The following is a 57,671-nucleotide window of genomic DNA, read 5'->3' as shown; positions in this document are numbered from 1 at the left end:
CGCCATCGAACGCCGTTGCGAAGAGATCAAGGGGCTGGCCGAAAACGCCACCAGCGACTACGACCGTGAAAAACTGCAGGAACGCCTGGCCAAAATGGTCGGTGGCGTTGCCGTGGTCAAGGTCGGCGCTCCCACTGAAATCGAGATGAAAGAGCGCAAGGACCGCGTCGAAGATGCTCTCAATGCAACCCGCGCCGCAGTCGATGAAGGTATTGTTCCCGGTGGTGGCACAGCGCTGGTCCGTGCAGGCACTGGCCTCTGCGAACTCAAGGGAGACAACGACACCGAACAGGCCGGAATCGCCATTATTGCTCGGGCCATTGAAGAGCCTCTGAAACAGATCGCCAACAACTGCGGCCTGGAAGGCACAGTCGTCGTCGAGAAAGTCAAAGGTCTTGATGGCACCAATGGCTTCAACGCCCGGACCGGCAAGTATGTCGATCTGGTCGAGGCCGGAGTTATTGATCCCAAGAAGGTCACCCGCATCGCCCTGCAAAACGCTGCCAGCGTTTCCAGCATGCTGCTGACCACCGAATGCGCTATTTCCGAGGCTGTCGTCGAAGAAGACGACTAACCTCAGCGTTTTGGAAAACAGGCAAAGGCCGGGCATTTTTGCCCGGCCTTTTTGTATCCCAAGCCCCTTTTTCACCTGTTTTGTGTCATTCTCTCTCGATCTCCGTACTGAAAAACGATACGGTTGGACATGTCGATATTCTCCGGTTTAGTTCCTGCTTCCCGAAAAGCGGAAAAGAATTTCACCCGCGCCCGTGCTGCGGAAATGAGAAACAGCTCAGATCAAGCCAGGAAATACTTTGCCATCGCAGCCCAGGCGTTTGATGCTCTCCGCGCCGCCAAGGAGAGTCAAAGACAGGGGCTTCGCCCCTCACACCTCGTCATGGCCGGCATATGCTATACTCGGCTGGGCAGAGACAAAGATGCGCTTCTGGTCCTCGACACCTGCCTGGAACACAAAGAAATACCTGACGCATATCTTCATGCGGGATATGCAGCAGCACATCTCAATAAAATGGACATGGCCGCAGAGTATTGGGCACACTACCCTTTATGGGCCGAACAACCCCATATGGCCGCGACATTGAAAAAACTCGTTGCGGATATCCATCGGGGGAACACCTCAAAGGAAGCAATTTGCCAAGCAGTGGTCACCGCAGTCCACGAGCAGGACAGGCTCAACATGCAAGCACAAAGCTTTGCCACCGAGGGCACAACAATCCCTCGTCATCGAGGATATTGAGTTCGCCCCAAGTCCTGTCTTGTCCAATGCAAGGGGAAGATGACGAGGGAGGGATGAGGCGATGGGAAAAGCCTCCTTCAAGTACACGCATTTGCAGAGTAGAAAGAAAAATGAACAGTCCCGATCTTGAATATCTGCTCGGAAGGATGTAAATTCTTCGAAGAATTTCACCTATAATCGGAGGCCTCATGCCCTGCCGTGCTGTTATTATACTTGCGTTCATCTGTTTGCTCACCGCCTATCCGGCCCTTGCCGAAGAAACAATAGTCGGGACCGGTAACCCGGAACAGGATATCGCCAATATCCAAAAAGCGGTGGACGGGGGGGGGACTATTGTGTTGCAGGGGGATTTTGACCTCGGCACGGATGGCAGAATCAAAATCACCAAAAATGTCCGCATCCGAGGCGAGAAGGATTCTCAGGGCGAACCAACGACCACGCTCTCCGGTGGGTATTGGAGTTTCTATTCCCCCCTCCCCGTCAAAGGAGCGCCGCCTTCCGGCAAAGGGCCACTCATCGCGATTCATTCCATTCACTTTGACGGTGCCAAGGGAACCCCACTTCACTTTCCTCATGTGGGAGGCCTTGATGTTCGAGGCTGTACGGTGAGCAATGTCAAACCACAACAAATCAATGTCAAATGGACGGGAGGGGAGACTCTCTCTTTCCAAGCCGGGATTGTCGTTGGTAACCGACTCGACAACAGAAGCAAACGTCTCAAGCGGGCAGCTCTCGGGACCATCAAAATAGTCAACAACCGTTTTTCCATGGACACAGACAACCCGGATACCGTGGCTGGATACGGCATCATGATAGATTGGACCTGGGCCGCCCAGATCAGCATCACAAACAATATCATTAACGAAGCCGCCCGAAATGGCATCGAAGTTCTGGACAATGTCATCGGTCCCAAGGGGGAAGGCTCTATCACCATAGATAAAAATCGTATTACGACCCCGGAAGATGGGATTCCATTTCCTCACAAGTACGGGCCGAATGGCATTGTAGCCGGGTGGTACTTTGACACAAGCGGCGGAGCCAACTTCAGCAAGAATAATAGAATGACAATGAGTGGCAATAGAATTGAAGTCCGAGGAAAAGCCTCCACAGGCATGCTCCTCTATGCGAACGATATGGTTATAACCTGCAACGATATTATCATGGGCGGCGGGTCTCAAGCGCGTGGCATTGTTCAAACCGGCTCCCGGGGATTCTTTGCCAATAATAGAGTCCGAGGGGAGGGACGCTACGCCATATACTGTCATTCCTTTGAATCTCTCAGGGGAGAGACCAATACCTTCGCATGGACTGAACTTAACGATTTCACCCCTATCAAAGGACAGATTTTTCTAGGCGGTAATGTCAACGTCATCATCGGGGCCGCCCCGCTCCTGGTCGATAAAGGAATGGGAAACCGGGTTGTTGATGCAAAACCCTGTGCTTTGCCTGAAATAGCCCCGGAAAGCGGTTCATGGGAACCGGTTGAGCAATAACCCCTGATCACATCACAGAAATCACTCCGGTCCCGATGCCCTTTCCTTGAATACACAGAGCAACAGCCTTCTGCCCAAGCGACAGACAGCACCCTGAAAGCCCACCCACTCCCCTCTTCACCATGACAATGAGACCTGTAATCACCTCCCCTGCCTCCCCAACTTTTTCGTTCACAAAAGGCATCACTTTCTCAAATGTCTTCCGATATTCTTTCTCACAACTCCACACAGAACACCTTCATCCCTCTTCCCATTCCCCCTCCAAAGCACCCTCACCCGCTCTTGACAGAAGACAACATTCATTATATTTGTATGTACAAACAAAGGACATCTCATGACAACTGCTTCACGATATCTCCACAACTGTCTGTATTTTACCGCCAACAGCCTTGCACGAAATATAGGCAAAATGGCGGACATGGCTTTCAAAGGAACCGGCCTTTCACCTTCTCACGCATTCATGATGGTACTCATTAATGAACAGCCAGGAATAACCCAAAAGGAATTGAGTGAGCACCTCGCCCTTGCCCCATCGACCCTGACCCGGTTCGCTGACAAGTTGGTATACAATGGGTTCATAGAGCGCGAACAAAAAGGAAAAATTGTTCGAATATACCCGACTCGTGAGGGAGCAGAGTTGACCCCTGCCATTGAAAACGCCTGGAAAACATTGCATGACCAATATTCCAAAGTTCTCGGCACCGAAAAAGGACATGAACTGACCTCGCTCATAGACCAGGCAAATCAGCAACTGGAAAACCTCGGCGAGTTCTCTCGGTGAAGTCTTTCACTGTTTCTCAAAGTCATAAAACTTGTATGTACAAACAACAATCTAATCACTTGCAACCAAGGAGAAAAATATGCACGAAAGAATGAACATAGGCACGGATCCGTATGTGCTCCCAGCCCCGCAGACCATTGTCGGAAGCATGCTTGACGGAAAACCCAACTTCATGGCTCTGGCCTGGGTCAGTCGGTTTACTCACACACCCTGCCTCATGGGTATTGGCGTCAATGCCAAGCACGCAACCCATAGGGCTATTCTGGAAACAGGACAGTTCAGCATCAATTTCCCTTCAGTTGATATGGTGAACGAAACTGACTACGTCGGCCTCGCATCTGGAAACCGCACCGACAAATCAACTGTTTTCAAAGTCCATTTCGGCTCTCTTGCCAACGCCCCATTGATCGAGGATTGCCCGATATCAATAGAGCTTGAATTATTCAAACACGTTGACCTGGAGACCCATTCTCTCTTCCTCGGAGAAGTCAAAGGCACCTGGACTGAAGACCGTTTCATGACAGATGGGTATCCGGACATAACCAAAGTCCGGCCATTACTCCTTTCCATGCCGGACAATATTTACTGGTCAGTTGGAGAACAAAAAGGCAAGGCATGGCATGACGGAAAAGCCCTGCGGGACACATTGAAGACAAAACGATAACAATTTGAGAAAAAAACAACCAGGAACGCTTTTCCTGGTTGACAACGCCGTCTGTTCCTCATATTGATTGATAACGATTTTCAATCTCAACAAAGAAGAGGGAACTATGTGCGCAGCATTAGTAGGCGGAATGGACAGGTTGAAACGAGACTACATGAATGAAGCCAAAAAGAATGGAGTCAAACTAAAATGCTACACAGGAAAGGAGCGAAAGATATCCGGCTCCTTGGGGAATGTCGACTTCGTCGTCCTCTTCACCAACAAGGTTTCCCACAAAGCTCGCAAGGACGTTCTTGCTGCTCTGCGCGGAACCGGTGTTCCTGTGATCATGCGTCACTCCTGTGGCGTCAGCTCCCTGCGTGATTGTATAGGCGAAGCAACCACTTAGGACTGCAGTTCATATTTCCAGCCCCTCTAAGGGACCAGAGCCGAAACCGTCGTCTCCCCATCTCGGCTCTGGTCTCTAGTTCGACCAGAACAGATGAGCATTATCCCTGTATTTTCTCTCGCCAGCTCTCAATCAGATCAATGACCTTGGCGGTCAATCCATTAAACTCGGGCTTTGTCACCTGCGCGTCTGCCATAACGGCCTTGCCTTTATGTAAAACGGACTTGGATATCAAGGACGAAAACAAGGTCACCGGGAGTACTTTGAGTATAGGGTCTTCCTTGATTTTTCTCGTGAGCGTATATCCATCCATCTGTGGCATTTCCACATCAGAGACAACCACATCCAAATAATCGAGCGGAGAACGGTCCTCTTTCTGAGATTGAGCCTTGATCGCTTCGAGTTTCGCCCACGCCTCCGCTCCATCATACGCCAAGGTGACTTCAAAATTGGCATTGGTAAAATTCGTTCGGAGCAATTCGCGCACAGAGGTTGAATCATCCGCTATCATTGCGTGATAGCGCTCATCAGAAACAATATCGCTGAGATTTGCCTGAGTGGAACCCGATTCATCAAGATCAGCAAGGACTTGTTCAAGGTCAAGCATCAGGACAAAACGATCATTGATCTTGATGGTTCCGGTTATGCAGTTGGAATCCATACTGGAAAAATATTTGCTCGGCGGTTCGACTTCAGCCCAATTGACGCGGTGAATCTGGGTAACGCCTGAGACCAGAAAACCGGTTATCATGGCGTTGAATTCAGTCACAATAATCGGTTCGTTCAAATCCTCGGCCCGATGCAAATCCAGCCAGACGCTCAAATCCACCACCGGAAGAATAAGATCTCGCAGCGGAATGGTTCCCAAAAAACTCGGATGAACAGCCGCTTCAGACCCGGTCAATCCGTCCGGAGCTTCCACAACTTCGAGAACCTTGGCAACATTAACGCCAAAATAATGCGTGACCAGTCCACGTTCGGTTTCCTCATGGATAAAAAACTCTATGATTTCCAATTCGTTTGTCCCGGTTTCCAGTAGGATATCCTGCTGACTCATATTGCCTCCTTGGCGCATAGTGTCTTCCGCCCATATCTCATAGCACCCACAGGATACCCAATGAATGATTTTTTCAACTTTTCTCGAAAAGTCGGCATGGTGTCACACAAAAAGGAGTGCCGTTTCGCCAGGGCGAAACGGCACTCTCATTCATTTACTTTCAAGATGCTTATGAGGTCGCTGCATCGGCGCAATCATTTTCCGCCACGTTGAGAGTTTCCCATTGCAATGGTTCTTCCTGTTTGACTGATTTCTTGAGAGTCGCACCGACCACTTCATCCCAATGAACTGGAGACACACCCACCCGCGGACTGCGAGTGGTCAAATCAGCCTCAGCCAAAATATGCCCGGCGGGGAGATCTCGCGAAAACACAATGCATTTGCGTAACTTTTTGGCTGCTGCCTGCTCTTCCGGAAAAACTTTTTTGCCTTTGACGCACATGGCTCGCTCCACTTCGCGAATCATGGTCACCATCTGCGATAACTCATGTGGCTCAAGAGAAGCTTGATGATCAGTCCCTTTCAAGGATTTATCCAAGGTGAAATGACGCTCGACCACACATGCGCCAAGAGCGGCGGCACCGACACTCGGCCCCAGGCCCTGTTCATGCCCTGAGTAGCCAATAGGCAATCCGTACCGCTCGGACAAAGCATCCATGACAGGCAGGCCGATCTGGTCTTCGGGGCAAGGGTATGACGAATTGCAATGCAACAGAATGACATCATCATGATAAGCCCGAATCTCAGACAGGGCGACATCAATATCTTCAAGAGAGCTCATGCCTGTTGAAAGGATGATTGGCACCTTGGCAGCCGCATACTTGCGGACAAGGGGAACATTCACCAGGTCAGCCGAACATATCTTGAGCAAATCAACGTCGAGCCCGAGAATCTGCTTGAGGCTCGGGTCATCCCAGGCTGAGGCAAAAAAGACCAATCCAAGAGATTCACTGTATGCCTTGAGTTCGGCCATTTGATCAATGGACAACTCAAGCGCATTCCGATGCTCCCCGTAGGTCGGTCCGAAGCTGTTGCAGCCAGTATAGGGCGCAGCGCGTCCTTCACGGGTCAGCAAGGCTTCCATGTCACGTTTCTGAAATTTGACAGCCTGAACTCCGGCTGCAGCAGCCTTGTCAACCATCTCCTTGGCGATCTTGAATTCGCCCTGATGGTTGTTCCCTATTTCAGCCACAATAAAACAGGGAAATCCCTGGCCGATGAAGATGCCGGATGGCAACTGTATGGACTTGATTTGTTTCATAATCAAAATCTCACGATTTGGAATCCGCGCTTTTCTGAGTACGGCTTGAGTTGCTCATATATCTCGGCTTGCTTGCCGAATGAGGTGATGACCACTGCGTCACAGTCGACCTGCTCCATAACCTGAGGAGCCGAAACCACATGCCCATTGAACAACTGTCCCTGTTTTTTGGGATCATTGTCCAGCAAAATCATTATTTGAAATTTGGTGTCGCGCAATGCTGACAAAACCACTTCACAGGTTTCTGAAGCCCCAAAAAGAGCCAGCCGGGTCTTGCCTTCATCAAGCAGTCCCCGCAGATTCTCCAAGACGAAATCCTTGATAGTGGTATAAAGTCGGATTGTCTCGGAAGAATAGTCGGAAAACATGTCACGTCGGACCTGTTTTCCCTTATCGGTCAGAGTGTAATGGTAGCTTTTCCCGTTGACGGGAAGAAATTCGACCAGCCCGCCTTCCTGAAGCTGCTTGAGATATTGGTTGACCATGGCCCCAGACAGGTTGAGGCGTCTCCCCAACTCGAACTGGGACAGATTCGAGTCACGAGTCAATGCCTCCAGAATGGCGAGCACCCGGGTCGACTTGCTCGGTTTCAGGTAAAGCCCGTCCGTGATCAACATTCCTTTGATTCCATGTGCAGCTGGTTCTGACATTCACTCTCGTCCATTCGCTCGGTCAATGATTCATCTTGATTTTTGACGTGCTTCAGTGCTGATTATATCACCCTAGTCGCGCACTGCAACCCTGTCAACTGGCCTATTCACAATACATTTCAACCTTTCACTCGTTGAGGAAACCGTTTTTCCTACAAACGGAGAAATTGTTGACACAGTGAATGATCGGCCTTTCTGCATTTTACTTTAGACAGTGGGCAACGATTTCCACACCTTTGACTCAAGAAAATATTTTGCAATATACCTGCCAAGAGCTAATCTCCTCTGTCTTCCATGAAGACAATTGGGTGCAACGCTCTTTAAAATAAGACTATTCGTAAAAAAACTTTTCCTTAAAAGAACACTCTCAGAGAAATGACCGTCAAAAAAATGTGATTGCACCGAGTTTTAAACAGCCTTGTTGACCGCATGGACAGGCTATTATACGGTCTCCCCGACATTTTTTCTGACCCAATACTTTTGAAAGGACCCTTCATGGAGCCCATAGCCCGTCCCTGGTTGAAATCATACGATCCGGTTGTTCCGCCAAACATTGATTACGAACGGATTCCGCTTTTCCGTTTTCTTGATCGCGCCGCACACAAATGGCCCAACAGAACGGCCATCGTATTCAAGAATTGGTCAATATCCTATGCCAAACTCAAGGCCCAAAGCGAAATATTTGCAGCAGGGCTCAAGGCTGCCGGGCTACGCAAAGGGGATCGGGTTGCAATGATGCTTCCCAACCTCCCCCAGACCATTATCGCTTTCTGGGGAGTGACCCGGTGCGGCGGTATCGGCGTCATGACAAACCCGCTCTATATGGAAACGGAAATAGTCCATCAATTCAATGACGCCGGAGTCCGTTTCTGTATAACTCTGGATTTGCTTTGGCCCAAACTTGAAAAGCTTCGCGACTCAATCAATGTCGAAAAATTCTTTGTCACCACGATCGGTGAGGGGCTGAAATTCCCACTCAATTGGCTCTACAAGTTCCAGGCAATGAAAAAGGGAACAGCCCCGAAAATCCCCTATGACGACAAATCAGTCATCCCTTTCAAAACACTGACCAAAGGCCGTGACAAGTTCACGGAGGATCGACTTTCGCCAGAGGACACAGCCCTCCTGCAGTATACGGGAGGAACGACAGGAGTTGCCAAGGGCTGCGTTTTGACCCACTTCAATCTGGGGGCGAACCTGCAACAATGTCAATCCATGATGCATACCCTCGGGCAGCAGAAGGAAACATTTCTCGGCATTCTGCCCTATTTCCATATATATGGTTTGACCACGTGCCTGACATGGCCCACCAGTATGGGAGCGACCCTGGCTCCGTTTCCTCGATATGTTCCCATGGATGTCCTCAAGGGCATTCAGAAGTTAAAACCCACTGTCTTTCCTGGTGCCCCCTCCCTGTATATTTCACTCCTTCAACAACGCGATGTCGAAAAATACGACCTCTCCTCCATCAATTGTTGTGTCTCCGGCTCGGCTCCCATGCCCGTAGAATACATGGAACAGTTTGCCAAAGTTACCGGGACGGCACTTTCAGAAGGCTATGGATTGACCGAAGCGTCACCCGTAACACACTTCAACCCCATTGAAGGGGTTCGCAAGAACGGCTCCATAGGACTTCCCTTTCCCGACACAGACGCCAAAGTCGTGGATATGGACGTGGGAGGTGATCCCCTTGAACCCGGCAAACGGGGAGAGCTCGTCATTCGCGGCCCTCAGGTCATGAAGGGGTATTACAATCGTCCTGACGCCACAGCTGACGTCCTCAGAAATGGCTGGCTTTACACTGGTGACATTGCCTATATGGATGAAGAAGGATACTTTTTTATCGTCGATCGCAAAAAAGACCTCATTATATCAGGAGGGTACAATATATACCCCCGTGAAATAGATGAAGTCCTGCATTCGCACCCCAAAATCGAAGAGGCGGTCAGTGTCGGCATCCCCCATGAGGCGCGCGGCGAGATAGTCAAAGTTTTCGTTGTCCTCGCAAAGGGCGAAAACCTCTCCCGAAGTGACGTCATAGCCTATTGTCGGGAAAAACTTGCCAATTATAAAGTCCCGAGGCGCGTTGAGTTCCGAACAGATCTCCCCAAAACCATGGTCGGTAAAGTCCTTCGTCGCGCACTTCGTGAAGAAGAAATTGCCAAGATCGATACGCAGAAAAGCAAGCGGTCCAGGAGACGGAAGTAACATGACACCGAGGCATAATAGGCAATTTCGCGGAGAAATAGGCCGACTGGAAAGAGAAAAGAGAAATGGACATCGCGCGGTGACCCTCTGGTTTACCGGTCTTTCCGGCGCAGGCAAGTCCACCATTGCCCATGCCGTTGAAAAAAGACTCTTCGACCAGGGCCGAAATGTCTATACCTTTGATGGCGACAACGTCCGCCATGGTCTTTGTGGTGACCTGAGCTTCTCCCGAAAGGACCGTGCAGAGAACATTCGACGTATCGGCGAAATGACCAAACTTTTCATGGACGCCGGAACCCTCTGTCTCTGTGCGTTCATCACTCCCCGCCATGAGGTACAAAAAGCACTTCGCGCCCTCCACTCCGAAGGTGATTTCCACCTCATTCATGTGGATTGTCCGGTAGAGGTCTGTGAATCGCGCGACGTCAAAGGCTACTACAAGCTCGCGCGGGAAGGGAAAATCAAGAACTACACGGGAATTTCAGCTCCATATGAAGCACCGGAAAATCCGGACCTCTATCTGGACTCTGATCGACAAAGTCTTGAGGAATGCGTCGACAACGTTATGGCCTATCTGGAAGATAAGATTATGCTATAGGGATCTCCTGAACACGAAGCCTCGACCTGCCTTTTCGGCGGGTCTTTTTTTTGCATTTCTCTAAGAATTATAAAACATGCTCCGCTCTTAATATGACATTTATGGTAATAAAAAAATGCGTAAAAAGAAAATTTCGCGACGATTCCACTGACATTTCCCCGATAATACGAAATTAATTCATAGATACTGGACCATTTGCAAAAATGTATTATGGAAAACCCCTTTTCTCTACTCTGAATTTTGTGTATGAATCGGGCTTGTTCACACAACTGGTTACTGTAATTCCTATGAGAGGAGGAAATGATGAAAGTTTTTCTGAAAAGCGTGGGTGCTTTGACCCTCATGCTCGTATGCTCCGCCTTCCTGCTCGCCGGTTGCGGCGAAGAAAAGGCCCAGACCATCAAGATCGGCTTCAACCTGCCCCTGACCGGTGATATTCCGGAGGTTGGTGAAGGTTCCAAGAATGCAGCGGAGATGTACCTCAAGGACATCAACGCATCTGGTGGACTGGAAGTTGGCGGCAAGAAATACCCCCTGGAATTCGTCTACATGGACAACGAGTCCAAAGCGGAATCCGCAACCAACGTGGCTCTGAAGCTCATCGATCAGGAAAATGTCATCGCCATCATTGGTCCCAACTCATCCAAACAGGCAGTACCAGCCGGTGGAACCTGCAACGACAACCGTGTCCCCATGATTTCCCCCTGGTCCACCAATCCCAGCACGACTCTGGATCGCCCCTGGGTCTTCCGTGCAGCCTTCCTTGACCCATTCCAGGGTCCGGTCGTTGCAGACTTTGCCGCCAAGAAGTTCGATGCAAAGACCTCGGCTGTCCTCTTTGACGTTTCCAATGACTACTCCAAGGGGCTGGCTGAAATATTCAAAGCTTCCTGGGAAGCCAAAGGTCTCGGCCCGGTCGTTGCCTTTGAATCTCACGGCACCAAAGATCAGGATTTTTCTGCTCAGTTGACCACTATCGTGAAAGCCAACCCAGACTTCATTTTCGTGCCGGACAACTACAATCAGGTCGCACTGATAGTCCAGCAGGCTCGTGACCTCGGCTACAAAGGCCCCTTCATGGGTTCCGATGCCTGGGGTACTCCCGATCTGATCAAGCTCTGCGGTGAACAGTGCTACGGCAACTACTTCTCCACTCACTATGCCGCCGCCGGAGCCAAGGGTGCCACCAAGGTCTTTATTGACCGCTACGAAAAAGCCTATGGCACAACCCCTGCCGACTATGCAGCCCTGACCTGGGATTCCATCGGAATCATGGTTGAGGCCATCAAGAATGCAGGCAAGGTTGCTTCTGATCCTGTAGAAATGCGCAAACTCGTTCGCGACGGCCTGGCCGCCATCAAGTCCTTTGACGGTATCACCGGTTCCTCAAAGTTTGATGCACAGGGCGATCCGATCAAGTGCGCGGTCGTCGTCAAGATCAGCGACCAGGGTGAATTCGTTTTCGAAGAATCCGTCTGCCCATAACCTGCTGACAACGAATGAAAACAGGGCGGGGACCATGAGGCCTCCGCCCTTTTGATAACCATGACGGCCAGTCCAGCCAACGGATGGCTCGATATCAAAAAGATATTTCAAGGAAGAACCGCAGTGGACTTCATTATCCAAAATATACTCAACGCCCTGCAGTGGGGAAGTTTTTACGCGCTCATCGCACTGGGGTACACCCTCGTGTATGGTGTTTTGCGCCTGATTAACTTCGCCCATGGCGACATCTTCATGGTGGGCGCGTATATCGCTTTTTTTGTCTCAGGTTTCATGCTCGGCCCAGCCCTGGGGCTTTCACCTATCATGACATTCATATGTGCCGTCCCCCTGACCATGGCCCTGACGGCATGTGTCGGTGTCACCCTTGAACGGATCGCTTATCGACCTCTTCGACGCAAAGGAGCACACCGCCTTTACGTGGTTATTACCGCCCTTATGTGTGGCTTGATTCTCGAATACTCCAACCTTGCCGTCCTCGGAGCAAGCCGCCTCAAGTTTCCTGAACTGATCGAAAAATCCATCTGGCATTTCGGTGGCGTCACCATTACCAACCTCAAGGTCATTGTCATTGTCGCGGCAGTCGCTGTCTTTGCCATCCTGAATTTCATCGTGACCAGAACGAAAATAGGCATGGCCATGCGCGGTATTTCCTACGACAAATTCGCTATCCCGCTCATGGGTATTCCCATCGATTCCATCATCGTCTTCACATTCGTCCTAGGGTCTGCTTTCGCGGGACTGGCAGGGCTGCTCTTTGCCATGTCCTACCCGATTCTCGAACCCTTCATGGGGATGCTGATCGGCTGGAAGGCATTTATCGCAGCAGTTGTCGGCGGTATTGGAGATATTCGCGGCGCGTTTTACGGTGGATTCCTGCTTGGCTTCATCGAAGTCGGTGTCGTGACGGTTTTCCCGTCAACATATCGAGACCTCTTTGCCTTCACCATCCTGCTCATTATTTTGTGGCTCAAACCCACAGGACTGTTCGGTATGCCACAGTCCACCAAGATCTAGTTGGGAGACACGGAAATGCAGAAATACTCTCTCAATGTTCTGATCCTGGCCTGTGCCGTCGTCTTACTGACCCTGGCACAGTTCGGCATTATCGGAAACTACATTCAGGCAGTCATCATGTTCGTTGGTATCAACATCATGATGTCCACAAGTCTGAATCTAGTCAACGGCAACATGGGTGAATTCACCTGTGGTCACGCCGCTTTCATGTGTGTGGGGGCCTATGTGTCTTCAGTCCTCTCCGTAGCCTTCTTCGGTGACAAGCTGGGTGACCCCATGCTTCCGGCTTCACTGGCGTTTCTGGTCTTTCCTCTCATAATCCTCATCGGTGGTGTCATGGCGGCCTTGTGCAGCATCCTTGTTGCCATCCCATCCTTCAAAACCCGTGATGACTATCTGGCAATCATCACCATTGCGGTGAATTACATGGTTATCTCAGGCATCGAAAACATTGACTGGATTGGCGGTTCCCGAGGTTTTCAGGGAATGAAAAGCACAGTCTGGGCGATGAAAGACACGCTGAACGGCCCATGGATGCTCTTCTGGGTCATCACATTCACCATCTTCACCATCTGGGTGATACGCCGATTCATCACATCCACTTACGGAAAAGGCGTGAACGCAATCTGTCAGGATGAAGTGGCGGCTGAAATCATGTCCGTGAACACCAACAAGATCAAAACAATCAACTTCATGATCTCAGCAGGTCTCGCCGGATGCGCGGGAGGCCTCTTTGCCCATATCGTCGGCTACGTTAATCCACAATCCTTCAATATCCTCAAGTCCACCGAAGCCATGGTCATGGTTTATCTCGGCGGCATGGGGTCCTTGTCCGGAGCAGTTATTTCGGCAGTGGTTTTCACAGCCCTCATGGAGCTGCTCAGATCTCAGGCTCTCATGGACTTTCTGCTGGCACCGGCAACCTGGGTCTTCCCGGATTGGGAACCTTCCGCAGGAGTCATCAAATGGGTGATGATCCCCCTGCTCCTGGTCCTTGTCATGCAGTTCAGGCCAGAAGGCATCATGGGCAACAAAGAATTGTCCGATGTCTTCCCGAAACTCAAAAAATACTACACGTTCAAATAGGGGGTCCGTCATGTCACTTCTCAAAATAGACGGATTGACCCAGCGGTTTGGCGGCCTTCAGGCCGTTTCCGAGTTCAGTATAGATATGAAAGGCGGCGAACTCATGGGGCTGATCGGTCCCAACGGAGCAGGCAAGACTACTATCTTCAACCTGATATCCGGCTTCTACCAACCAACGGAAGGAACCATCACGCTGGACGGATCACTGACAGCAGGGCTCAAACCACATCAGGTCACCTCCCTTGGCGTTGCCAGAACCTTCCAGAACATTCGCCTCTGGCACGACATGACCGTTCTCGACAACATCAGAATAGCCCAGCACTACCGTATGGGCTACTCGGTTCTCGATTCGATCCTCCGGGGTAAAAAATACCGCCAGCGTGAAGCGCGGATTCTCGAAATAGCCGAAGAGCTGCTCGGAGCCATGAGTCTGACGGAATATGCTCAGGAATTCCCCAAAAACCTGCCGTATGGCTTGCAACGCCGGGTTGAGATAGCCCGTGCCATGTCCATCAGGCCAAAGCTGCTGCTGCTTGATGAGCCTGCTGCTGGGCTGAACTCAGCAGATGTTGAAGACCTCATCAAACTCGTCCACTGGATTCACGAGAACTTCGACATCACCATCTTCATGATCGAACATCAGATGAAAGTCGTGACCAGCCTATGTCAGTGGATCAAGGTCATCGACTTCGGTTCCACCATTGCGGAAGGCACTCCAGAAGACATTCAGTCCAACCCGGCCGTCATCAAGGCCTATCTTGGAGACGACAATATATGAGTACTCCACTTATTGAAATCAAGGATTTGTACGTCAAGTACGGCAATATCGAAGCCCTGCACGGGATCAACTTCACAGTGGGCGAAGGTGAAATCGTCACGCTCATAGGAGCCAATGGAGCAGGCAAATCCACAACCCTGATGTCCATTGCCCAACTTCCTCCGCCCGAAGCTCCCAAGGTCATCAAGGGTGACATTCTCTTCAAGGGACAATCTATTCTTGGCATGGCTCCGGATAAAATCGTGGCCAATCTGCATATGGCGCTGGTCCCGGAAGGGCGCCATATTTTCGGCAACCTGACCGTTGAGGAGAACCTCAAAATCGCGACCTATGCCCGAAAAGAGGGTATGGATGAGATTAATCGGGATTACAAACGAGTCTACACGCTCTTTCCCCGGTTGGATGAACGGAAAAAACAGCGCGCCGAGTCCTTGTCCGGTGGCGAACAACAGATGCTCGCTCTTGGGCGCGCACTGATGTCCGGCTGCAAGATCATCATGCTCGATGAGCCTTCCATGGGACTTGCTCCCCTGCTCATGTACGATATGTTTCGCGCCCTCAAAGAACTGAATGAGGAAGGCATGACAATTCTGCTCATTGAGCAGAACGCCAACCTTGCTCTGAAGTTTGCCCACCGTGGCTACGTCATAGATACTGGAGAAATCGTGGCAGAAGGACCCTCTGACAAACTCATGGAAGATCCGGAAGTCAAGAAAGCCTATCTGGGCGGCTAGGTATCCACAAACGAAACTCTCACAAGGGGCTGTTCCAGACAGGGCAGCCCTTTTCTTTTGCCTTATATCAGCCAAGACTCAGATGGAAGCTTTGCATAAGAAAGACCCGGCACAGTGATGTGCCGGGTCTTTTCAAGACATTTCGAGTGAATCTATTCTTCGACCACTGTCGCTTTGGTAATAAAAACAGGCTCGACCGGAACATCATCATGAAAGCCGTTCCGACCAGTGGGCACACCCTTGATCTCATCAACAACCTCCGTGCCCTTGACGACCTTGCCGAAAACGGCATAGCCCCATCCCTGTGAAGTTTCACTGGAAAAATTCAGGAATCCATTATCCTTGACGTTAATAAAGAACTGGGAGGAAGCGGAATGCGGGTCCATGGTCCGAGCCATGGCCAAGGTGTAGCATTCATTCTTCAATCCATTGTTGGCTTCGTTCTCAATGGGTTCACGGCTCTGCTTTTCATTCATGTTCTCATCCATTCCACCGCCCTGGACCATAAAGCCATTGATGACGCGGTGAAAGATCAACCCATCGTAAAAGCCTTCTTCAACGTACTGTTGAAAGTTTGCGGCACTCTTGGGTGCTTTCTCGAAATCGAGTTCAATGACGAACTCTCCCATGCTGGTTTCCATTTTAATCATGAATAACTCCTTTGAGCCAGACCATGCCCGGCTTTATATCAATTTGGTTTCTCCATGTACCAGAGCCGTGCTCGGGTTGCAAATGCATCAGTTTACCTTTGCCCGACTCTTAGGCTAAGCTCTTTATCATGAATGCCATGAAGTTATTCACTCTTGCTGCACGTCATCACCAATCAGGTGAACTGGAAATAGCGATCGCGTTATACCGTCAGGCTCTGGAAAATGACCCTCCATACGCAGAGGCTGCACTCTACCTCGGCATGGCTCTTTTCCAAATGCACCACCTGCCTGAAGCCTTGACCGCGTACCGACTCGCAACCCGACTCATGCCCGAGGAGACTGAAGCGTGGAATGGACTGGGAAACGTCTGTCTGGCCCAAGGGAATTATCTCGAAGCGTTGCGGTGGCACAAGCACGCTCTCAAGATCGAACCAACATCAGCAACTGCCATGGATGGCCTTGGCAGTGTCTTCCTGGCCACAGGAAACCAGCCCCTCGCTCTCGACTGGTTTCAAAAAGCCTTGGAAGCTGCTCCGCCTACCCCGGAAACGCTCAATAACCTTGGTGTCACTCTCAAGGCCGCCAAAAGACCGAAAGAGGCAATAGCCACGCTCGAAAAAGCCCTTGAGCTTGATCCCTCTTCACTGGATACTCTGTACAATCTCGGCAATGCTTGGCAGGCACGCGGAGACATGCAACTCGCTCATCATTATTTTTCCTCAGCTCACGCACTCGCCCCTGCAGCCATCGCACCACTTTGGGGAGGCTGTTTTGCCCATCTTGACATGTTCTATAACAGTGAAGATGCGGTTCGACGCTCACGCAACGCCTATGCTCAGGCGCTCACAGAACTTGATAAACGCTTGACCCTCGATTCCCCTGAACAAATCCGCGAAGCCGCAGCCATGGTCGGTGCAAACCAGCCTTTCTATTTGACCTATCAAGGCAAGAATGACCGGGATCTTCAAAGACAATACGGTGCGCTTGTCAGCCGCATCATGGCGACAGCTTTTCCTCATTATACACAGCGTGCCGAAACAAGAAAAATAAGCGGGAAAATACGAGTCGGCATCGCCACCGGATTCATGTGTGAACACTCCGTCTGGAAAATCCCAACCCGTGGCTGGGTCCACCATCTTGATCGGCGCAAATTTGATGTTTTCGGCTACTACACCGGAATTAAAAACGATCGATGCACAGAGGAAGCCAAAGCCCTGTTGCAAGGATTGACTCATGAGTCCGGCAACTTCGAAAAACTTTGCCAAAGTATCGTGGAAGACCAGCTTGATGTACTCATCTACCCGGATATCGGAATGGACCCGACATGTGCGAAGCTCGCAGGACTTCGCCTTGCACCGGTCCAATGCGTCTCCCTTGGACACCCCATGACCACTGGATTACCGACCATGGATGTTTTCCTCAGCAACGAACTGATGGAACCAGCCGATGGGAAATCGAATTACACCGAAGAACTGGTACAATTGCCTCATATTGGCATCCATTACACTCCACTTCGCCATGGCCCACCTGAGTTTAAGAGAGCCTCATTCGGCCTCCCGGACGACGCTCTTCTCTACTTCTGCCCCCAATCCCTGTATAAATATCTTCCGCAATACGACCGGCTCTATCCCCTCATTGCTGAACGCGTCCCCGACTGCCGATTCGTATTTCTCCAAGATGCCCAGGCCGATGTGCTTAACAGACGTTTCCTGGAACGAATGACCAGAACCTTTGCGGAATTCGGTCTTGATGCAACCCACTCTCTCGTCATGTTACCTCATCAAGCGCCCAAGGCATATCATGCACTCAATTGTCTCTGTAACGTCTTTCTTGATTCCATCGAGTGGTCCGGGTTCAATACGGCAATGGAAGCTGCCAATTGTGGGCTTCCCATCATCACCTGGCCACAGGGATTGATGCGAGGACGTCATACTGCCGGAGTCCTGTCCATGCTTGATATACCCGAGGCCAAGGCAGACTCTTTTGAAGCCTATGTAGACCTTGCTGTTCGATGCGGCACGGATGCAGCGTTCAGGGCACGTCTGCGTGGGCAGATACAAAAAAATCGCCTCAGGCTCTTTGAAGACCATGAGGCGATTCGTGGTTTGGAAGACTTTCTGGAACAGAGAGTCCGTTATGGTGATTGCTGATTTTCCCTGATCTCAATTCTGACGCTGGGAGTCGCATTATCAGAGACGATACGGTCAATTGATGCCCCGATCTCCCCGTCCATGATCTCCAACGGAGCCAGAGGATTTTCCGACGGCACTCTCTGAGCCGGTACGGACAATGGTGACCCCAGCTTCATGATGTTCTTGTCAATCACGGTATCTGCAAGCGGCTCTGCGTGTCAACCGATGCCCCGATCTCCCCGTCCATGATCTCCAACGGAGCCAGAGGATTTTCCGACGGCACTCTCTGAGCCGGTACGGACAATGGTGACCCCAGCTTCATGATGTTCTTGTCAATCACGGTATCTGCAAGCGGCTCTGCGATTTCTTCCTGTTTTGAAGCATATGGGTTCTCAGGCTGAAAGTGGACAGGTGTGGGCTTGTCAATAAACCCTGTCACCAGATACGCAAGAGCCAATCCCGCCATAATGGGCTTCAAAACCCGAAGCATAACCGCACGACGCCCTGCTGCCATCATTTATCCTTTGAGAACCGAAGCAATGGTCTCCTGATCCTCGGCTTTGAGGTAAGGATACATCGGCAAACTGAAGATGCGCGAGGATATATTCTCGCATACCGGGAAATCTCCCATGACATGTCCAAGATTGGCAAATGCCTTCTGAAGGTGCAATGCCTTGGGATAATAAATAACGCACGGGATATTGTTTTCCTTGAGTTTTCCCATGAGCTCTTCTCGGTGGTCGCTGTCAGTCGCCAGCACGGAATACTGCGCCCAGACAGAGGTATTCCCTTCTGGAACGCTGGGTGTTGTCAGGCCGTCCACATCGTTCAACAATGCCCCGTAACGCGCTGCAACCTGCTGCCGTTTGATGACCTCATCCGGGAATATCTCGAACTTGGCAAGAAGCACTGCAGCCTGCATGGAGTCAAGACGGCCGTTGATACCAAGCCTGACGTTCTCGTACTTATCCTCACCCATGCCATGGACACGAACAGAAACGAGCAGCTTATGCAATTCGTCATTCTGGGCAAAGACCATCCCTCCATCGCCATAACAACCGAGGGGCTTGGCCGGGAAGAAGGAAGTGCATGCGACATCACCAAAGGAGCACACGGGTTTGCCCTGATACGTTGCTCCAAAGGACTGGGCCGCATCAACAATGAGAAAAAGTCCGTTATTATGGGCCAGAGGCTCGATTCGATCATAATCAGCAGGCTGACCGAAAAGGTCTACGGAGATAACTCCTTTGGGCTTGAGATCCTTGCGTTTGTCCTTGATCTCACCAATTTTTTTTCTCAGATCATCGGGATCGATATTGAAAGTAATGGGATCAATATCGACAAAAACAGGTGTTGCTCCCAGAAGAGCGATTGCCTCGGCAGTCGCCATGAAAGTGAAAGGAGTGGTGAAAACAGCATCCCCAGGTCCAATTCCCAAGGCCATCAGAGCCATAATCAAGGCATCTGTACCAGAGCCGCAGCCAACGCCATGTTTGACATCGGAAAACGATGCAAGATGACTTTCCAGGGCACCTATCTCCGGTCCCATGACATAGGCACCATGCTCAAGCACGCCGTCGATTCCTTTTTTGACGGCTTCATCGACGAGCTTGTACTGTGCTTTCAAATCGATAAACGGAATGGTCATATGTACTCTCTTTGTTATTGTATGACTTCGTAGATTCTTGCAAAGGGCAATTTATCCACGACTAATTTGAAATATTTGCTAATCTCCGGGTCGTCAGGATCACCGATCAACAGGCGGGTCAACATGCTTCTGTAAGCAAGCCTATCCATGAGGACGCACTGTTTGGAGACACTATTGACAAGGAGATGCCTTTTGACAGGAAGCAGTCTTGGCGACATGCTATTCATGAAGTATTCCTTTCTCTCAACAGCACCAGACCCAAGAACAGCGATATCCCGAACCAAACCACCATTCCCGTTTCGGGTCATGATGGCTCCGCGTTGCACATTGACCCCAAGCTTTCCCGGATCATAACTGCCGATGGCGGCCTGCTTCGTTGTCCCTGTTTGAAGATTCCAATTCCCGAAATAGGTAATCCATTGCGCTATTCTGATGTCTTTCCAGGTCACAACCAGAAATTGGCCCGGCCGCGCCGGATACGTTTCCTTGGATATCTGCTCATCAAGAGTTTCCGACAACTTTGACCGGGGAATGGAATCCCACTGACGGGCAGGATACAGCCCGACCCAATCACGGCCCTCGCCAGGATATTGGGAACTGAAAGCTATCATGCCATTGGCTTTTTTCGGGGAGTCTGTCGTCAAGGCAAACGCCAGTGGATAAACATCCCGCCCGGCGTGTTTACCACCATCTGCAACAGTATTGCGCCCTGCATAGTATTGTGTGGCATAGCCCCAGTCCCACCAGGTCCAGACCACGGAATCCGGCGAGGAATGCGCCGCCAACTCAACCAGCGCTTCCGCATGAAGAGCAGGGATAACAGGGGTGAGCGGAATCTTTGAATACCGCCCATGAATAAACCAGAGAAAAAGCGCGGCAACCAGGCATTGGGAACCAAGGATGAACCATTTTTTGAGAGGCAAACCGGAAAAAGCCTTCTTAGAAATCCAGTAAACCCCAACGCCAAAGCAAACACTCAACGCAGCACCGCCAAACATGGAGAACCGGACCCCCAGCTTGACACTGGCAAGATGTAACACGATCAACGGCAATAAAAAGACTGCAACAGGACGGACAATGACAACGCCCACAGTCATCAATAACGCAAGCCCTCCAAGCCATGCTTCAAACAACCCTCTCTCAAGAATAATTGAAAGCGCAACTCTTTTTGCCTCTATGATGCTCTGGACAATGGACGGATAAATCGGACCAAGGGCTTCCGTCCCACTTGCCTCCCCATGCGGGGCTGTGGGAGTCAGGTATCCTGCAAGTTTTTCAAAAATGGCTGGGAAGGGTGCAACAATAAGATTCACCAAATAGATCAACACCAAAAAAATGGCACCACAGAGTATCGGATTTTTGACCCAGGACGAGTTTCTGGAACGACCAATGTTCACAGCAATCAGATAAAGAAGAGCGAAGCCAATTCCCATAATTGTTGAATAAATAAACGGCGTCACCTGGAAAAGATGGGTAAACGGCGCATACAATGAAGGGAAAAGCCAGAGCTGCCCGTACGCCGCTCCCGGAAAAGCAGCCAGCATAAAGATGCCCAACTCATGAATAGCGTGTGTCCTCTGCCCTTTTTCTCCACGAACTAACACATAGACGGTGGTGAAAAGGAAATATAAAACACAGACATTTGCGATATCAATATGCCAGACAAGACAGAATCGGGTGAGAACACCAAAGGAGAAAGCCTGCCACAACCCGAACTTCATGCGGCTTTGTCGAGAGTTCTCTTCTGCGCCTCCTTCCCAGTCCCAGGAAAACCGAGTATGATTCAAGGACCATACGGCCAAAAGCCATGCAACGAACATGGGCATAAGCAGCGTGAACATATCCGTATCAAAGTATCCCAAACGGCTTCTATAGAAGAAGCCAGGAGTGAGACTCCCAATGACACCCGCAATGATACCGCCCTGTTTGCCGCTGATAAGCCAGCCCCACAGGAAACAGATAACTCCGACACAAGCTCCCATGAAAGCGGGGGCCCAAAAGCCGAGCGTTCCCAGTCCCACACCAGTGACAGAGTGTATGAAGTGGGCGGCCTGAGCAAGCGGATACCCGGCAAGACTCCCTATGCCCTTGGCTTTTGCCAACCAGAAATAGGCATCATGGGTAGCAAGAATCCGTTCCCCATTGACCCATAATTCAGAGGCATCCCACCGGTCGGCAAACCCGAATCTGAAAAAGAAAACGACCAAATAGACGCACGCTCCATAAAGGATCAGCCACGGCCAATCTGTGGTAAAAGAAGGAGCCGGAGCGCCCTGTCCACCTCGTTTTTCGTATAGTTTTTTGAAATATTCCATATTCTCACTTTTCATTCATGACAGGTCTTTCAAGAAAGCTCCTTTCCGCTTTGGGCCGCTGCAACAAAACGAGGTGCCCAATCAGGAACGGCCAGAGCATGGGTATGATTATACCCCGCAAGCGTCTTTTGATAAAGGAGTCCGTCTTGGCTTTCTAAAATCCCCTTGCCTCGGAGCATTTTCATTGTAAAATCAAGCTCTTTAGATGCATGATCGAGGCAGACGGAATAATGAAATTCATGTCCTCGGACCACCGCTCCTTCAGAATAGAAAGGAGTTTCCCTGATTGAAACGGCTTCTGTATACCCCAAACCTTGTGGCCGCTCGCAAAATGTGGTCCCCACAGGAAAGACCCCTGTCATAGGGAAGGTGTGTCCGCCATACTCCAGGAAATCACATAGAACCATAAAGCCGCCACATTCCGCATAAATAGGTCGCCCTGACACCGCCAACATTTTGATGGCCTGAAGTGCCATTGTATTTTCAGAAATACGTTGAGCGAACATCTCCGGAAAACCTCCACCCAGATACAATCCATCCAACTCAGGCCACGGCGCACCCGACAACAGACTGAGACGAACCAACTCTGCACCAGCATGCTCTAACGCCTCAAGATTCTCCGGATAGTAAAACCAAAGTGCTGCATCATGAACATACCCAATACGAACTTTTCCCTTGCTGGAAGCATCTGGAAACAAAGCCTTTTCCGGCGAAGCAATATCAGGAGCACTTCTGGCTATTCCAGCAATGGCATCGAGATCAAGCCACTCCTCTGCTAAATCAGCTATGCTCTCAAGGGCTTTTTGCTCATTACCATAGACCGCCCCATCATATTCCTGATCCGACATCAAGCCCATATGACGCTCGGGGATCGGATTGTGGGCCACCTTGGGCAGCATGCCCAGCACTGGAATATCCGTATGAGTTTCTATACTTTTTGATAAAATGGAACGATGGCGCTCTCCCGCAGTTCGATTGAGGATGACACCGGCCAACTGCATACCGGATTCAAATCCGACACATCCCTGGACAATAGCGGCAACCGTGCGTGTCATCTTGGTGCAATCAATGGTCAGAATGACCGGGGTCTCCAACATCCGAGCCAGCTCTGCCGTCGAACAGGAGCCTCGCTCATCTTTTCCGTCAAAAAGACCACGGTTCCCTTCTATGAGAGAAATATCCCGTCCTTCTGCCTTATGCCAAAGCAGAGAATGCAGGATTGCATCTGTATGAAAATATGGATCGAGATTCGAACACGCACAGCCCGCTGCCAGCCCGAGCCATTTGGCATCAATATAATCCGGTCCCTTTTTAAATGGGGCGACTTTCAAACCACGGCGGGTGAAAGCGCGTGCGAGACCGAGGGAGACAATTGTCTTACCTGTGCCACCGGAAAGCCCGGCGAGGATGAATCGTGGAGTTGAATATGACACGTGATTTATGCCTGAAGTAACGGCCTGATAAGACCAGTCGAAACGGGGTGAAATCAAGAAAAGTGGAGGGAAATTCCGTTTCGCGATTGCTTTTTTTGCCGAATTGGGACTCTTCCGGAAAGAGACTGCCTGTATCCGGCTCCAGAATCAAGAAAAGCCTTGCCCGGCTCTATGACGGGCAAGGCCTGAATTCCCGAATGGGCGAAAGATCTAGTCTTCGCCTTCGGAAGCAGCCTGCTTGCCGGCACCGGCCAGGCCGTACATGGTGGTGGACCCAGAGGACCAGAACACCATTTTTTCTTCCTGAACCAACTGGGTCAGGAGCTTTTTGACTGCACGAGTCTTCTCATCAGGGAAAAGCTTCGAGAAGTCATTGAAGTAGAACTTGGATTTGTTCTTAGACTTCGACTCACAAAAAGCAATAATTTCAGCTTTTGCAGCTTCAGGATCGAGTGCCATGATGGACTCCTTCTTTTAAAAAGTCGGGGTACGGCTCAATGCCGTACCCCTGAACTTATTATCTTACCACTTGAACTGAGTGGTCTGACGCCAGGTGTAGTAAGCCGGATCACGGAAATCATCGATCAGGTGAGCGGAGAATTCCAGCTCGCACTTCTCGAAGAAACGTTCCCAGCCAATACGGTTGGCCCAGTCGCCCAGGCGTTCGTATTTATTGGCCTCTTCAGCGTACACTTCCAGGATCTTCTTGATGACCTTGGTCATTGTAGGCCAACGGGGCGGTTCGTTCGGGACGAAAGGCACAACGACCTTGGAGAAGGAAGGTTTGGTGATACGGTTGGAGATCTTTCCACCAACCATGATCGCGATTCCGTCGCCTTCACCATCAGACAGAGGCAGGGAGGGGCACATGGTGTAGCAGTTACCACAGAACATGCAGCGCTCTTCCTTAATAGCAACGGTCTTGTAGGTCTTGCCTTCAAGCTCGACTTTGGTCGGGCGGACTGCGCCGGTGGGGCAGGCAGCAACGGCCAAAGGAATTTCACAAAGGTTGTCCAGGTACTCGTGGTCAATGAGGGGCGGTTTGCGGTGAACACCGAGAATTGCGATGTCAGAGCAGTGAACAGCGCCGCACATGTTCAGGCAGCAAGCCATGGAGATGCGCACAGGAGCGGGCAGCTTCATGTCCTGGAACTGGTCGAAGACAGCATCCATGGTGACCTTGACAGTACCGGAAGCGTCAGTTGCGGGAGTGTGGCAGTGGACCCAACCCTGAGTGTGAACAATATTGGTCACACCAGCGCCGGTACCGCCGACCGGGAACTTGTAAGAACCACCCTCAAACTTCTGGCTGTTGAGGTATGCCTTCAGGTCCAGGGCAGCCTGTTTGTCGTCGAGGATGAATTCGACGTTGTTACGAGTGGTGAAACGGAGATGTCCGCCGCAGAATTTGTCGGCGATATCACACAGTTCACGAACGTAGGAAACGGAGACCAAACGGGCGGAACCGCAACGAACGGTGTATGCCTTGTCGCCGGATTCTGCTGTGTGGCACAGAACGCCCGGCTCGAGGATCTCGTGGTATTCCCACTTACCGAAGTTTTTCGCAATGACCGGGGGCAGGAACTCGCTGAAGTGGCGAGGACCGATGTCGGAGATGCGACCTTCCATCGGTTTGCTTGGATTGTATCCGGAAGAAATGAAAGCCATGTTATTTTCCTCCAATATTTAGCGCTGGTGGCGTTCACGGAAAGCAGCAAGATCACGGTCCCAACCACCCTTAACATCATCAGCTTTCCAGAAGATGTAGGGGTTGTGGCGGGGTTCCTGAACGTGGCGGGGATCAGCGGCGATGCCAGCGGCATCAGCCAGGGCAGCAAAGCCCAGACGCTTCATGGTTTCACCGATACGCTCACGGTTCTTACCTTCGTCCATCCACCAGTCCCAAACGTTTTCAATGATGTCCTTGATGGCCTGGAAATCGTCATCCTTATCGGCTTCGATGAAGGGAACGAGCAGGGAACCCATCTGGGGACCGTCGAGGATCGGAGCTTTAGCGCCGCACAAGATGGAGAGCCCACGCTCATCACCAATCTTCAGGGCCTGAGGCATGGTGTTGATGCAGTGCATGCAACGGACACATTCTTTGTGATCCATGACCAGTTTTCCGTCCTCGTAGGACAGGCACTGGGACGGGCACAGGTCGACAACTTCTTTCTTGATGTCGAAAGCACCCCAGTCACGACCGGCATGAGCACCTGCGTTAGGAGCGATTTCGCCACCAACATAAGCTGCAACAACTTCCTGATCGATCTTGATAGCACCCTTGAAGGTACCAATAAAGGCCATGTCGGAACGAGCGATGGATGCGACACAACCGTTGGGGCAACCATCAAACTTGAATTTGAACTTGTACGGGAATGCAGGACGGTGCAGCTCATCCTGGTATTCCATGGTCAGGTTGTAGCAAAGCTCCTGAGCATCGTAACAAGCATACTCGCAACGAGACATACCCATGCAGGAAGCAGGAGTACGCAGGTTGGAGCCGGAACCACCGAGGTCGGCGTCCAGATTGTGGGTCAGTTCCCAGAAGATTTCTTCGAGCTGCGGGGTGGATGTACCAAGCAGGACAACGTCACCGGTGGCGCCGTGCATGTTGGTCAGACCGGAACCGCGCAGGTCCCAGATGTCCATCAAGGAGCGCAGGAAGTCGGTCTTGTACCACATGCCCATGGGCTGAGCCACGCGAACAGTGTGGAAGTGAGCCACGCCGGGGAACATTTCGGGCTGGTCACAGTAACGGCCAATAACGCCGCCGCCGTAACCGAAGACACCGACGATGCCGCCGTGTTTCCAGTGAGTCTCACCATCGGTGTAAGACATTTCAAGAACGCCGAGCAGATCTTCAGGGCAGTCAACTGCTACCTGGTAGTCAAGACCTTTTTCATTCTTGGCTCGGTTTTCAGCCTCCCACTTGATGTCGGATACAAAGCTGGGCCACGGGCCGCTTTCCAGCTGATCCAACAGAGGAGTTTTGTGTTTCGCCATTCCCTTAACCTCCATTGTTTGATTAAGATGTTGCCATCAACCATTATAATCCGGGCCTGCAACAGGATATAATCCCGGAGCCCGGACACCTTTGCTACATTACGCATTTATGCGTTGAACAGGACATTTGCGCCACTATTCACAAGGTATGCAGGGTCGTCAATGTACTGGACACTCCGGTTTTCTGTCAACCGGTAATTGCCCAAAAAGCATTGCCAATCCTCACCTTGCAGGCCCAACGCCCGCCCTGCGACCAGTTCTATTCGACCATGCTTTGACTTGCCATTGCAGCCTAGGCAGAGTATCGGTCCTTGGCAGCAGGTTATGGACCGAAATAATCGATACCCGAAAAGGATTTGAGGAGCAACACAAACTTGCAAAATTCAAATGATAACACCACAGGATGCCGACGTTGCGGAGACTGTTGCCGCAATGGGGGACCGGCTTTGCATGCCCAGGATTTGCCTCTCATAGAAGATGGCACTATCCCGCTTGCCGACATAGTGACCCTCAGGCCCGGAGAGCGTGCCTATGACCAAATAGCTGAGAACGTCCTCCCATTGACAGAGGAAATACTCAAGATCAAAGGGCGCGACGGCAAATGGACCTGCACCTTTTACAGTCCAGAAGGACGGGCATGCGGCATGTACGACACCCGACCGATTGAGTGCGAAGAACTTTTTTGCCGTGATACAGCCCCCCTTGCCGCCATATATGACAAGGAGAGGCTGACCCGATCGGATCTCCTGCCAAAAGGACATCCGCTTCTGGAACTTATCGAAGAGCATAATGCCAAATGTAATCCCCTGCTCATGGAAGAGACGGCAAAAAAAGCGCGTGAGGGCAATGCGCCAGCCGGAGCCGATCTCATGGAGATGGTGCTCTTCGACCGCGAACTTCGCCGACTGGTGACGGAAAAAAGTGGCATGGCAGCAGACACAACAGACTTTCTTTTTGGCAGACCATTGCGGGTTTTGCTTCGGACAATGAATATCAATGTATATGAAGTGGGCGACTCGATCCGATTCGGATTTGCCCAGGGAGATAAAGAATGAAAGATGAACGTGGCACCTACTATACTCCGTCCCTGCAACACCCCGAAGTACATATGTACGTTCGAGAAAACAACGGTACCATAGAATTCCGCCTCTATAATCCCTCTGAACCAGTCATCTGGGAAAAACATCAATGGGTTCCCTATCCAGCCATCCAACAGGCTGCCGCAATGTACAAAGAACGTGAAACCGGCCGCAATCCCCTGGCCCTCTACGATCTTGACATTGCAAAAAAACTCTTGAATGACGCCTAGCATCGCCAGAGGCATGATCCGTTTGAATCTCCTGAGAATTAATTGAGAAAAAGACGCTCTCCCCTTCGGAAACACGGTGAGGAGAACGCGCTTTTGATTGAGCAGAAGAGAGCAGTCCTGTCCCCTTGGGTATTTTTTTCAATTCGCCACTCGTGGCATTGATAAAAGCGACTCCTAAAGACTGCTCAATCAAAAGTCTTTCTCAGTACAAATCCTTTTCGCGCAGAGACACTCAACTCCCAGCCTCAGCAACTGAGCCTGCTCAAAGCAAAGAAGCAGTGCCCCCCCCGACCAAAACAGTACCAGCACGCACCTTCTCCGCAGAATATTTTTTTCAGACCCAACACACCTGAAATATTACTTTTTATATTTAAGGGCCTCAATACGCCTTTTCCTGGGGAAATATCCCGATATATCGAGCGGGATCAGGAAATTTCCCTATTGTGATTCCAGAAAATGCAAGGCATAGAGGGAATCGATGAACATTCTTTCCCGGCGTATTTCGCTGGGAATCCCCCCGAAAGGCCTCAATCACCGCCATGAGGCCTTTCTTCTTTTTTGAGAAAGCCTTTTTTCTGAGAGATGTTTTCAGACGCGCTCTTCCCGCACAACCGCTTTCCGAACACAGTCCTTTCTCACTCCATTCTTCGCTGAAGAATGGAAATTTTCCTCCTGCGCCCACAAACAGTCCTTTTTTTCACCTTTCTTTGCTCTTCGCTTAAACATTATCATTGTCATCAGGTGCGCCGAGTGTATCGTGGCACTACTTGAAATTATTGCTCTAGGAGGCATCGTGAGTATTCGACTGAAACTTCTCTTGATGGTCTGTCTGCCTATCTCGGCCATTGTCATCATCCTGGCTGAAGGATTGACGAGCTTCTATATCATAAACGGGCACATGATCGAAACAAACACTTTGAACGTAGACCGGGCAACCATGATTGATGCGGATAGGGATGCCTATCAGGCAGAGGCCGCCGCGACCAACTCTATCAAAGTAACCTCTGCCGAAGCACTCCAGGCTGCAAATGAATCCAATAAGGAAAACACACAGCAAACATGGGATAGAATTATTGGACCTTCCAAAAATTTTACTCCGAACATGCTGGGTTCTTTGAATGAATTCAAAAGCAACTATGCCCAATGGAAACAAAGTAACACAACACTTTTTGATCTGGCTCAGAAGACCTTGGCAGGCAATCTTCAACGTGATGAAGAAGAGAAACAGGCTTTGGCTTCTTTCGATTCCATGCGGGATATCATCGATAAACTGGGTCAGATCATCGACAATAAGCTTGCCGCAACAGAGATTGATCCGACCCAAAGGCGAAGACTTGAAACCGCCCTTTCCAAAGTCCTGAATGCGGACAGAGACGCCTATCAGGCGTACGTCGCTCAACTACTGATAACCAAACTCTCCGATCCTGATAAAATTCATGATTTGGCCAAGACATGGGTCGAGAATGTTGGACAGACCAAATCCAGAGTCAATCAAGGAGCGGACCTCGTCGGCAATGATGCTGAGGCGCTCAAGACCGATTTCAACGAACTTTTTTCCGGCTGGGAAACACACAGCAAGGCTGCAGTCTCGTTGACCCAGGCCAACCTTGAGAATAACTTGATGAAACTCCAAGCTCTGACCGAAGGGACAGAGCATTTTGAAAAGATGAGAAGTTCCATTGACAGGCTGGGTGAACTCGAGTTCATGCGCATAGAAAAAGAGGTCGCCGATTTCGGCGATACGATCAACAAAACCGTGATCATCTATGTCATTGTGGCCCTTTTCTTTATTGTCATCTCCCTGATCCTCACTTTTATCGTCTCGACAAGAGTCAGCGTTGCCATGAAAAAGAGTGCAGATGTGGCTGAAGCTCTTGCCAAAGGCGATCTGACTGTCACTATTGATGTTGAACGCAACGATGAAATCGGACAGATGAGTCGATCCATGAATCACATGATCGACAAGCTCAATAGCATTGTTCGGGATGTTCAGGATGCAGCCGGAAGCGTTGCCGCCGGGAGTGAAGAATTGGCAAGTTCTTCAGAAACACTGAGTCATGGAGCAACGCAACAAGCCTCGGCAGTGGAAGAGGTCTCGAGCGCCATGGAGGAAATGTCCTCCAGTATTAGCCAAAACACGGAAAGTTCAAGTAAGACAGAAGATATCGCCAGAAAAACAGCCAGCGAAGGGAAGCGTGGAGGGGAAGCCGTCAAACAAACAGTGGAAGCAATGAGGCTTATCGCCGAAAAGATATCAATTATTGAAGAAATAGCGCGACAAACCAATCTCCTTGCTCTCAATGCGGCTATTGAAGCAGCCCGTGCAGGCGAGCAAGGGAAAGGCTTTGCCGTTGTGGCCGCAGAGGTCCGAAAGCTCGCCGAGCGAAGTGGATCGGCAGCTGCGGAGATTGGCGAGTTGTCCGCTTCAAGTGTTGATGTTGCGAAGAAGGCAGGAGGCATGCTGGCCACCATAGTCCCCAACATTGAACAAACAGCAGAGTTGGTTCAGGAAATAACTGCTGCCAGCAACGAACAGAATGTCGGTGCGACAGAAATCAATACCGCGTTGCAGCAACTGGACAACGTTGTCCAAGCCAATGCGGGATCATCCGAAGAAATTGCCTCCACGGCGGAAGAACTCTCCTCCCAAGCCATGCAACTTGAACAGGCAATAGGCTTTTTCCATATCCGCCATACCACTTTGCCCCAAAAAGAAACGACAAAAGCACCGCCTTCGCATTCCGCCACAGCTCCTGCGCAACCTCAGCCACTGGGAATAGAAATGGATATGGGAATGAACGATATGGACGATGATACCTTTGAGCGTTTTTAGCCATAAATGAATCAACAACTCCAAGAAGCTGATCATTTCCATCAGCTCGACTTCCTTTTTCAGTCGCGATGAGAATTTTAGAGATTTATTTCAAAAGAGAACATTCCGGGAGAACACCATAATGCAGAGAAGGTCTTGCCAGTGACGGTCATGTATCGACAGATGACAAAATATACCCTCTTCGTTTTGTCTTAACGCATAATCATGGACATTGTCTTTTATGTGAGTTGGTCATGACCTATAATTGACTGCAAGTTACCCAGAGGATCTATTGTCATGCTGAAATCATTTTCATTCATCGCAGCCCTGATAATCATAGCTGCACTTGCGCTGGAGGATGTCATTGAGCTGCAACTTGCCCATAAAAACAGAAATGAACAGCGAGTCGCCGTCTCTCTGCAAATAGCGACACTCAGGGCAAACATAGAAAAAGAAATCGTCGACAATCTGACGACCATCCATGGTGTTGCTGACTTCATTTCCGTCACTCCGGATATCGACCAGAAAAAATTCACCCAGTATGCATACGGGGCTCTTCACTCAAAAACACTCTTGAAAAATATCGGAGCAGCTCCAGATTTGATCATGTCTTTTGTCTATCCCATTAAAGGTAATGAAAAAATCATCGGAGTTGATTACCGGACCCTTCCCAAGCAGTGGCCTCAGGTCAAACACGTACGAGACTCTGGGAAAATGCTCGTAGCCGGACCACTCTCTCTCATCCAGGGCGGGACGGGCCTTATAGGAAGGGCACCGGTAGTCGTTCGAGAGGGCACGAAAGAAAAGTTCTGGGGGATAGTTTCTGCTGTCATTGATGCAGATCAACTTTTTGAAAGAGTGAATTTTTCCGGGCTGAAAGACCTGGACATAGCTCTTCGTGGAGTTGATGGGCAAGGTGAGCATGGCGAAATCTTCAAAGGGCGGGGAACGCTCTTTTCACCGGAGTCCGAATCGATAAAGATGTCTGTCAATCTTCCGTCCGGAAGTTGGATCATAGCAGCCGTTCCCAAAGAGGGTTGGATTACATCCAGTCCTATCTCGCCGTATTCCCGGCTTTTACTTGCCTCATTTACAGCGATCACCCTGGTTCTCACCTACAAGGGGATGAAAAAGAACCACGAAATACAACGAACACGGAAAAGCCTGAATGAAGCACAAGCCATAGCACGTCTTGGAAGCTGGGAATTGGATGTCAGGACAGATCGTTTATGGTGGTCCGATGAGGTCTATCGAATACTGGGAGTCGCCAAAGAGGATGTCACTCCCGTAACCGAAGAGTTTTTTTCCATGGTCCACCCGATTGACAGAGAAACGGTCGAAAAGGAATTCCATGATGCAATACTCAACCAGGAACCGTATTCGCGCGAGCACAAAATAGTTCGTCCCAACAAGGAAATACGGGTCATTCATGGGCAAGGAAAAGGAGAATACGATACTGCCGGGAAACTTATACGCACCACGGGAACGATCCTTGATGTTACGGAACGCGCAGTGGCTCGTGAGAAACTCCGAAACGAACAGGCCAAAATCAAGGCCATGGCAGAGGCTTCCTATGATTCACTGGTTATGGTGGACGCCAAGGGTATTGTCCTCTTCTGGAGCCCTGCTGCGGAGACCATGTTCGGCTGGTCCAATGAAGAGGCCATCGGAAGCGAGATTCATGATCTCATAGCTCCCCTTCATTATCATGAGGAAGCCAAGTCAGGACTCAAGGAATTCGCATTGACCGGAACTGGAAAGGTCATGGAATCAATCATGGAATTCGATGCACTTCGAAAGGATAAAAGCATTATTCCTGTTGAGCGCTCGGTCAGTTCTTTCCAGATAGACAATGATTTTTTTGCAGTGGGAATACTTCGCGACGTCACGGAACGGAAAAAACTTGAGAAAGAACTGACACTCCTAGCCAGAACAGATAAAATGACAAGCCTCTACAACAGAGGCTATTTCATGGAACTGGCAGAACATGAAATAGACCGATCCCTCCGCTATAACACATCCCTGGCCATCATTATGTTTGATGCTGACAAATTCAAAAATATCAATGACCAATATGGACATGATATCGGCGATAAGGTGCTTATAAGAATCGCTGAAACCGTCACTTCCGTGGTCCGTAAGGCAGATGTCGTCGGTCGACTGGGAGGGGAGGAATTTGCAGTACTCCTCCCTGAAACTTCCATGCTCGACGCGCAAAAGGTAGCAGAAAAGATTCGTGTGCGTATTCAAACGGAATCCATAGCAACCCCAAGGAGCGGCAATGTCAGTTGTACCGTCAGCCTGGGAATAGCTGAATTCAACGAGAGCATAGGCGATGTCGAATTGCTCCTAAAACTGGCGGACACAGCTCTCTACAGAGCCAAGGCCGCAGGCCGCAACCGCTGGGAATGCGCCACCATGAACGACTATCACTTCAATATCTGAATCTGGGAAAAAGGCATTCTCCCTCTTTCTTTTTCAAACACATACAAACAAAAAAAGGCGGCCTACGATTCTCATCGTAAGCCGCTCATTTCATTCTGGTAAGGCGGGAACGCAAATCAAGAGTCTAAGCATTAGTATTTATTAATAAATTTAAATTCGATTTTATTATCTACTCACAAATCTACTCACAACGGCATTTTTTTCATTTTCTTTTCATGCCCTTTAAGGACTAAAGAAATTACTCGCGCACGCACGCGTATTGCTATCGAAACTCCCTCCCGCGCATAGTGACTATGGAAAAACCTTCGTATGATTCAAGCCCCACTCACGCGCGCGCGTGTAGGTCAGAAAACCCTTCATTCCGGTCAAGAAACTCCCCGCCTTCCGCCCTCCCTAGCCATTGCCATTCCCTTGTATTTGCGCCATATCCATATCAATTGATGCATACATGGCACCGAGCCACTACATACGCATGTTGACGCAGGAGCAAAGCCACCCATGACCGCCCTTCAAAAGATACTTGAGACCTACCGCGAAGCCTCTACCACCGAGCGTGAGAAAGGCACCTACTTTGAAGAGTTGACTATCTGCTATCTTAAAAATGAAGCAACTTACAAAGACTTGTACAGTGACGTGTGGATGTATTCCGAATGGGCCGAGCTTGAGGGGCTTGATAAGCAGGACACCGGCATTGACCTTGTAGCAAAAACGCGAGGCACGGAAGAATTTCACGCTATCCAGTGTAAACTCTACGCCGAAAGCCATACGATTCAGAAAAGCGACATAGATAGTTTCTTTACCGCTTCCGGCAAAAAATATTTCACGAATCGTATTATCGTTTGCACCACGAACAAGTGGAGTGGTCCCGCTGAAAAGTCTCTCAGTGATCAATTCCCCCCGGTCAACAAAATCGACCTGCACGACCTAGAAAATAGTCAAATCGACTGGTCACAATACCAACCCGACACCGAGCCAGTCCTTAAAGAGAAATACGGTCTTCGTGACCACCAGCAAGCCGCCTATGATGCCGTTGAAAAAGGCTTAAAGACGGCAGATCGTGGCAAGCTCATTATGGCTTGTGGAACCGGCAAGACGTTCACCAGCTTGAAAATTGCCGAAGGATTGGCAGGTAAAGGTAAACGCGTCCTCTTTATGGTACCGAGCCTTGCCCTGCTTTCCCAGACCCTCACGGAATGGACACAACAAAGCGTCACGCCCCTGCATAGTTTTGCAGTGTGTTCTGATAGCGACGTGGGCAAAAAGCGCAAGAAAGACGACGACAGCGTACAGGTGTTTACCCATGAGCTGCGCTACCCGGCCACTACGCAACCCGATAAGCTGGCACAGGAAATGGACAAACGTCACGACAGCCAGCACATGAGTGTGGTGTTTTCCACTTATCATTCCATCGACGTTTTGAATGCGGCCCAATATGAACACGACTTGCCGGAATTCGACCTGATTATTTGCGATGAAGCGCATAGAACCACCGGCGCAACCTTTGCCAATGACGATGAATCCAACTTCGTCAAAGTCCATGAAAATCGTTTCGTGAAGGCGGCAAAGCGTATCTACATGACCGCTACCCCACGCCTCTATGGGGATACTGCAAAGGCCACTGCCGAGCGCGACGACATTGTTCTTTGCTCCATGGATGACGAAAAGCAGTACGGCAAAGAACTGTACACCATTAATTTCTCGGAAGCCGTCAAACTCGGTCTGTTATGCGATTATAAAGTGCTGGTCTTGTCTGTTGATGAAACCCATGTCAGCCGCCGTATTCAAGACCTGCTCAAATCCAAAGACAATCAGCTTAAAGTTGACGATGCCGCAAAGATCATCGGTTGCTGGAAAGCCCTTTCAAAACAAGATGTGACCGACGACCTTGTGGACGATGCCGCCCCCATGAAACGGGCCGTTGCCTTTTGCCAAGTAATCGAGATTGCGAGGAACGCGAGGAAACACAAGGTTAGCTCGAAAAACATTGCGAACATGTTTCAAAAGGTTGTGAAGAGCTATCAGGAATCCGAGACTGAAGAGCTTGTATCGAGCCTCACTTGTGAAGCCGACCATGTAGACGGCTCCATGAACGCCAGCACTAAGGAAAGTAAACTCGACTGGCTCCGGGCCGAATCGTCGGAAAATACCTGCCGCATACTGAGCAACGTCCGTTGTCTCTCCGAAGGCGTGGACGTTCCCGCGTTGGATGCCGTCTTGTTCCTCACTCCCCGCAACTCACAGGTTGACGTGGTTCAGTCCGTGGGCCGTGTCATGCGAAACGCTCCGGGCAAGAAGCGTGGCTATGTCATTCTTCCCGTGGTTATCCCGGCAGGCAAGAAGCCCCATGAAGCTCTGAATGACAATGTGACGTATAAAGTCGTTTGGCAAGTATTGCAGGCCTTGCGTTCGCACGATGACCGCTTTGACGCCATGGTGAATAAAACAGATCTGGTCGGGCCTGATACCCAAAAGATTGAGGTTGTCACCATTACCGACAAGATCAATGCAAAGACCGCTGCAAAGTTGGGCAGCACTGGAAAAGGTTCACAGACCATAGGCGAAGCCGAAACACCCCGGCGCGATCCGGTGGCAAAACAGCTCACGTTTGAAATAAGCGACTTTGAACGCGCCATTTATGCCAAGCTGGTAAAGAAATGCGGCAACCGCCACCACTGGGAAGACTGGGCCAATGATATTGCCAAGATTGCCCAGACCCATATTAGCCGGATTCACACGATTCTCGCCGACGAAACCCACGTCAAGGAACGCAAGGCCTTTCACGACTTTGCCGAAGAATTGCGGGACGATCTCAATGACTCCATTAGTGACGAAGAAGTTATTGAAATGCTGGCTCAACACCTCATTACAAAGCCGGTCTTTGATGCCTTGTTTGAGGGCTATAGCTTTGCCAGCAACAACCCTATTTCACAAGCCATGCAAGGGGTCTTGGATTCCTTGGAAGAGCATAGGCTGGACAAGGAAGCCGACACGCTGGAACGGTTCTATGAAAGCGTTAAATTGCGGGCTTCCGGTATCGACAACGCCGAAGGCAAACAGAAAATCGTGGTCGAACTCTATGACAAGTTTTTCCGCAATGCCTTCCCGAAAATGACTGAACGCCTTGGCATCGTGTACACGCCCGTCGAGGTGGTTGATTTTATCATTCATAGCGTCAATGACGTGCTGAAAAGCGAATTCGGGCAGACCCTCGGCAGTGAGGGAGTGCATATCATCGACCCTTTCACCGGGACTGGTACTTTTATTACCCGCCTTTTGCAAAGTGGTTTGATTTCACCCGAACAACTCCCCCACAAGTACAAGTATGAGATTCACGCCAATGAAATTGTATTGCTCGCCTACTACATAGCGGCCATCAATATTGAAGCCGTTTACCATACGCTTATGGATGGTAAGGATGAGTACCAACTTTTTGAAGGTATTTGCCTGACAGACACTTTTCAGCTGTACGAGAAAGAAGATTTGATTAGCGCAATGCTGGAAGACAACAGCGAAAGGCGCAAGCGGCAGAAAGAGTTGGATATAAGGGTTATTATGGGGAACCCACCGTATTCAGAGGGGCAGGCAAGTGCGAATGATAATAATCAAAATGTGGTTTACCCCCACTTGGATGGGCGCATTCGAGGGACATATGCCGCCAACTCTAATGCGAAACTCTCAAAAGGACTATATAATAGCTATATCCGTTCAATTCGTTGGGCGTCGGACAGGATTGGCGATAGTGGAGTAATCGGTTTTGTTTCTGGCTCTGGGTTTGTAGAGAAGCCTGCTATGGATGGAATACGAAAGTGTTTGGCCGAAGAGTTCTCAAGCATATATGTTTTAAACTTGAGAGGGGATATTCGGAAAAACATGTTGAGTAAAGGGCGAGCGAAGGAAGGGCAGAATATCTTCGGCAGTGGTAGTATGACGGGTATTGCTATTACGCTGTTCGTAAAAAATGCCAGCACAAAGAAAAAGGGGCAAATCTTCTACCATGATATAGGAGATGATTTAAGCCAAGCTGACAAACTTGGGCGGTTAGTTGAACTTGATAGTCAAAGCAACATCCAAGCCATGGATGAATGGGCGACGATCTCCCCAGATAGTCACGGCGATTGGCTAAATTTACGAAATGACATCTTTTCTAAACATATTGTTCTTGGAGACAGAAAAGGTGATTCTAAACTGTTTGCCAACTATTCCCAAGGCCTTCTCTCTTCTCGTGACGCATGGTGTTATTCGTTCTCAAAGACACGACTTTTGAAAAACATGAAAACCATGATTGCCTGCTTCAGTGATGAAGTTGTGCGATTTAGTGAGGCCCATCAAGGGGAGACAACAAAAGAGCGCGCTTCAAAACTGAATGCTTTTTTGTTGTCTGATCCAACTCTAATCAGCTGGTCTGTAAACTTGAAAAAGGAAGTGCTGCGGGAGACTGATATTCAGTTTGATGCCACAAAGGTCCGTAGAACTATGTATCGTCCATTTGTAAAACAGTGGTTGTATATGGACCGGTGTTTAAATGAAAGAGTCCTCCAGATGCCTCGTTTTTTCCCGGACTATGACCCGGAGAACCTTGTCATTTGTGTGTCTGGTATTGGGGCCAGAAGTGGTTTTTCGGTGTTAATGGTTGACTCCGTGTCAAACTTCCATTTCCTAGATACTAGCCAATGCTTCCCCCTTCACTACTACGAGGAAAATCAGCCTCCAAAAAAACAAAAGCAAGTTGGTTTATTTGATGAGCCTCGGTCAAATGATAAGAAGCATGTTAAGCGTGATGGACTTACTGACAGCGGCCTGAATGAGTTTCGAGATGCTTATCCCAACGAGACAATCAGTAAAGAAGATGTTTTCTATTACGTTTACGGTCTTCTTCATTCCCCAGATTACCGGGGGCGATTCAATAACAATCTGGCTAAAGAACTTCCTCACATTCCGTGCGTCAAAAGTGCAGTTGACTTCTGGGCCTTCAGTAAGTCGGGCCGAGGACTGGCCGACCTGCATCTCAACTATGAAACGGTTGAGCCGTACCCGTTGACCATGGACACCGGCGACAAGAAGCTTGAGGACAAGCACTACCGTGTGGAGAAGATGAAGTACGGCAAGAAGAAGGACAAAACCACGCTCATATACAACGCTCACATTACGCTGAAAGATATCCCTCTTGACGCCTATGACTACGTTGTGAACGGCAAACCGGCCCTCGACTGGGTAGTGGAACGCCAATGCGTCAAGACGGACAAGAAATCCGGCATCGTGAATGACGCAAACGACTGGGCAATCGACACCATGAACAACCCACGCTACCCGCTGGAATTGTTTATGCGCGTTATCACGGTGAGCCTCGAAACAATGAAGATCGTAAACGGATTGCCGAAGCTGGATATCTAGGCTTCCTTTTATAGACGGGAAATTCATGCGACCAACGTATATAAACACGCGCGTATTGCTCCATAAACTCTTTTTAGGGAGTCCGAAAACTCCTTTTTACCGGGACAACAAACTCATGCAAGGCCACTTTCCCACATTTGCCGAGAATCGCCCCTTACGAATTCTCCCCAGTGTGCGAACAGCCGAAAGCCGAAGCAGAAGGAAACGCCTTACTGCGTAACTATCTCTATAACACCATAGTTACCACCCTATCCCAAAAGCTCTTTATTGCGGCGCACTGTCAGCCGTGAAAGGTTCGCCTCTCTTGCTACACTTGAAATAGAAATAGTTCCCCCGCGCTCAAATATCTGATTGACAGATTCTTTGATTTTATCGCGGGTAGCTTGATTGCGTTTGCCATGAGCATAATATGCTCCCTCGCTTTGCCGCGCCCTTGTCTCCTCGGCCCGCTCCTCATCGGTCCACTGCGAACAGATCGGACTAAAGCCCAACGCGCCGCGCTCTTTCCCATAATCAGCCAGCCATGATTCATTACGACGTTTCCAAACCCACTTGGCAATGGATTTCGCCTTACCCAAAACATTAGCCGCCGGTTCCCGCTTGCCGAACTCAACAGCGATAGCGTCTTGATTGTAACCATTCAGGTATTCCCAAATGGCATTTTGCAAATGGTCCCTATCCGGCGAAACCTTAAAATTCTTATAAGCCCACTGTTGACCGACATGAAATAATAGACTGTCCGGGCTGGTAGGTTTCGGCTGTTCTGCTTTTGCCCGGTTCCGTTTCCCTTTGCTGACAAGCTCCACATGCTTTTGTAGTTCATCAAAAGTATATTTTCGGTCATTCCAAAACGTGTATTTTTTCCAACGGTCCGAAAGTGGATTCTTGCAATTGAATTCATTGTAACCAGTATCGGCACAAAGGCGATGCCGATACGCCGCCAGGATAGCTTGAAAGAACTCATAGGCTTTAACCGAAGAATTCCCATTCGGCTTGATCACCGGCGTTGCCAGCTCATACCCATACAAGGCATGCAAGTTTCCCGGCGTCACAACAACAAATGTAGGATGAGGCAAGCTCTCTTCAAGCCACCGACAACCGGCCCCCTCTTCATCAAGGTCCAAAAGCAGGTAGTTGTGTACATTCGTCGGCAAGCCAACATATGGCGCCTTGTGGATGACTTTTCCTTTGTATCCCCAATACGGCGTAGCCTTGCCATGCCCCCATTGAAGTTTGGACAACAGATATTCAAAGAACCGCCGCTCTGGTGGCGTCCAGTCTTCCACCAGACATTACGCCCCACCTTCATTTGAAAGGCGATCAATCAACGCCCGGATATCCTCCACACGCCATGCGGTTGTACGCGGTGCCAACTTCACACCCTTGGGATAACGGCCCTCGACAATACCTTTCCACCACGCGGCCTTGCACACCGGGATAATTTGCAGAACTTGCGGAAGACGAACGAAACCAGTTTCGGGAAGAGTAATAGACATAAAAAAGCTCCTTTGGGTTTTCTTGTTCCAAAAGAGCTAACAACGGAGTTTAATTGCGACACGAGCAAAGAAATTGATTTATTCTAGTGTTTCTTTTCCCGTCATAGTTTGGGGTTCTGACAACAGTTGTTTCATCCTATGCTCTTTGGGCATGTCGCACCCCAAAGCAACCAACGTTTGCCAGAAAATATAGTGAAACTCGCCATGCCATTCTTCATGCTCCCTATTACGTTTGGTGAAATTCGAATGTGCATTTTTCCCTGTTGTCTCATAGTAAAATCTTTCCATTCCAATAATAATTTCTTGTTCAAGCCAAAGGGTTACGCCCTTGCCTACAGAATAAAGATTATCTTGAGCGCATCTAATTGCTGCTCTCACCCTATCAAGACTTACAAAAACACTGTCATAATCGCTAGCACTCATCCCTAGCGCAACACGAATATGGTCATCTTCCCTACACGCTATTAGGCGAGACTCAAATTGGTTATGAACCGATTCAAAAGAACTCAACTCTGCAACCCGATCTTGCCTTTTTTTCTCGCCATAAATAAGTTTTTTGTCCTCTTTTCTTGAAACCCATGAACGAACAAGGCGTGACAAACGCTGCTCATCTGCACTTGATAACTGAATATCACATTCCTCAAATGCATTTAGGACAATTTGATATTCCTCATCGTATTCGCCTTCATAATGAGCGCGAACAGGCAGTTTGCCGCTTCCCATATTATACTCCACTACCGCTAGCTGACTTCAAAGGAATAACCTTACCCCCGGCCTTCACCCCATCCAGCCAGTCAGCCCACGCTTGCATCATTTTCTTACGTTCCACCAAATGCTCGGCGTAGTTGTAAGCCGCCCGAACTCTGTTTGCCTCCACATGGGCAAGCTGCCGTTCAATATGGTCAGGATGGAACCCCAATTCGTTAAGGTTGGTTGACGCCATGGAGCGAAAGCCATGCCCCGTCATTTCGTCCTTGGTGTACCCCATACGGCGTAGCGCGGCGTTAATGGTGTTGTTGCTCATGGGCCGAGCCGAGGACCGTTCAGACGGAAAGATATAGCCACCATGACCAGTAACCAATTCAACCTCTTTCAATACCTCGACAGCTTGACGAGAAAGCGGAACAACATGAGGCCGCTTCATCTTCATTTTCTCGGCAGGTATGCGCCACTCCTTGCCTTCATAATCGATTTCCGACCATTCGGCATGGCGAAGTTCCCCCGGACGTACAAACGTAATTGGAGCAAGTTTCAAGGCGCAACGAGTAACAAGGCTCCCTTGATATTCGTCTATGGCCCTCAGAAGGCCACCTATGCCTTTAGGATCGACAATGCTAGCTCGGTGTATCTCTTTGGTAGGCGGCAAGACTCCGGCAAGGTCAGGAACGGGATTGTGTAGAATCAAACCCATTGCGACAGCGTAACGCATGATCTCGCCAATGATATTTTTTACACGGTGGGCAGTGTGAAGTTTTTCCAGACTCTCAAGACGAAGAACCACGCGGCGTATTTGTGGAGCGTCCACCTTGTCGATGGGGAGAGAACCTATCAATGGAAAAACATGACTTTCAAGGCGGGCTAGTTTCCGAACGCCGGTTTGCTCAGCCCATTTTTGCTTGAACTTGGCAAACCATTCACGGGTGACAGTTTCAAAGCTATCCTTGCCGCTTGACCTCGCGTCCTCTTCTTTTTTTACAAGCGCAGGGTCGAAGCCTTCCCGTAAACACCGCTTCCACTTTCTGCATTCGTCACGAGCCTGTGCAAGGTCAACATCCGTCAACTTTCCCAAGGCCATCATTTTGCCTTTGTCGTTGTAACGATAACGAAGCCGCCACAACTTGGAACCCGTTGGCGTAACCTCAAGACAAAGGCCCTCGGCGTCTGCCACACGGTATAGCTTTTTCTTCGGTTTCAGCGATGCTATTTTCTTGACTGTCAGGGGCATAAGAAACCTCCTCTGCCAATGTGAGTAGATTGGCTTGATTCTCCCGATCTACTCACAGGCCTACTCACACAATTGTGAGTATGTCAATGGACCTAGCTGGACAGCACTAGATCAACAGACAAAGAAAAAGCCCCTTATATTAGGGGCTTTAGAGACAACTTTGGGCGTTGTCGGATTCTCATATGGTACCAAGGCGGGGACTTGAACCCCGACGGCCGTGAAGCCGGCGGATTTTGAATCCGCTGCGTCTACCAATTCCGCCACCCTGGCACGGGAGCGCTCTTCATAGGTCAGGGTGGGGCTGAATGTCAACACTCTTGTGACAATCAACACTCAATAGCTGCTGTCTTTTTACAGTGCATCGAAAAACAGCAGAAGACGACTCTCTCAAACAGCAGCTCTTCTTGCCATAATCCTTGTCAGCCAAGACTCTTGGTGCTAGCACATTCCAACGTATTTTCCTCTTTGAATGAAAAGGACACGCCATGCTCCCTCTCGGCTCAATAGTGAATGCCATCGCCATTATCGGAGGATCAGCCATCGGATGCTGGTTGCAATCCCGTTTCCCCGAACGAATCCGTGCGATCGTTTTTCAGGGCCTCGGCCTCAGCGTCTTGCTCATCGGCATTCAAATGGCTCTCAAAGTTCAAAATATACTTATCGTCATATTCGCCGTACTTTTGGGCGGCATCACAGGGGAACTCCTCCGACTCGACACCGCGTTTGAAAGATTGGGAAACACATTCAAAAAACTTATCAAGTCGAGAAATCCTCAATTTACAGATGGGCTTATCACGGCTTCCCTCATCTATTGCATCGGAGCCATGGCCATCATCGGTGCGATCGAAGAAGGCATGAGCGGTGATCCGACCGTTCTCTATACCAAAGCCATTCTGGATGGTTTTGCCTCTGTCGCTCTAGCTGCCACCTATGGTTCCGGCGTTCTCTTTTCCTTCATCCCGGTGCTGATTTATCAAGGTGCCATGACCATCGGCGCGAATTTCTTCCAACAGTACTTCTCCGAAATAATGATTGCTCAAGTCACGGCATGTGGTGGACTGCTTATCGTCGGCATCGCCATCAACTTGCTCAAGCTTACCGAGATCAAACTCGCCAACCTGCTTCCTGCCCTCGGCTTTGTTGTTCTTCTGACCGCTCTCTTCGGATAAAAAAAGCCTGCCTCCTTCGAGACAGGCCATGATACCTTTTCCCCATCCACTTCACTTAGCTGTGGCTGGCTCTGTTTTTTTCTTGCTTGCACACCCACCACAGCCGCCTGCTTTCTTGAGATTCTCATCCGGTTCAACAACACGAATGTCATCCTCTGAATCAAGCTGATCATTTGCCATGGCGTATTCAATTACAGCATCAAAACACTTCTGCGCCTCTTCCACCGACAGGAACTCTGCCGTCACGCAGTTTTGAAATTCGGGTTTATCAAAAGATTTGGCCCAATCCTGATTTTGCAGATGTGTCCATGCACCGATATGAACAACGGTAATAGGTTTGTTGACCTGCCGCAAACTCACTTCCCACTTGGTATACGCTTCCATATCATCCAAGGTCTCCGCAGGCTCGGAAGCATGCGTCGCACTCGCCTGGAATGAAGCCACGATTTTCAAACCGATCTGCAACTCCTTGAAGAATCGGCCAAACATTTCGTGTCGGGATGCTTCAACAAGATATTTCCTGAAATCTTTCGCCATTGTTTTCTCCTTTCAGAACCATGCAACAAATTTGCAGGATAGTCGCTCAATTTTCTCACGGTTTCAAGGGGTTTTCAAGAACCGGAACCCAAGACAGCAAGGACCAGAGGGAGTGACACTGCGGAAAGGACCGTTTGCATGGTAATGATCATAGCCATGACACGATGGTCACCCCCCATCTGGCGGGCCAGAATAAATGCTGAAACCGAAACGGGAATCGCAGTATAGATAAGAGCCGCATCTCGAGCACTCCCCTCCACGCCCAAGCCAACACAAAGTCCCCAGGCCACCAATGGAAGAAGGATGAGATGAACACCCGAAGCAATGGTCACAGGGAGAAGTTGCTCCCTGACGCCATCAAAACGCAACCCGGCACCCACAGCCAGAAGTCCCAGAGGCAATGCGGCCTTCCCTAAAATAGACAGCAAATCATGCAGGACCAAAGGGATCGGGACACTAAAACCATTCAGAAAAAAACCGAGGACACAGGCAAGTATGAGCGGATTTTTGGCCAGTTCCAATACGATCCGTTTCGTCCCTTCACCAGGGGTTCCATGGCGACTGAGAACAAGGACACACAGGACATTGACAAGAGGAATAAGCGTTAAAAGCACAACAGCCGACAGGGCCATCCAATGTGGCCCAAGCAGGGCTGCCGCAGCTGATAACCCGACATAGGTATTAGGCCTGATAGCTCCTTGAAAAACAGATGTAAAAGCTGGCCCGGTCATTTTGAGTAACGAACGCAAAAACAGCAGGCCTCCTGCGGCAAAGCATACAGTCAGAAATACTGCGGCAGCCAACATTGTTGCCGAATCATCAAAATTCCGCCCGACCAAACCTCCGACCAAGAGAGCCGGAAAGAGCACATAATAGGTGAGTCGTTCTGAAACCGGCCAAAAATTCGTACCGGGAAAGTCGAGGCGGAACAGGATGAAACCAAGGAGAATCAATCCGAAAATGGGTGCGATGGCAAGAGCTATGGGCGACATGACGCAGACGCTACTCCTATGCCTGCAACAATGGCAAGAAAAACGAAAAGCCGACACAAGGTCGACTTTTCTCACTGCTCATTGTCATCAAAAAGAGCGCACTGTCATTTTATTCAGGGACACTTTCCATACTGGCCCACTTTGGCTCATGCAGAGGCAGAACATAATCAGCCATGGTCTTGGCCTTCAGCAAGATATCGTAAGCATCGGCCGGGCCGGTATTGGTTCCGGGCGGAATGACCTCCATCTCCATGGCCTTGACTTCCCTTGGAGGTTCGAGGTTTTCGAGAATGGTACAAAAACCACAGATCAGGACTGAGCCTTTGTCGGTCTCGACCTTGACAGACATGCCGCCCAAGGTATGGGCCGGGGTATGGATCATGGTGATACCGGGAACAACTTCCGTATCTTTGTTCACCGTCACGATCTGCCCATTATCCTTCACATCGTCAATGTAGTCCTCAAGATAGCGGAAATCCAGGGGGTGAGGATTATATGCGGACTCCAGTTCCTTTTCATGCACATACACCTTGGCATTGACACATTTATAATCATTTTCACAATGATCATTATGCAAATGGGTATGGATGACGATGTCAATATCTTCCGGCTTGAGACCATACTTGTCCAGCCCTTCCTCGAAAGTGTAGATTCTGCCCCCGATTGCCTTTTCTCGTTCCTCGGAGATAATGGGCTGCATTTCGCCGGTGTCCACAAGAATTTTCTTGTCCCCTCCCTCAATATACCAGGTATAAATAGGAATAGTATACGGTGTGCCGTATCCTTGCTGATAGGTCATCATTCCTTTGTCGAACTCTTTGGTCCCCATACAGATAGGGTGGACTATATACGTGCTCATGCTTCACCTTGCGGTTAAAAAATTCGAGTGAGAAGAGGAACCTCCGCCCTTTCGTCAGGAGGGGGGGAGCGACCCTTTGTCAAAAAGGGTGTGCCCATATGATAAGTCCAGCAAGAAAAAAGTCCAGTTTCGCAACACCGCTCCAAAAAACAACCTGAATGACTCTTTTATGAAAAGAAGCTGTCAGGTCACAAGACCGGAGCCATGGCCTTAAAAAGGGGAAAAGAACAAAGCCTACAGCTGATTGAAAAAGGGAATTCCCACTCTCTAGGAGGGATTGGCCGATCATGAGACCTTATGGAGCAAAGAAAGGTTCGCCTCTTCCCAAAGAGTCTCCTCCAGCTTCAGACAGGAAGCAGCCCTGAATCCCAGCGAGTCAAAATCTGCCAACAAACCGATATTTCTAATATACATGACTTGACCCCTCATCTCGAAGCCGATACGTATTTACATTACAAAGGCTGTGTATTTTCACACGGCGCGAGGAAGGACTCGCAGCATTCGTCATAAATCGCTTCGAGGTGTCAACACCTCAGCGTCTATCTAGTTTGAGAGTTCTGTAAGGAGAGCAGCATGAACGTTGAACTGGCAAAGCCCTTTATCAAAGCAGCAGTCGATGTATTGTCCACAATGGCTTTCATCAAGCCAACCGTCGGCCGCCCATATGTGAAAAAGGACAATCTCGCCGCAGGCGATGTCTCCGGCATGGTCGGCATCACCGGAGAACAGAATGGGAGTGTCTCCCTATCCTTTTCCCGAGGATGTGCGGTCGCCATCGTCAAGAACATGCTGGGCGATGAGATCGAAGATATCATGCAGGACGTCAAGGATGCCGTAGGCGAATTGACAAACATGATTTCAGGCCAGGCCCGTGCGGGACTGGCAGAAAGAGGCCTTGTTTTTCAGGGGTCCACTCCCACCGTGGTCATGGGTGACAACCACACTATTTCACATATGGCGAAGGCTCCGATCATGGCGATCCCCTTCACGACACCAGACGGCAACTTCACCATCGAGTTTTGTTTCGAATAGACCCTTTGTGCACGACAACTCGTGGAGACTCACATGGCGACACTAGACGATTTCCGTAACAAAGAATTCCTGGATCAAATCACGATCCTCAACGAGATATCCGGCAGCAAAGACCCTGATACCTTACCGGATTTGGTGGAACTGTTGAAGGCCCCAGTGGGTGACACCTCCATAGATTACATGGTGGTCAATGCACTCAATGCAGTCCTGTCCGGCAACGAAAATAAGGTCATAGAAGGCCTGACGGACGATCATGACGGATACCGTATCCTGTGCATCAGGGTTGCAGGGGAGCATGCTTTTTCGCACGCGGCCGGGCCGTTGATGGATATTGCCAAAGCTGAAAAAGATGCAGACCGCCTGATGGAGGTACTGACCTCCTTGGCACGCATAGCCGCCCCTGAAACAACTCCGGTCTTCCGCACCCACCTCCAGCACGAGGACCCGTTCATCAAATCCTCCTGCATCGAAGCGCTTGGAAAACTTGAAGATATTGATTCCATTGATTCTTTCAAGACCTTGATCGTTGAAAGCGAAGCCCCTGACCGCTACGAGATTTGCGATATCACCACATGGAAAGCAGTCGAAGCCCTGGCAACATTCTCACGGGAAGATACCATCCAATTCCTGGTTGAGAAACTGCACCACAAGAATCCCACAGTCAGACGTATCATAACCGATGCCCTGACCTCCATCGGTGCACCAACCATCCCCGCACTGTTCAAGACCTTTGAATCAGGCGGCACGGATGACAAGATTCTCTGCGCCAATGTTCTTGGTTTTGTCGGAGACAGATCTGGAGCAGATGGACTTGTTGCCGCATTTGACAAGGGAATGGCAGAAGATCTGAATGTTCGCTATGCCGTGTATGAAGCACTTGGTCGCATCGGAACAATGAAAGGGATCATCTGTCTGGTAGATGGCCTTCAGGAAGAAGACGAACTCATTCTCATGGCGGTCATCGGCGGTCTGGAAAAACATGTCAATCCGGGCATGGTCTCCACTTTGACCAAACTGATAGACAAGGGTGATGACCAAGGAGCCAAGCTCGCCAAAGCGGTTATTTCATCCAAGGCAACGACCATCTTCAAGGCGCTGTACGAAGATGAAAAAGCGGGCAAGGCCTTGATCAATGCCCTGAACACTTCCAAAGACTCCGACATAATCGACGAATTCAGGAATCTCCTCAAGGAGATAGGCACTGACAGGGCACAGGCCGATATCGATACATTGCCGGTTGTTTTCTCCGGTCTTCGCAAAGCCCTTGCTGCGGATGATTCCCGCTCCATGTGTGCCATGCATCGCGCCATCCTGACCGATCTTGAATTCTCCCCATATATCGCCGGAAATGGTGAAGAGGCCTACGACTATGTCGAGCAGGGAGAAATATTTGATATTGTCATCACAGATATGAACATGCCGGTCATGGATGGTATGGAGTTGGTTTCCAAGCTGCGCAATACTCCTGGCTACGAGAATATTCCTATTATCATGGTGACGACGGAGTCCGAAGCCTCCCAGCAAAACATGGCTGAAAAGGCCGGAGTCACGACATTTGTAACAAAACCGTTCAAACCAGAGACCCTCAAGGAAAAGATTCTGGAAGTCTTGAGTTAATTTATCCCTCTCAAGAAGGACAGTCCGAATTCACCACAGAAATTCAGGTATCATATCCCAGACGCGTAAAAAAATCAGACGTGAATGTGGTATTCCTCCATATTCACGTCTATTTTTTTTACACAAAGTCCTGTTCCAGAGCGACTCTGAGAAGTTCAAGACGACATAAGAAAGCCGAATCGGACTTTCTTTGGCAAATTCTCAAAAAGCCTCCAGCGAATCACCACTGTCATCAGCCTGACAGCCGATGCCCCGTAAAAAATCGATCACTATGCCGGAAATTTCTCTGGAGTACAGCATCCAGACGTGACTCATGGGAGAACACAGCGATTCCTCCCACCCCTCCCGGTTCACTTGGAGAGAAGTAAACGGGTACACGAAATCATCGACCGGTGAGAAGAGCGAAAGCCGCGGGCAATGGGCATCTGGTGCCGCACTGGCAGCAACGGGTATGGTGCCGCCTGGGAGTAATCCCCGAGCCATCGCATTAAAGCCACAATGGGCAAGGTCCGAACCTCCGTGCGGGGAGCCAAGAGTCACAACCCCTGCGATTCGGTCCCAATAACGTGGATCACCTATGGCCTTTCGAATCACCAGACCTCCGAGGCTATGCCCCACAAGAGCAACAGTCCCACCTGGATGGCGACGCAACAGGACATCCAATCGAGCGCGCAGTCCGTCCACTGCTCCCTGGAAATCGCCGGTCATGGTTCCATACTGATATGTATGAACATTGACTATTCCGGCCTCCCGCAAGCGATGCTTCATAATCAACCAGGCAGAGGCATTGTGAAACAAACCGTGAACCAATAAAACCGGCGTGTCTTCTCCAAGAGTTTCCTTGCCGCCCAAAAAACCGAGGGGGTACAGGGGAATAACAAAAAGATCAGCCAGCCCGGCAGTCCATACTCCTTTGAGAAGGGGGAAAAGAAGTCCGTTGAATCGCTTTCGAATGTCGCCCAGAGTGCCTGCACGCCAATTGGAAATGATAAACCCCGTGTAGCGCAAAAGAGGGCCACCGAGAGCAATAAAAAGGAAAACATATATCACGTATACCAACATCTCTGCATGGTACGCTGTCCTGTCCAGGAGTCAACAGCCCTCCGACTTTGTTGCCAAATCACAAATACCATATCCCCACTTGCCCAGATTGGCCGACGGTTGTACCGTGCCTGCTCAACAAACAAGGAAATGTCATGTCACAAACCACTCTCTGTCTCGATATCGGTAGCGGCACTCAAGATGTTCTTCTCTATTCTCCCGACATGGAGGTTGAGAACTGCCCCAAATTTGTCATCCCATCCCCTGCTCTCCAAGTCGGCAAACGAATAGCGACTTTCACCACACACAAGGAAAACATCTGGCTGCACGGTCGAAATATGGGTGGCGGAGTCACTCGATTCATCAGGGCACACCAAAAGGCCGGGCTGAAAGTCGCTTCCAGCGAAAGTGCAGCTTATACCATAGCCGATGATCTGACCCGAATTTCCGGTTCCGGGATTCAGTTGAGCGAGACGTGCCCGGACGGCTTCACTCCGGTTCTCCTGACTGACTTTGATGAACAATGGTGGCGCAATTTTCTGGAAGCGGCAGAATTACCCTGGCCTAACAGCATCACAGCCTGCGCACAGGACCACGGATTCCATCCGGGAGAATCCAATCGCATGGGGCGGTTCAAACTCTGGCAGTCCCTGCTCACTGACATGGGTGGCCACCCGGAAGCACTGGTTTATGACACTCCCCCCCCCATGCTGACCCGCCTTGTCGATCTTCAGGAAGACATCAATGGTGGACCGGTGGCTGACACCGGTGCAGCAGCGGTTCTTGGCGCACTCTTTGTCGATGAAATAGAAAAGCATAGCCAGGACACCGGTATTACTCTCGTCAATATCGGCAATTCTCACCTCATTGCATTTTTACTTTATGATGGGCGCATACATGGAGTTTATGAACAACACACCGGATGCGTCGATGGGGCCAAACTCTGGGCTGACCTTGAAAACTTCCGATGCGGCTGTCTCTCATTTGATCAGGTTTTCGAAGAGAAAGGGCACGGATGCCTGACGCTTGACCTCCCGCCCGAGGCAGGGAATTTTCGCCCGACATATGTTTTGGGTCCCAGACGATCCATGTTGAGCGGATACGATGTCTCATTCCCGGCACCTGGTGGAGATATGATGCTTGCCGGATGCTTCGGACTTATCAAGGGGCTTGCCATGCGATAGAAAAACTGTGTTTCCGAAGCAGAAAATCGTTCCTTCCGCTAGGCAGAAAATCTCGGACATGCTAAGACTCGTATCAACGCAACTATACAGCGAGGAGTCGCCATGCAACCGAAATTTTACATGTTCCTTTTATCCTTTTTTGTGATCGTCCCCTTTTTCACCCCCACCCAGTCGGCCAACGCCGGTTGGGCAGATACCCTTAAAAAAGTCGGCACAGAAATGGCTGACGAAAAGGCCAAGAAATCAGGCCTATCCTATACATCCTCCGAAGCCGTCTCCGGGATCAAAGAAGTCCTTTCTCAGGGAACAGACTATGGCACCTCCATTCTCAGTTCAGCGGGCGGCTTTTCGCAAAACTCAGAAACAGCATTGTCACTCCCCAGTGGGCTGAGCGCCTTGACCAGCCTTGGCGGCGATTCATCCGGCCTGCTTTCTGCTCTCAATACCGCTGCTGAAAACTCCGTTCCAGAGACAAGTGATCTCATCATGTCTGCCATCAGCGATACGGATATCACGGAAACTTCCGACCTGCTTGACGGTGGGGAGACAGCTATCACGCAATTTTTTGAATCACAGAGTCGCGATAGTCTCAAAACAATGGTTACACCCGTTGTGACCAAAAGCATTGAATCCGCAGGGGTCAATTCCTATCTCCAGCCGCTCATGGCTGCCCAAACCCTGACCGGTGGGGACAGTACTCTCTTTGACCCTGTGGATTACGTCTCGGAAAAGACCTTGGACGGCATGTTTTACTACATGGGAGTCAAGGAGAAAGAAATCAGGACATCAGGCGCAGCTTCAGCTTCGAGCCTCCTGCAAAAGCTTTTTTAAGGAGATCTCATGAACAAACCAATTAAGATAGGACTCTCTATCGTCGGAGTACTCCTGTTTCTTCTGATCACGGCGGCGGTCATTCTCGTGGCAACCGTGGACCCCAATGAATACAAGGCCGAAATTGCCCAGGTGGTCAAAGATCAGACAGGCAGAGAACTCACATTTCAGGGAGATATAGGTTTCACCTTTTTCCCCTGGCTTGGCCTTGAAGTCGGACCGGTTTCCCTGGGAAACAGTCAGGGATTTGCTCCGGCTGAAATGCTCAGTATCAACAAGGCATCCGCATCAATTATGATCATGCCTCTTTTCTCAGGGGAGATAACTCTCGGTCAAGTTGAACTCGATGGATTCACATTGAATCTTGCCGTCAACAAACAGGGCGTCACCAATTGGGCAGACCTTACACATAACGAATCCACACCAGCAGCCACGGAACCAACTCCTGAAGCCGCTGCCACAGACGAAAACGAAGGAACAGGTGTCTCTCTGCAAAAACTGTCCGTGCAGGGTGTCACCATTACCAATGCCACGGTTCTCTATGATGACCAGGCCTCAGGAAAAACACTCTCCCTGACCAATCTCGATCTCATCACAGGAGAGGTCGGCAATGGGATAGCCACACCCGTTGACCTGACATTTGACCTGAAACTTGATGATCCTAAAATAGAAACTCGCCCCCAATTCAGTGCGGTCGTCCTTCTTGACCACGGGGCTGGGACAATCAGGCTTGACGAAATTATCATGGACGCTTTGGGGCTTCACCTCAACGGGAATGCCTTTGTCACGACAAGCCAACAAAATATCAGCTATACTGCGACACTGAATTTGACCGAAACAAACCTCAAAGCCGTCCTACAATCCTTAGGAACCACGCTTGAGACCACAGACCCTTCTGCGTTGACCAAAGTCAGCGCAGCTCTCAAGCTCTTGGGCAGTACGGATTCTGCCTCGCTCGAGTCTCTGGCTATCAAGTTGGATGACACCACCGTCACTCTTGACGGATCAGTCCGAAACTTTGCTCATCCGGCTTTGGAGGTCAACGTCGACATTGATGCCATTGACGTAGATCGTTATCTGCCACCGGCAGCAGAGCAATCCGAAGAGTCGTCCATGCAGACAAAACAGACTGAGACACCATCTCCGGCAGTCGAACCCGACTTGAGCGCTCTTCGTTCTCTCAATCTGACGTCAAAAATCACAATCGGGAAAATCAAGGCCATGAATCTGACTGTAACCGATATCCTGTGCGAAACCACAGCGAGCAACGGGGTTGTCACCAGCAATCCGATTTCGGCCAAACTCTACGATGGCAGCCTCAAGGCTTCATCCATCCTCAATGCGAATCCCCGTTTGGCTTCATGGAAGGAACAGGCCACGCTTACCGATGTTCAAGCGGGACCACTACTCAAAGATATGACCGGAACAGATCCGCTCCTCGGAACAACTGTCGTCAAATATGATCTTGTCGGTTCCGGCCTGACCCCTGACACCATCAAAAAAAGTCTCGGCGGCACAGCATCCTTCGCTTTCACCAACGGAGCGATCAATGGCATCAACATTGCCAAGATGATCCGCAATGCATTTAATGTGCTCAAGGGAAAAACCACCAGTGACGATCAATCGGAGAAAACCGATTTTGCCGAATTGCTTGGCAGCGCCAACATCCGGCAAGGACATGTCACCAACAACGATTTGCTCATGAAATCACCATTACTTCGTGTCACGGGAAAAGGATGGGCAGACTTGCCCGATAATACAGTCGATTACCTGAGCACAGTCACTGTCGTTGGCACATTGAAAGGCCAGGATGGAGCTTCTATCGAAGAATTGACAGGACTCCCCCTCCCCATTTCTATCAAAGGCTCGCTGGACGCACCTCAGATAGGATTGGACACCAAGGCCCTGGCTGAAGCGCTCTTCAAAGGGACATTCAAAAAGGGAACCAAAGGCTTGGAGGAAACACTCAGAAATTCCATCCTTGGCGGGAGTAAAAACACAGACACGGAAACCCCAAAGACACCGGGAGATTTTATCAAAGGACTCTTCTAAACTGGACAACCCTCTTCAAGGCCGGGCAGTTTTTCCTGTCCGGCCTTTTATTATGCCTATAAAAACACAATCTCCTCGAAATCGTCACGATCAAGGAGCGCGTTCGCAGTATATGATGAGAAATTATACGAGGAGGTTCTTCATGTTTCGTTTTCTGATTGCTTTCATCATCACTCTGTCCACTTCCGTCAGTTCAGTCCTTGCGGCAGAACCCGTTATCCAAAAATTTGATATTGAAATCCCCAAGGAATTTATGGTTCCCTATTCCGGAGTCTATACAAAGAGGTTCCCTCAAGGATTCACCCTCGGGATAGGGTCAGGATTGTGCTATGTCGGCAAGGCCGCTGACGGTGCCCGAGTTTTCTATGCTATTAGCGATCGTGGACCGAATGCCGATGCACCGACATATGAGGAGAGTGGCAAAAAGATCAAAACGAAAATGTTTGCCACTCCTCAGTACACCCCATCGTTCGGCGCAGTTCGGGTGCACGACGGCAAAGCTGTTCTTTCCAGCCTCATCTCACTGAAAAATGAAAACATGGTGCCGATCAGTGGCCGTCCAATCCCGCAGGGACTCGTGGGGTCGACCGGAGAAACACCCCTTGATGATTCCCTCACCAAACTCGACTTTGACTCAGATGGACTTGATACAGAAGGCATCGCCATTGATCGCCAAAACAAACATACCATATGGATATGCGATGAATACGGCCCTTTTATCGCCAAGGTAGACAGTAATACTGGTCGTATTCTCAAGAAATATGCCCCAGGAAAAGAGCTGCCCGCTATAGCGACTTCTCGCCAACCCAACCGAGGCTTCGAAGGCATAGCCGTGACTCCCTCGAACAAAGTACTGACTGCGATCCAATCAGTTTGTGATGTCGATGGAAAAATCAAAAAATCAAAAGCGACATTTATTCGTCTTCTCCTTCTTGATCCGGAAACAGGAACCGTCAAACAGTATGCGTACCCGCATAACAGAGATGACTACAAACACTCCCGCGATGCAAAAATTGGTGATCTTCATGCGCTTTCCGAGACCCAGTTCATATTGATTGAACGGGGAAAAAATGCTGATGGGAAAACTCGTATCCCATTCTATGTGATTGATATTGCCGATGCGACGGATATTTCAGGTATGAAGACATCCGATGGAAAGGAACTCGAAACACTTCATAAGAAAAAAGCTCTTGAGGATATGGGCATCCATTTCGTTAAAAAAACGAAAATCGTGGATATTAAAGACCTTGGATGGAAACCGGGCAAAGCGGAAGGAGTAGCACTCCTGCCAGACAAGCGAACTCTCGCCATCACATCAGATAACGATTTTGGTTTTACTTACAAAGTCATCAACCCAGTCAAGGATGACAATGGCAAAACCGTCAAGAAGATCACTGCCTATACTGTCGATTCAACAGGTCAGGTCAGTTACAAGGGGACACCTGTGGACACCAAGGTAGAATTGGTCCCTACACAGGCCGCTTCGAAACTTTGGCTCGTCACACTGCCCAAGAAAGTAGATGAATATTAGAACAGGAATATAAAACTCTAGAAAGGCCGCTCGCAACCGAGCGGCCTTTTCCTGTGACTCCAAATCCCTTAAAACCGAAGAGACAAACAACTGAGTCCGCCATCCAATTTTCTGAATTCGGACATATCCAAAACAATGATTGAGGAAGTCACTTTCTCTACCGCTTGAAGCGTTTTGGGAAATCCTTTAGGGACCAAAACGGTCTCATTGATAAGCAAACAATTCCTGGCATACGCTTCCTCATCTTCAACCACGATGGTATCAAATCCCGCGAGAACAGGGGACTCTGCGAAAAAAGGAGAGACCAAGAGAGTATTCTTCCCAATATAGTTGACATCGGTTTTGAAGTGCAAGCTTGGCCCACAAGGAAGAGCCTTCCAGTCATACCCAAACTTTTTGACCGCAGCTCCGAGAGCTTCAGCTCCTGCCATGTTTGTCCGCCTGGACAACCCGACGTAAAACATCTTGTCGATTTGAAGGACGTCACCGCCTTCAAAATTGGCTGGGGATTCAACTCGTACAAGTGGCTTGAAACCAGCCAACACAGGTTCAAGCGAGACCTGCTCTCCTTGACGACTCGGTGCCCCCAAAGGGGCGATCACTGCGACATCTTGGCAAACAACAGCTGTATCCTCCACAAAGCAACAGTCTGGATATCCTTGTTCCGGTTCAAGTATTGTGACGGCAAGCCCCAAGCTAGACAAAGCCGAACAATAAGCATCATGCTGCTTCAAGGCCAGATCATGGTCCGGCGTCCCCAAGTTAGCGGTGGTAATCCCGTTCACCATTTCAGGTGAAGGTCTCCGTGTGATTGCGTGTGTGAACATGATTCCTCATTACAAAAAAAGAACCGAACCGGGAAGCACTTTCAGGTCTCAAGTCTAGATCCGTTTGCTTGAGTAACCCCTTCCATAAAAGAAATGATCCTCCATATCGCTGCTCCTCTGCCTTTTTGTTATGTATTGTCGCTGCTGTTTAGTGGCGATTCAGGGCATTGGCGACGGCAGTGGGGAGATGCGCCTTCCATGGGGATATGTCTGGACGCGGAGAGTTGCTGGTTCACTCTCTGAAGCGAACAGGGAGGGGTGGTCTCTGGAGGTGGCGAGGAGAGCACTAAAACGAGAGTGACTCTGTGGTATTCAGTCATTGTATTGAGGGTCAACTTAGTGTGGGAAAGCATTGTGTGTGGACGGGGAGTGCGGAGTACGTGGGGACGAACTGGAAAAACAAGTGAGCTGTTTGTTGCTGGCGATGCCGGGGAAGTTTCAGATTTTGGAAACTGGTGGGATAAGTGGCGGGGTGTTCGGAAGAAGAACAAGGAAAAGCCCCTGATTCGTATGAATCAGGGGCTGAAATATTCCTTGGCACCGACCTACTTTCCCACACGCTACCATGCAGTATCATCGGCGATGGAGGGCTTAACTACCGGGTTCGGAATGGGACCGGGTGTACCCCCTCCTCCTTGGGCACCAAGAAAATCTGGTGAACCGGAAGGGTTCAAATATATAAGTCAATAGGGAGAAGAGAGAATTCCATTAATGTAAAATAAGCCGCACGATCTATTAGTACTGGTCAGCTGAACAACTCACGCTGCTTACACCTCCAGCCTATCAACCTTGTAGTCTTCAAGGGATCTTTAGGGACTAATGTCCAGGGAGAACTTATCTTGAGGCTGGCTTCCCGCTTAGATGCTTTCAGCGGTTATCCGTACCGAACATAGCTACCCTGCAATGCCACTGGCGTGACAACAGGAACACCATAGGTTCGTCCACCCCGGTCCTCTCGTACTAGGGGCAGACCCTCTTCAATTCTCCTACGCCCACGGAGGATAGGGACCAAACTGTCTCACGACGTTTTAAACCCAGCTCGCGTACCACTTTAAACGGCGAACAGCCGTACCCTTGGGACCTGCTTCAGCCCCAGGATGTGATGAGCCGACATCGAGGTGCCAAACCGCGTCGTCGATGTGAACTCTTGGACGCGATCAGCCTGTTATCCCCGGCGTACCTTTTATCCTATGAGCGATGGCCCTTCCATGCGGAACCACCGGATCACTAAGACCAACTTTCGTTCCTGCTCGACATGTCTGTCTCACAGTCAAGCTCCCTTATGCCTTTGCACTCAACGGCTGGTTTCCAATCAGCCTGAGGGAACCTTTGCAAGCCTCCGTTACTATTTGGGAGGCGACCGCCCCAGTCAAACTACCCACCAGACACTGTCTCCAAGCCGGATGACGGCATTGGATTAGATATCTAAGTAATAAAGGGTGGTATTTCAAGGGTGACTCCACACACTCTAGCGAGCATGCTTCAAAGTCTCCCACCTATCCTACACATTATTAATCAAATACCAATGTCAAGCTGCAGTAAAGGTGCACAGGGTCTTTCCGTCCTTCCGCGGGTACCCAGCATTTTCACTGGGAATTCAATTTCACTGAGTCTCTGGTTGAGACAGTGGGGAGATCGTTACGCCATTCGTGCAGGTCGGAACTTACCCGACAAGGAATTTCGCTACCTTAGGACCGTTATAGTTACGGCCGCCGTTTACTGGGGCTTCGATTCAGAGCTTCGACCGAAGTCTAACCCCACCTCTTAACCTTCCAGCACCGGGCAGGCGTCAGTCCCTATACATCGTCTTACGACTTAGCAGAGACCTATGTTTTTAGTAAACAGTCGCCCCCCCCGATTCACTGCGCCTCAAGCGTGCTCAATAAGTAAATTACATCACACGTTCGAGTACCCCTTCTCGCGAACTTACGGGGTCATTTTGCC

Annotated in this window: 47 protein-coding genes, 1 tRNA gene and 2 rRNA genes (2 of these 50 running past the window's edge); 26 read left to right on the top strand and 24 right to left on the bottom strand. The window is 49.9% G+C overall.

The annotated features are described in order from the left end of the window. The 6 genes from groL to BN4_RS13290 form a co-directional block, all read left to right on the top strand. Positions 1–574 carry the 3' end of a chaperonin GroEL gene (groL, locus tag BN4_RS13315; RefSeq protein ID WP_015415929.1) on the top strand. 1,016 nt of this gene lie to the left of the window's left edge, so the window shows 574 of its 1,590 coding nt (coding positions 1,017–1,590); its start codon lies beyond the left edge, outside the window; its stop codon occupies positions 572–574. Between the two features lie 129 nt (positions 575–703). After that, positions 704–1,255: a hypothetical protein gene (locus tag BN4_RS13310; protein ID WP_015415928.1), complete on the top strand. Its 552-nt coding sequence runs from the start codon at positions 704–706 to the stop codon at positions 1,253–1,255. Between the two features lie 188 nt (positions 1,256–1,443). Next, positions 1,444–2,748 carry a right-handed parallel beta-helix repeat-containing protein gene (locus tag BN4_RS13305; RefSeq protein ID WP_015415927.1) on the top strand — a complete coding sequence of 435 codons (1,305 nt, stop codon included), beginning with the start codon at positions 1,444–1,446 and terminating at the stop codon, positions 2,746–2,748. Positions 2,749–3,082: 334 nt separating this feature from the next. Beyond that, positions 3,083–3,529 (top strand): MarR family winged helix-turn-helix transcriptional regulator, encoded by a 447-nt coding sequence (locus BN4_RS13300; protein ID WP_015415925.1) that lies wholly within the window; start codon positions 3,083–3,085, stop codon positions 3,527–3,529. Between the two features lie 79 nt (positions 3,530–3,608). After that, positions 3,609–4,193 carry a flavin reductase family protein gene (locus BN4_RS13295; RefSeq protein WP_015415924.1) on the top strand — a complete coding sequence of 195 codons (585 nt, stop codon included), beginning with the start codon at positions 3,609–3,611 and terminating at the stop codon, positions 4,191–4,193. A 106-nt stretch (positions 4,194–4,299) separates the two neighbouring features. Then, positions 4,300–4,581, top strand: a complete 282-nt coding sequence (locus tag BN4_RS13290; protein WP_015415923.1) for a DUF2325 domain-containing protein — start codon at positions 4,300–4,302, stop codon at positions 4,579–4,581. A 100-nt stretch (positions 4,582–4,681) separates the two neighbouring features. Here the strand turns inward: BN4_RS13290 and BN4_RS13285 are convergent, their stop codons facing one another. The 3 genes from BN4_RS13285 to BN4_RS13275 all read right to left on the bottom strand — a co-directional run bounded on the left by BN4_RS13285 (position 4,682) and on the right by BN4_RS13275 (position 7,549). After that, positions 4,682–5,638, bottom strand: coding sequence for a chemotaxis protein (locus BN4_RS13285; RefSeq protein ID WP_015415922.1), 957 nt, complete (start codon positions 5,636–5,638; stop codon positions 4,682–4,684). A gap of 169 nt (positions 5,639–5,807) precedes the next feature. Continuing rightward, positions 5,808–6,899, bottom strand: coding sequence for an N-acetylneuraminate synthase family protein (locus tag BN4_RS13280; RefSeq protein ID WP_015415921.1), 1,092 nt, complete (start codon positions 6,897–6,899; stop codon positions 5,808–5,810). 2 nt (positions 6,900–6,901) lie between these two features. Further along, entirely contained in the window at positions 6,902–7,549 is a 648-nt protein-coding gene (locus BN4_RS13275) for a winged helix-turn-helix transcriptional regulator (RefSeq protein ID WP_015415920.1), read from the bottom strand. A gap of 495 nt (positions 7,550–8,044) precedes the next feature. Here BN4_RS13275 and BN4_RS13270 point away from each other — a divergent pair, with 495 nt between their 5' ends. The 7 genes from BN4_RS13270 to BN4_RS13240 all read left to right on the top strand — a co-directional run bounded on the left by BN4_RS13270 (position 8,045) and on the right by BN4_RS13240 (position 15,473). Continuing rightward, positions 8,045–9,757, top strand: a complete 1,713-nt coding sequence (locus tag BN4_RS13270; protein ID WP_015415919.1) for a long-chain-fatty-acid--CoA ligase — start codon at positions 8,045–8,047, stop codon at positions 9,755–9,757. A 1-nt stretch (position 9,758) separates the two neighbouring features. Beyond that, positions 9,759–10,355, top strand: coding sequence for an adenylyl-sulfate kinase (gene cysC, locus BN4_RS13265; RefSeq protein WP_041720384.1), 597 nt, complete (start codon positions 9,759–9,761; stop codon positions 10,353–10,355). Between the two features lie 303 nt (positions 10,356–10,658). Then, positions 10,659–11,840 (top strand): ABC transporter substrate-binding protein, encoded by a 1,182-nt coding sequence (locus tag BN4_RS13260; RefSeq protein WP_015415917.1) that lies wholly within the window; start codon positions 10,659–10,661, stop codon positions 11,838–11,840. 123 nt (positions 11,841–11,963) lie between these two features. After that, on the top strand, positions 11,964–12,875 hold the full coding sequence (locus tag BN4_RS13255) for a branched-chain amino acid ABC transporter permease (RefSeq protein WP_041721076.1): 912 nt from the start codon (positions 11,964–11,966) through the stop codon (positions 12,873–12,875). A 15-nt stretch (positions 12,876–12,890) separates the two neighbouring features. Further along, on the top strand, positions 12,891–13,961 hold the full coding sequence (locus tag BN4_RS13250) for a branched-chain amino acid ABC transporter permease (protein ID WP_015415915.1): 1,071 nt from the start codon (positions 12,891–12,893) through the stop codon (positions 13,959–13,961). 10 nt (positions 13,962–13,971) lie between these two features. Then, positions 13,972–14,739, top strand: coding sequence for an ABC transporter ATP-binding protein (locus BN4_RS13245; RefSeq protein ID WP_015415914.1), 768 nt, complete (start codon positions 13,972–13,974; stop codon positions 14,737–14,739). Continuing rightward, entirely contained in the window at positions 14,736–15,473 is a 738-nt protein-coding gene (locus tag BN4_RS13240) for an ABC transporter ATP-binding protein (RefSeq protein ID WP_015415913.1), read from the top strand. The genes BN4_RS13245 and BN4_RS13240 overlap by 4 nt, the downstream gene beginning before the upstream one ends. A 152-nt stretch (positions 15,474–15,625) precedes the next feature. Here BN4_RS13240 and BN4_RS13235 read toward each other — a convergent pair whose 3' ends face one another. Beyond that, positions 15,626–16,123: a peptidylprolyl isomerase gene (locus BN4_RS13235; protein WP_015415912.1), complete on the bottom strand. Its 498-nt coding sequence runs from the start codon at positions 16,121–16,123 to the stop codon at positions 15,626–15,628. 137 nt (positions 16,124–16,260) lie between these two features. Between BN4_RS13235 and BN4_RS13230 the strand changes: the two genes are divergently transcribed. Further along, complete coding sequence (locus tag BN4_RS13230; RefSeq protein ID WP_041720382.1) at positions 16,261–18,273, top strand: O-linked N-acetylglucosamine transferase, SPINDLY family protein; 2,013 nt, start codon at positions 16,261–16,263, stop codon at positions 18,271–18,273. Here BN4_RS13230 and BN4_RS13225 read toward each other — a convergent pair. From BN4_RS13225 to dsrA, 8 genes are all read right to left on the bottom strand, one after another. Beyond that, entirely contained in the window at positions 18,258–18,449 is a 192-nt protein-coding gene (locus BN4_RS13225) for a hypothetical protein (RefSeq protein WP_041720380.1), read from the bottom strand. The two genes, BN4_RS13230 and BN4_RS13225, sit on opposite strands and share 16 nt — an antisense overlap. Beyond that, positions 18,446–18,769: a hypothetical protein gene (locus tag BN4_RS13220; protein WP_015415910.1), complete on the bottom strand. Its 324-nt coding sequence runs from the start codon at positions 18,767–18,769 to the stop codon at positions 18,446–18,448. Before BN4_RS13220 ends, BN4_RS13225 begins: the two co-directional genes overlap by 4 nt. Positions 18,770–18,772: 3 nt before the next feature. Next, a complete protein-coding gene (locus BN4_RS13215; RefSeq protein WP_015415909.1) occupies positions 18,773–19,903 on the bottom strand; it encodes a DegT/DnrJ/EryC1/StrS family aminotransferase in 1,131 nt (376 codons plus the stop codon). Positions 19,904–19,917: 14 nt separating this feature from the next. Then, positions 19,918–22,218: an STT3 domain-containing protein gene (locus tag BN4_RS13210; RefSeq protein ID WP_157871390.1), complete on the bottom strand. Its 2,301-nt coding sequence runs from the start codon at positions 22,216–22,218 to the stop codon at positions 19,918–19,920. A 29-nt stretch (positions 22,219–22,247) separates the two neighbouring features. After that, the gene (locus BN4_RS13205; RefSeq protein ID WP_015415907.1) at positions 22,248–23,651 is read right to left on the bottom strand and encodes a cobyrinate a,c-diamide synthase; all 1,404 of its coding nucleotides are present in this window, start codon (positions 23,649–23,651) and stop codon (positions 22,248–22,250) included. Between the two features lie 210 nt (positions 23,652–23,861). Beyond that, positions 23,862–24,110 carry a dissimilatory sulfite reductase D family protein gene (locus tag BN4_RS13200; protein WP_015415905.1) on the bottom strand — a complete coding sequence of 83 codons (249 nt, stop codon included), beginning with the start codon at positions 24,108–24,110 and terminating at the stop codon, positions 23,862–23,864. Positions 24,111–24,173: 63 nt separating this feature from the next. Beyond that, positions 24,174–25,319, bottom strand: coding sequence for a dissimilatory-type sulfite reductase subunit beta (gene dsrB, locus BN4_RS13195; protein WP_015415904.1), 1,146 nt, complete (start codon positions 25,317–25,319; stop codon positions 24,174–24,176). Positions 25,320–25,337: 18 nt separating this feature from the next. Beyond that, complete coding sequence (gene dsrA / locus BN4_RS13190) at positions 25,338–26,657, bottom strand: dissimilatory-type sulfite reductase subunit alpha (protein ID WP_015415903.1); 1,320 nt, start codon at positions 26,655–26,657, stop codon at positions 25,338–25,340. Between the two features lie 374 nt (positions 26,658–27,031). Here dsrA and BN4_RS13185 point away from each other — a divergent pair, with 374 nt between their 5' ends. From BN4_RS13185 to BN4_RS13160, 5 genes are all read left to right on the top strand, one after another. After that, entirely contained in the window at positions 27,032–27,712 is a 681-nt protein-coding gene (locus BN4_RS13185; RefSeq protein ID WP_015415902.1) for a YkgJ family cysteine cluster protein, read from the top strand. After that, positions 27,709–27,966, top strand: a complete 258-nt coding sequence (locus tag BN4_RS13180; protein ID WP_015415901.1) for a hypothetical protein — start codon at positions 27,709–27,711, stop codon at positions 27,964–27,966. The genes BN4_RS13185 and BN4_RS13180 overlap by 4 nt, the downstream gene beginning before the upstream one ends. Before the next feature lie 793 nt (positions 27,967–28,759). Next, positions 28,760–30,799, top strand: coding sequence for a methyl-accepting chemotaxis protein (locus tag BN4_RS13170; RefSeq protein WP_015415900.1), 2,040 nt, complete (start codon positions 28,760–28,762; stop codon positions 30,797–30,799). A gap of 276 nt (positions 30,800–31,075) precedes the next feature. Then, entirely contained in the window at positions 31,076–33,223 is a 2,148-nt protein-coding gene (locus BN4_RS13165) for a diguanylate cyclase (protein WP_015415899.1), read from the top strand. Positions 33,224–33,721: 498 nt separating this feature from the next. Next, on the top strand, positions 33,722–38,614 hold the full coding sequence (locus BN4_RS13160) for a DEAD/DEAH box helicase (protein WP_015415898.1): 4,893 nt from the start codon (positions 33,722–33,724) through the stop codon (positions 38,612–38,614). A 248-nt stretch (positions 38,615–38,862) separates the two neighbouring features. Here the strand turns inward: BN4_RS13160 and BN4_RS13155 are convergent, their stop codons facing one another. The 5 genes from BN4_RS13155 to BN4_RS13135 form a co-directional block, all read right to left on the bottom strand. Continuing rightward, entirely contained in the window at positions 38,863–39,855 is a 993-nt protein-coding gene (locus BN4_RS13155; RefSeq protein WP_157871388.1) for a replication initiation protein, read from the bottom strand. Between the two features lie 51 nt (positions 39,856–39,906). Continuing rightward, on the bottom strand, positions 39,907–40,110 hold the full coding sequence (locus tag BN4_RS13150; protein WP_015415896.1) for a helix-turn-helix transcriptional regulator: 204 nt from the start codon (positions 40,108–40,110) through the stop codon (positions 39,907–39,909). Between the two features lie 78 nt (positions 40,111–40,188). Then, a complete protein-coding gene (locus tag BN4_RS13145; protein WP_015415895.1) occupies positions 40,189–40,833 on the bottom strand; it encodes a hypothetical protein in 645 nt (214 codons plus the stop codon). Position 40,834: 1 nt separating this feature from the next. Beyond that, positions 40,835–42,055, bottom strand: coding sequence for a tyrosine-type recombinase/integrase (locus tag BN4_RS13140; RefSeq protein WP_015415894.1), 1,221 nt, complete (start codon positions 42,053–42,055; stop codon positions 40,835–40,837). 183 nt (positions 42,056–42,238) lie between these two features. Then, positions 42,239–42,325 (bottom strand) — tRNA-Leu (locus BN4_RS13135). Positions 42,326–42,540: 215 nt separating this feature from the next. Here BN4_RS13135 and BN4_RS13130 point away from each other — a divergent pair. Beyond that, entirely contained in the window at positions 42,541–43,224 is a 684-nt protein-coding gene (locus tag BN4_RS13130) for a DUF554 domain-containing protein (protein ID WP_015415891.1), read from the top strand. Positions 43,225–43,275: 51 nt separating this feature from the next. Here BN4_RS13130 and BN4_RS13125 read toward each other — a convergent pair whose 3' ends face one another. From BN4_RS13125 to BN4_RS13115, 3 genes are all read right to left on the bottom strand, one after another. Then, complete coding sequence (locus BN4_RS13125; protein WP_015415890.1) at positions 43,276–43,761, bottom strand: hypothetical protein; 486 nt, start codon at positions 43,759–43,761, stop codon at positions 43,276–43,278. A gap of 74 nt (positions 43,762–43,835) precedes the next feature. Next, positions 43,836–44,753: an AEC family transporter gene (locus tag BN4_RS13120; RefSeq protein WP_015415889.1), complete on the bottom strand. Its 918-nt coding sequence runs from the start codon at positions 44,751–44,753 to the stop codon at positions 43,836–43,838. A gap of 109 nt (positions 44,754–44,862) precedes the next feature. Beyond that, positions 44,863–45,612 (bottom strand): N-acyl homoserine lactonase family protein, encoded by a 750-nt coding sequence (locus tag BN4_RS13115; RefSeq protein ID WP_015415888.1) that lies wholly within the window; start codon positions 45,610–45,612, stop codon positions 44,863–44,865. 573 nt (positions 45,613–46,185) lie between these two features. On the opposite strand from BN4_RS13115, the gene BN4_RS13105 reads away from it, so the two are divergent. Both BN4_RS13105 and BN4_RS13100 read left to right on the top strand, forming a co-directional pair. Next, on the top strand, positions 46,186–46,644 hold the full coding sequence (locus tag BN4_RS13105; RefSeq protein ID WP_015415886.1) for a chemotaxis protein CheX: 459 nt from the start codon (positions 46,186–46,188) through the stop codon (positions 46,642–46,644). A 33-nt stretch (positions 46,645–46,677) separates the two neighbouring features. Then, positions 46,678–48,261: a HEAT repeat domain-containing protein gene (locus BN4_RS13100; RefSeq protein WP_015415885.1), complete on the top strand. Its 1,584-nt coding sequence runs from the start codon at positions 46,678–46,680 to the stop codon at positions 48,259–48,261. A 201-nt stretch (positions 48,262–48,462) separates the two neighbouring features. Here the strand turns inward: BN4_RS13100 and BN4_RS13095 are convergent, their stop codons facing one another. Further along, positions 48,463–49,311 carry an esterase/lipase family protein gene (locus tag BN4_RS13095; RefSeq protein ID WP_231856540.1) on the bottom strand — a complete coding sequence of 283 codons (849 nt, stop codon included), beginning with the start codon at positions 49,309–49,311 and terminating at the stop codon, positions 48,463–48,465. 146 nt (positions 49,312–49,457) lie between these two features. On the opposite strand from BN4_RS13095, the gene BN4_RS13090 reads away from it, so the two are divergent. From BN4_RS13090 to BN4_RS13075, 4 genes are all read left to right on the top strand, one after another. Continuing rightward, positions 49,458–50,486, top strand: a complete 1,029-nt coding sequence (locus BN4_RS13090; protein ID WP_015415883.1) for a DUF1786 domain-containing protein — start codon at positions 49,458–49,460, stop codon at positions 50,484–50,486. Between the two features lie 102 nt (positions 50,487–50,588). Beyond that, positions 50,589–51,317, top strand: coding sequence for a DUF4197 domain-containing protein (locus tag BN4_RS13085; protein WP_015415882.1), 729 nt, complete (start codon positions 50,589–50,591; stop codon positions 51,315–51,317). A gap of 9 nt (positions 51,318–51,326) precedes the next feature. Then, positions 51,327–53,369, top strand: a complete 2,043-nt coding sequence (locus BN4_RS13080) for an AsmA family protein (RefSeq protein ID WP_015415881.1) — start codon at positions 51,327–51,329, stop codon at positions 53,367–53,369. A 142-nt stretch (positions 53,370–53,511) separates the two neighbouring features. After that, entirely contained in the window at positions 53,512–54,900 is a 1,389-nt protein-coding gene (locus tag BN4_RS13075) for an esterase-like activity of phytase family protein (RefSeq protein WP_015415880.1), read from the top strand. A 68-nt stretch (positions 54,901–54,968) separates the two neighbouring features. On the opposite strand, the gene BN4_RS13070 is transcribed toward BN4_RS13075, so the two are convergent. The 3 genes from BN4_RS13070 to BN4_RS13060 all read right to left on the bottom strand — a co-directional run. Then, positions 54,969–55,727, bottom strand: a complete 759-nt coding sequence (locus BN4_RS13070) for a dimethylarginine dimethylaminohydrolase family protein (RefSeq protein WP_015415879.1) — start codon at positions 55,725–55,727, stop codon at positions 54,969–54,971. A gap of 532 nt (positions 55,728–56,259) precedes the next feature. Then, positions 56,260–56,374, bottom strand: a 5S ribosomal RNA gene (gene rrf / locus BN4_RS13065). 67 nt (positions 56,375–56,441) lie between these two features. Further along, positions 56,442–57,671 (bottom strand): 23S ribosomal RNA (locus BN4_RS13060) (it continues 1,708 nt past the right edge of the window).

The sequence above is a fragment of the Pseudodesulfovibrio piezophilus C1TLV30 genome, from assembly GCF_000341895.1.
Taxonomy (GTDB): domain Bacteria; phylum Desulfobacterota; class Desulfovibrionia; order Desulfovibrionales; family Desulfovibrionaceae; genus Pseudodesulfovibrio; species Pseudodesulfovibrio piezophilus.
This window is presented reverse-complemented; position numbering and strand designations above follow the sequence as displayed.

Coding starts and splice junctions, on each gene's coding strand:
- BN4_RS13270 (WP_015415919.1), top strand. CDS start 8,045: ATGGAGCCCATAGCCCGTCCCTGGTTGAAATCATACGATCCGGTTGTT.
- BN4_RS13250 (WP_015415915.1), top strand. CDS start 12,891: ATGCAGAAATACTCTCTCAATGTTCTGATCCTGGCCTGTGCCGTCGTC.
- BN4_RS13100 (WP_015415885.1), top strand. CDS start 46,678: ATGGCGACACTAGACGATTTCCGTAACAAAGAATTCCTGGATCAAATC.
- BN4_RS13160 (WP_015415898.1), top strand. CDS start 33,722: ATGACCGCCCTTCAAAAGATACTTGAGACCTACCGCGAAGCCTCTACC.
- BN4_RS13280 (WP_015415921.1), bottom strand. CDS start 6,899: ATGAAACAAATCAAGTCCATACAGTTGCCATCCGGCATCTTCATCGGC.
- BN4_RS13085 (WP_015415882.1), top strand. CDS start 50,589: ATGCAACCGAAATTTTACATGTTCCTTTTATCCTTTTTTGTGATCGTC.
- BN4_RS13070 (WP_015415879.1), bottom strand. CDS start 55,727: ATGTTCACACACGCAATCACACGGAGACCTTCACCTGAAATGGTGAAC.
- BN4_RS13180 (WP_015415901.1), top strand. CDS start 27,709: ATGAAAGATGAACGTGGCACCTACTATACTCCGTCCCTGCAACACCCC.
- BN4_RS13075 (WP_015415880.1), top strand. CDS start 53,512: ATGTTTCGTTTTCTGATTGCTTTCATCATCACTCTGTCCACTTCCGTC.
- BN4_RS13260 (WP_015415917.1), top strand. CDS start 10,659: ATGAAAGTTTTTCTGAAAAGCGTGGGTGCTTTGACCCTCATGCTCGTA.
- BN4_RS13130 (WP_015415891.1), top strand. CDS start 42,541: ATGCTCCCTCTCGGCTCAATAGTGAATGCCATCGCCATTATCGGAGGA.
- BN4_RS13245 (WP_015415914.1), top strand. CDS start 13,972: ATGTCACTTCTCAAAATAGACGGATTGACCCAGCGGTTTGGCGGCCTT.
- BN4_RS13145 (WP_015415895.1), bottom strand. CDS start 40,833: ATGGGAAGCGGCAAACTGCCTGTTCGCGCTCATTATGAAGGCGAATAC.
- BN4_RS13275 (WP_015415920.1), bottom strand. CDS start 7,549: ATGTCAGAACCAGCTGCACATGGAATCAAAGGAATGTTGATCACGGAC.
- dsrA (WP_015415903.1), bottom strand. CDS start 26,657: ATGGCGAAACACAAAACTCCTCTGTTGGATCAGCTGGAAAGCGGCCCG.
- BN4_RS13290 (WP_015415923.1), top strand. CDS start 4,300: ATGTGCGCAGCATTAGTAGGCGGAATGGACAGGTTGAAACGAGACTAC.
- BN4_RS13295 (WP_015415924.1), top strand. CDS start 3,609: ATGCACGAAAGAATGAACATAGGCACGGATCCGTATGTGCTCCCAGCC.
- BN4_RS13235 (WP_015415912.1), bottom strand. CDS start 16,123: ATGATTAAAATGGAAACCAGCATGGGAGAGTTCGTCATTGAACTCGAT.
- BN4_RS13285 (WP_015415922.1), bottom strand. CDS start 5,638: ATGAGTCAGCAGGATATCCTACTGGAAACCGGGACAAACGAATTGGAA.
- BN4_RS13120 (WP_015415889.1), bottom strand. CDS start 44,753: ATGTCGCCCATAGCTCTTGCCATCGCACCCATTTTCGGATTGATTCTC.
- BN4_RS13165 (WP_015415899.1), top strand. CDS start 31,076: ATGCTGAAATCATTTTCATTCATCGCAGCCCTGATAATCATAGCTGCA.
- BN4_RS13230 (WP_041720382.1), top strand. CDS start 16,261: ATGAAGTTATTCACTCTTGCTGCACGTCATCACCAATCAGGTGAACTG.
- BN4_RS13215 (WP_015415909.1), bottom strand. CDS start 19,903: ATGACCATTCCGTTTATCGATTTGAAAGCACAGTACAAGCTCGTCGAT.
- dsrB (WP_015415904.1), bottom strand. CDS start 25,319: ATGGCTTTCATTTCTTCCGGATACAATCCAAGCAAACCGATGGAAGGT.
- BN4_RS13125 (WP_015415890.1), bottom strand. CDS start 43,761: ATGGCGAAAGATTTCAGGAAATATCTTGTTGAAGCATCCCGACACGAA.
- BN4_RS13220 (WP_015415910.1), bottom strand. CDS start 18,769: ATGGCAGCAGGGCGTCGTGCGGTTATGCTTCGGGTTTTGAAGCCCATT.
- BN4_RS13140 (WP_015415894.1), bottom strand. CDS start 42,055: ATGCCCCTGACAGTCAAGAAAATAGCATCGCTGAAACCGAAGAAAAAG.
- BN4_RS13305 (WP_015415927.1), top strand. CDS start 1,444: ATGCCCTGCCGTGCTGTTATTATACTTGCGTTCATCTGTTTGCTCACC.
- BN4_RS13105 (WP_015415886.1), top strand. CDS start 46,186: ATGAACGTTGAACTGGCAAAGCCCTTTATCAAAGCAGCAGTCGATGTA.
- BN4_RS13150 (WP_015415896.1), bottom strand. CDS start 40,110: ATGTCTATTACTCTTCCCGAAACTGGTTTCGTTCGTCTTCCGCAAGTT.
- BN4_RS13200 (WP_015415905.1), bottom strand. CDS start 24,110: ATGGCACTCGATCCTGAAGCTGCAAAAGCTGAAATTATTGCTTTTTGT.
- BN4_RS13310 (WP_015415928.1), top strand. CDS start 704: ATGTCGATATTCTCCGGTTTAGTTCCTGCTTCCCGAAAAGCGGAAAAG.
- BN4_RS13210 (WP_157871390.1), bottom strand. CDS start 22,218: ATGGAATATTTCAAAAAACTATACGAAAAACGAGGTGGACAGGGCGCT.
- cysC (WP_041720384.1), top strand. CDS start 9,759: ATGACACCGAGGCATAATAGGCAATTTCGCGGAGAAATAGGCCGACTG.
- BN4_RS13090 (WP_015415883.1), top strand. CDS start 49,458: ATGTCACAAACCACTCTCTGTCTCGATATCGGTAGCGGCACTCAAGAT.
- BN4_RS13080 (WP_015415881.1), top strand. CDS start 51,327: ATGAACAAACCAATTAAGATAGGACTCTCTATCGTCGGAGTACTCCTG.
- BN4_RS13300 (WP_015415925.1), top strand. CDS start 3,083: ATGACAACTGCTTCACGATATCTCCACAACTGTCTGTATTTTACCGCC.
- BN4_RS13115 (WP_015415888.1), bottom strand. CDS start 45,612: ATGAGCACGTATATAGTCCACCCTATCTGTATGGGGACCAAAGAGTTC.
- BN4_RS13240 (WP_015415913.1), top strand. CDS start 14,736: ATGAGTACTCCACTTATTGAAATCAAGGATTTGTACGTCAAGTACGGC.